51 protein-coding genes (1 of these 51 running past the window's edge) are annotated in these 56,095 nt (G+C 34.6%); 35 read left to right on the forward strand and 16 right to left on the reverse strand.

Going from position 1 to position 56,095, the window contains the following annotated elements; all coding sequences use genetic code 11:
* On the forward strand, positions 1–305 hold the end of the coding sequence (locus tag H8B04_RS01025; protein ID WP_190301164.1) for an MBL fold metallo-hydrolase. It extends 466 nt beyond the left edge of the window; only the last 305 of its 771 coding nucleotides appear in the window; the start codon falls outside the window, past its left edge; its stop codon occupies positions 303–305.
* 92 nt (positions 306–397) lie between these two features.
* On the forward strand, positions 398–550 hold the full coding sequence (locus H8B04_RS01030) for a lmo0937 family membrane protein (protein ID WP_149913551.1): 153 nt from the start codon (positions 398–400) through the stop codon (positions 548–550).
* Between the two features lie 12 nt (positions 551–562).
* Here the strand turns inward: H8B04_RS01030 and ispD are convergent, their stop codons facing one another.
* Positions 563–1,255 (reverse strand): 2-C-methyl-D-erythritol 4-phosphate cytidylyltransferase, encoded by a 693-nt coding sequence (ispD, locus tag H8B04_RS01035; protein WP_190301165.1) that lies wholly within the window; start codon positions 1,253–1,255, stop codon positions 563–565.
* A gap of 76 nt (positions 1,256–1,331) precedes the next feature.
* Positions 1,332–2,381, reverse strand: a complete 1,050-nt coding sequence (gene queA / locus H8B04_RS01040) for a tRNA preQ1(34) S-adenosylmethionine ribosyltransferase-isomerase QueA (protein WP_190301166.1) — start codon at positions 2,379–2,381, stop codon at positions 1,332–1,334.
* Between the two features lie 250 nt (positions 2,382–2,631).
* Here queA and H8B04_RS01045 point away from each other — a divergent pair, with 250 nt between their 5' ends.
* The 4 genes from H8B04_RS01045 to H8B04_RS01060 are packed head-to-tail and all read left to right on the forward strand — an operon-like array spanning position 2,632 to position 9,722.
* Positions 2,632–5,082, forward strand: a complete 2,451-nt coding sequence (locus H8B04_RS01045; protein WP_190301167.1) for a glycoside hydrolase family 31 protein — start codon at positions 2,632–2,634, stop codon at positions 5,080–5,082.
* 7 nt (positions 5,083–5,089) lie between these two features.
* A complete protein-coding gene (gene glgB / locus H8B04_RS01050; protein ID WP_190301168.1) occupies positions 5,090–7,000 on the forward strand; it encodes a 1,4-alpha-glucan branching protein GlgB in 1,911 nt (636 codons plus the stop codon).
* Between the two features lie 29 nt (positions 7,001–7,029).
* Positions 7,030–8,448, forward strand: coding sequence for a glycogen synthase (locus H8B04_RS01055; RefSeq protein WP_190301169.1), 1,419 nt, complete (start codon positions 7,030–7,032; stop codon positions 8,446–8,448).
* Between the two features lie 2 nt (positions 8,449–8,450).
* Entirely contained in the window at positions 8,451–9,722 is a 1,272-nt protein-coding gene (locus H8B04_RS01060; protein WP_190301170.1) for a glucose-1-phosphate adenylyltransferase, read from the forward strand.
* A 53-nt stretch (positions 9,723–9,775) separates the two neighbouring features.
* Here H8B04_RS01060 and H8B04_RS01065 read toward each other — a convergent pair whose 3' ends face one another.
* Positions 9,776–10,981: a pyridoxal phosphate-dependent aminotransferase gene (locus H8B04_RS01065; protein WP_223815189.1), complete on the reverse strand. Its 1,206-nt coding sequence runs from the start codon at positions 10,979–10,981 to the stop codon at positions 9,776–9,778.
* A 300-nt stretch (positions 10,982–11,281) separates the two neighbouring features.
* Here H8B04_RS01065 and H8B04_RS01070 point away from each other — a divergent pair, with 300 nt between their 5' ends.
* The 7 genes from H8B04_RS01070 to H8B04_RS01100 all read left to right on the forward strand — a co-directional run bounded on the left by H8B04_RS01070 (position 11,282) and on the right by H8B04_RS01100 (position 16,567).
* Positions 11,282–11,710, forward strand: coding sequence for a CBS domain-containing protein (locus H8B04_RS01070; RefSeq protein WP_190301171.1), 429 nt, complete (start codon positions 11,282–11,284; stop codon positions 11,708–11,710).
* 56 nt (positions 11,711–11,766) lie between these two features.
* Entirely contained in the window at positions 11,767–12,726 is a 960-nt protein-coding gene (locus tag H8B04_RS01075; RefSeq protein ID WP_190301172.1) for a bile acid:sodium symporter family protein, read from the forward strand.
* A gap of 103 nt (positions 12,727–12,829) precedes the next feature.
* Positions 12,830–13,435 (forward strand): hypothetical protein, encoded by a 606-nt coding sequence (locus H8B04_RS01080; RefSeq protein WP_190301173.1) that lies wholly within the window; start codon positions 12,830–12,832, stop codon positions 13,433–13,435.
* Positions 13,429–14,157, forward strand: a complete 729-nt coding sequence (locus tag H8B04_RS01085; RefSeq protein ID WP_190301174.1) for a DUF3307 domain-containing protein — start codon at positions 13,429–13,431, stop codon at positions 14,155–14,157. The genes H8B04_RS01080 and H8B04_RS01085 overlap by 7 nt, the downstream gene beginning before the upstream one ends.
* 16 nt (positions 14,158–14,173) lie before the next feature.
* Positions 14,174–15,304: a serine hydrolase domain-containing protein gene (locus tag H8B04_RS01090; RefSeq protein WP_190301175.1), complete on the forward strand. Its 1,131-nt coding sequence runs from the start codon at positions 14,174–14,176 to the stop codon at positions 15,302–15,304.
* 81 nt (positions 15,305–15,385) lie between these two features.
* On the forward strand, positions 15,386–15,889 hold the full coding sequence (locus H8B04_RS01095; RefSeq protein WP_190301176.1) for a hypothetical protein: 504 nt from the start codon (positions 15,386–15,388) through the stop codon (positions 15,887–15,889).
* A 66-nt stretch (positions 15,890–15,955) separates the two neighbouring features.
* A complete protein-coding gene (locus H8B04_RS01100) occupies positions 15,956–16,567 on the forward strand; it encodes a YciE/YciF ferroxidase family protein (protein WP_165291013.1) in 612 nt (203 codons plus the stop codon).
* A gap of 114 nt (positions 16,568–16,681) precedes the next feature.
* On the opposite strand, the gene H8B04_RS01105 is transcribed toward H8B04_RS01100, so the two are convergent.
* On the reverse strand, positions 16,682–19,165 hold the full coding sequence (locus H8B04_RS01105) for a DUF5686 and carboxypeptidase-like regulatory domain-containing protein (protein ID WP_223815190.1): 2,484 nt from the start codon (positions 19,163–19,165) through the stop codon (positions 16,682–16,684).
* Positions 19,166–19,751: 586 nt separating this feature from the next.
* Between H8B04_RS01105 and H8B04_RS01110 the strand changes: the two genes are divergently transcribed.
* Positions 19,752–20,006 carry a hypothetical protein gene (locus H8B04_RS01110; RefSeq protein ID WP_190301178.1) on the forward strand — a complete coding sequence of 85 codons (255 nt, stop codon included), beginning with the start codon at positions 19,752–19,754 and terminating at the stop codon, positions 20,004–20,006.
* A gap of 52 nt (positions 20,007–20,058) precedes the next feature.
* Here the strand turns inward: H8B04_RS01110 and H8B04_RS01115 are convergent, their stop codons facing one another.
* The gene (locus tag H8B04_RS01115; RefSeq protein ID WP_223815191.1) at positions 20,059–20,832 is read right to left on the reverse strand and encodes an isocitrate lyase/PEP mutase family protein; all 774 of its coding nucleotides are present in this window, start codon (positions 20,830–20,832) and stop codon (positions 20,059–20,061) included.
* Between the two features lie 86 nt (positions 20,833–20,918).
* Between H8B04_RS01115 and H8B04_RS01120 the strand changes: the two genes are divergently transcribed.
* The 4 genes from H8B04_RS01120 (at position 20,919) to H8B04_RS16950 (ending at position 23,391) form a co-directional block, all read left to right on the forward strand.
* Complete coding sequence (locus H8B04_RS01120) at positions 20,919–21,785, forward strand: DUF808 domain-containing protein (RefSeq protein WP_190301179.1); 867 nt, start codon at positions 20,919–20,921, stop codon at positions 21,783–21,785.
* 22 nt (positions 21,786–21,807) lie between these two features.
* On the forward strand, positions 21,808–21,999 hold the full coding sequence (locus H8B04_RS16940) for a hypothetical protein (protein WP_223815192.1): 192 nt from the start codon (positions 21,808–21,810) through the stop codon (positions 21,997–21,999).
* Between the two features lie 73 nt (positions 22,000–22,072).
* The gene (locus H8B04_RS16945) at positions 22,073–22,423 is read left to right on the forward strand and encodes a TIM-barrel domain-containing protein (protein ID WP_223815193.1); all 351 of its coding nucleotides are present in this window, start codon (positions 22,073–22,075) and stop codon (positions 22,421–22,423) included.
* A gap of 200 nt (positions 22,424–22,623) precedes the next feature.
* The gene (locus H8B04_RS16950) at positions 22,624–23,391 is read left to right on the forward strand and encodes an alpha-amylase family protein (RefSeq protein WP_223815194.1); all 768 of its coding nucleotides are present in this window, start codon (positions 22,624–22,626) and stop codon (positions 23,389–23,391) included.
* 78 nt (positions 23,392–23,469) lie between these two features.
* On the opposite strand, the gene H8B04_RS01130 is transcribed toward H8B04_RS16950, so the two are convergent.
* The 4 genes from H8B04_RS01130 to H8B04_RS01145 form a co-directional block, all read right to left on the reverse strand.
* Positions 23,470–23,883 (reverse strand): DUF4342 domain-containing protein, encoded by a 414-nt coding sequence (locus H8B04_RS01130; RefSeq protein WP_190301180.1) that lies wholly within the window; start codon positions 23,881–23,883, stop codon positions 23,470–23,472.
* A 121-nt stretch (positions 23,884–24,004) separates the two neighbouring features.
* A complete protein-coding gene (locus tag H8B04_RS01135) occupies positions 24,005–24,679 on the reverse strand; it encodes a superoxide dismutase (RefSeq protein WP_190301181.1) in 675 nt (224 codons plus the stop codon).
* Positions 24,680–24,949: 270 nt separating this feature from the next.
* On the reverse strand, positions 24,950–25,501 hold the full coding sequence (locus tag H8B04_RS01140) for a hypothetical protein (RefSeq protein WP_190301182.1): 552 nt from the start codon (positions 25,499–25,501) through the stop codon (positions 24,950–24,952).
* A gap of 288 nt (positions 25,502–25,789) precedes the next feature.
* Positions 25,790–28,408 (reverse strand): valine--tRNA ligase, encoded by a 2,619-nt coding sequence (locus H8B04_RS01145; RefSeq protein ID WP_190301183.1) that lies wholly within the window; start codon positions 28,406–28,408, stop codon positions 25,790–25,792.
* Positions 28,409–28,576: 168 nt separating this feature from the next.
* Between H8B04_RS01145 and H8B04_RS01150 the strand changes: the two genes are divergently transcribed.
* Together H8B04_RS01150 and H8B04_RS01155 are read left to right on the forward strand one after the other, a co-directional pair.
* Positions 28,577–30,445: an LTA synthase family protein gene (locus H8B04_RS01150; protein WP_190301184.1), complete on the forward strand. Its 1,869-nt coding sequence runs from the start codon at positions 28,577–28,579 to the stop codon at positions 30,443–30,445.
* 1 nt (position 30,446) lies between these two features.
* A complete protein-coding gene (locus tag H8B04_RS01155; protein WP_190301185.1) occupies positions 30,447–32,375 on the forward strand; it encodes an LTA synthase family protein in 1,929 nt (642 codons plus the stop codon).
* 55 nt (positions 32,376–32,430) lie between these two features.
* Here H8B04_RS01155 and H8B04_RS01160 read toward each other — a convergent pair whose 3' ends face one another.
* Positions 32,431–34,218 (reverse strand): AMP-dependent synthetase/ligase, encoded by a 1,788-nt coding sequence (locus tag H8B04_RS01160; RefSeq protein ID WP_190301186.1) that lies wholly within the window; start codon positions 34,216–34,218, stop codon positions 32,431–32,433.
* 255 nt (positions 34,219–34,473) lie between these two features.
* On the opposite strand from H8B04_RS01160, the gene H8B04_RS01165 reads away from it, so the two are divergent.
* Together H8B04_RS01165 and H8B04_RS01170 are read left to right on the forward strand one after the other, a co-directional pair.
* A complete protein-coding gene (locus tag H8B04_RS01165) occupies positions 34,474–36,315 on the forward strand; it encodes a carbon starvation CstA family protein (protein ID WP_190301187.1) in 1,842 nt (613 codons plus the stop codon).
* A 216-nt stretch (positions 36,316–36,531) separates the two neighbouring features.
* Positions 36,532–37,518, forward strand: a complete 987-nt coding sequence (locus H8B04_RS01170) for a YihY/virulence factor BrkB family protein (RefSeq protein ID WP_165291985.1) — start codon at positions 36,532–36,534, stop codon at positions 37,516–37,518.
* A 192-nt stretch (positions 37,519–37,710) separates the two neighbouring features.
* Here the strand turns inward: H8B04_RS01170 and H8B04_RS01175 are convergent, their stop codons facing one another.
* The 5 genes from H8B04_RS01175 to H8B04_RS01195 form a co-directional block, all read right to left on the reverse strand.
* Entirely contained in the window at positions 37,711–38,151 is a 441-nt protein-coding gene (locus H8B04_RS01175) for a KTSC domain-containing protein (protein WP_190301188.1), read from the reverse strand.
* A 128-nt stretch (positions 38,152–38,279) separates the two neighbouring features.
* Positions 38,280–38,705, reverse strand: a complete 426-nt coding sequence (locus tag H8B04_RS01180; protein ID WP_165291987.1) for a nuclear transport factor 2 family protein — start codon at positions 38,703–38,705, stop codon at positions 38,280–38,282.
* Between the two features lie 285 nt (positions 38,706–38,990).
* Entirely contained in the window at positions 38,991–39,416 is a 426-nt protein-coding gene (locus H8B04_RS01185; protein WP_190301189.1) for a nuclear transport factor 2 family protein, read from the reverse strand.
* Between the two features lie 277 nt (positions 39,417–39,693).
* The gene (locus H8B04_RS01190) at positions 39,694–40,116 is read right to left on the reverse strand and encodes a nuclear transport factor 2 family protein (protein WP_165291988.1); all 423 of its coding nucleotides are present in this window, start codon (positions 40,114–40,116) and stop codon (positions 39,694–39,696) included.
* Positions 40,117–40,373: 257 nt separating this feature from the next.
* Positions 40,374–40,799: a nuclear transport factor 2 family protein gene (locus tag H8B04_RS01195; protein WP_165291989.1), complete on the reverse strand. Its 426-nt coding sequence runs from the start codon at positions 40,797–40,799 to the stop codon at positions 40,374–40,376.
* Between the two features lie 271 nt (positions 40,800–41,070).
* On the opposite strand from H8B04_RS01195, the gene H8B04_RS01200 reads away from it, so the two are divergent.
* The 13 genes from H8B04_RS01200 (at position 41,071) to H8B04_RS01260 (ending at position 55,103) form a co-directional block, all read left to right on the forward strand.
* Complete coding sequence (locus H8B04_RS01200; RefSeq protein WP_223815195.1) at positions 41,071–41,565, forward strand: BON domain-containing protein; 495 nt, start codon at positions 41,071–41,073, stop codon at positions 41,563–41,565.
* A 21-nt stretch (positions 41,566–41,586) separates the two neighbouring features.
* A complete protein-coding gene (locus H8B04_RS01205; RefSeq protein ID WP_165291991.1) occupies positions 41,587–42,009 on the forward strand; it encodes an SH3 domain-containing protein in 423 nt (140 codons plus the stop codon).
* Between the two features lie 262 nt (positions 42,010–42,271).
* Positions 42,272–42,847 carry an RNA polymerase sigma-70 factor gene (locus H8B04_RS01210; RefSeq protein ID WP_190301190.1) on the forward strand — a complete coding sequence of 192 codons (576 nt, stop codon included), beginning with the start codon at positions 42,272–42,274 and terminating at the stop codon, positions 42,845–42,847.
* A gap of 134 nt (positions 42,848–42,981) precedes the next feature.
* Positions 42,982–43,950 (forward strand): FecR family protein, encoded by a 969-nt coding sequence (locus H8B04_RS01215; protein ID WP_165291993.1) that lies wholly within the window; start codon positions 42,982–42,984, stop codon positions 43,948–43,950.
* 207 nt (positions 43,951–44,157) lie between these two features.
* Positions 44,158–47,490 (forward strand): SusC/RagA family TonB-linked outer membrane protein, encoded by a 3,333-nt coding sequence (locus H8B04_RS01220; RefSeq protein WP_190301191.1) that lies wholly within the window; start codon positions 44,158–44,160, stop codon positions 47,488–47,490.
* A gap of 33 nt (positions 47,491–47,523) precedes the next feature.
* A complete protein-coding gene (locus H8B04_RS01225; protein ID WP_190301192.1) occupies positions 47,524–48,909 on the forward strand; it encodes a RagB/SusD family nutrient uptake outer membrane protein in 1,386 nt (461 codons plus the stop codon).
* A gap of 8 nt (positions 48,910–48,917) precedes the next feature.
* The gene (locus H8B04_RS01230) at positions 48,918–49,634 is read left to right on the forward strand and encodes a DUF4843 domain-containing protein (RefSeq protein ID WP_190301193.1); all 717 of its coding nucleotides are present in this window, start codon (positions 48,918–48,920) and stop codon (positions 49,632–49,634) included.
* Between the two features lie 8 nt (positions 49,635–49,642).
* On the forward strand, positions 49,643–51,226 hold the full coding sequence (locus H8B04_RS01235; protein ID WP_190301194.1) for a PKD-like family lipoprotein: 1,584 nt from the start codon (positions 49,643–49,645) through the stop codon (positions 51,224–51,226).
* A 51-nt stretch (positions 51,227–51,277) separates the two neighbouring features.
* Positions 51,278–52,747 carry a redoxin domain-containing protein gene (locus tag H8B04_RS01240; protein WP_190301195.1) on the forward strand — a complete coding sequence of 490 codons (1,470 nt, stop codon included), beginning with the start codon at positions 51,278–51,280 and terminating at the stop codon, positions 52,745–52,747.
* A 335-nt stretch (positions 52,748–53,082) separates the two neighbouring features.
* On the forward strand, positions 53,083–53,739 hold the full coding sequence (locus H8B04_RS01245) for a helix-turn-helix domain-containing protein (RefSeq protein WP_190301196.1): 657 nt from the start codon (positions 53,083–53,085) through the stop codon (positions 53,737–53,739).
* 339 nt (positions 53,740–54,078) lie between these two features.
* Positions 54,079–54,237, forward strand: a complete 159-nt coding sequence (locus H8B04_RS01250; RefSeq protein ID WP_190301197.1) for a hypothetical protein — start codon at positions 54,079–54,081, stop codon at positions 54,235–54,237.
* Between the two features lie 4 nt (positions 54,238–54,241).
* A complete protein-coding gene (locus H8B04_RS01255) occupies positions 54,242–54,700 on the forward strand; it encodes a hypothetical protein (protein WP_190301198.1) in 459 nt (152 codons plus the stop codon).
* Between the two features lie 115 nt (positions 54,701–54,815).
* Complete coding sequence (locus H8B04_RS01260; RefSeq protein WP_190301199.1) at positions 54,816–55,103, forward strand: hypothetical protein; 288 nt, start codon at positions 54,816–54,818, stop codon at positions 55,101–55,103.
* Between the two features lie 59 nt (positions 55,104–55,162).
* On the opposite strand, the gene istB is transcribed toward H8B04_RS01260, so the two are convergent.
* Positions 55,163–55,894, reverse strand: a complete 732-nt coding sequence (gene istB, locus H8B04_RS01265; protein WP_190301200.1) for an IS21-like element helper ATPase IstB — start codon at positions 55,892–55,894, stop codon at positions 55,163–55,165.
* Between the last annotated feature and the right edge of the window lie 201 nt (positions 55,895–56,095).

The raw sequence follows: 56,095 nt of genomic DNA on the forward strand, positions 1-56,095 counted from the left end.
AAATGCCTGTATTAGGGTTTAGAATAGGGAATTTCGCTTACATCACAGATGCTAAGACTGTTTCTGAAGAATCAAGATCTGCTTTGGAAGGAGTAGAAGTCTTAGTCGTGAATGCGTTGCAAGAATCCGCACACATTTCACATTTCACCTTAGGCGAAGCTTTGCAATTCATTGCAGATATTAATCCGAAAAAAGCCTACCTTACTCATATTAGTCACCGCTTTGGGACACATGAGTATATTCAATCCATTCTACCTGAAAATGTATTCCCTGCATACGACCAACTTTGTGTAGAGATAAAATAAGTTTATCGTTTTTCAAACCTTTTTTTTTCCTGATTGTTATACTCTAAAATAACATAATTTACACACTAAGTTCAATTATAAATTTTAGAAATATGGGAAATCTACTTTATTTAATCGCAGTAATATTAGTAATTATATGGGCGATTAGCTTTTTAGGAGGCTATGCAACAGGCGGAATTATTCATATCCTGTTGGTAATTGCAATCATTGTAGTTTTATTACGTGTAATACGAGGGAATGCTTAAGTAAGTTAAGCACTACTTTGTATTCAAATACAGTTTGGCTATTTCAAAATCTTCAGGAAAAGTTAGTTTTAAGTTTTTATGACTGCTTTCAATGAGATGGATGGAATAGCCAATTTTTTCTACTACCGAAGCGTCATCCGTAAATGTTGGCAGTTCCAACTGCTGATAAGCTTCTAATAATACTTGAGCGGGAAAGGTTTGTGGTGTTTGTATTTGCCAAACCGTATCTCTATCCACGGCATCATTTTCATTTATACTGCCAATACGAATTGAATTAGTGCTTTTGTTAGCTAATACATTTGATTTTCCCTCGAAAGCCAATGCAAAAGATTTTTCTATTAAATCAGAATCTACTAAAGGTCTTGCCGCATCGTGAATGGCTATCGTGCTATCTTCATTAAAAAAGAAATCTGGAAAGCGGGTTTCCAAATAATTGATAGCATTTCGAATACTTTGGAATCGAGTCTTACCCCCGAGAACCAGTTCGTGAGGAATGTTAAATTGATTTTCTTGGCATAATTCATTCCAATAATCCACCATATCGGCATGAATAGCAACTACTATTTTATCTACATGATTTTCGAATGCCTGAATCGTATGCATTAGTACGGGCTTGCTATTTAGCAACATATATTGTTTAGGAAGATTAGCATTTAATCTTGATCCTGTTCCTCCGGCAGCTATAATAACGACTCGACTTAACATATTATTCAATGTAGATAAATAAAAAGCGTGACTGAAAATCAATCACGCTCAAAAATATTGAAATATTCTTAAAATCTTAAATAATCAACATCGCATCTCCATAGCTGTAGAATTTATATTTTTCTTTTACAGCTTCTTCGTATGCATTCATTACATTTTCATATCCCGCAAACGCAGCAATCATTACCAAAAGTGTTGATTCTGGAGTGTGGAAGTTTGTAATCATCGAATTTGCAATAGAGAAATCGTATGGAGGATAAATAAATTTACTTGTCCAATCTGCAGCAGGTTTCAAACGACGATCAGCAGATACTGAAGATTCAATAGCGCGCATGGAAGTCGTACCTACAGCACATACGCGTCTTTTGTTATCTAAAGCTTTATTTACTACGCGAGCCGCTTCATCTGTAATAATGAATTGCTCTGAGTCCATTTTATGTTTTGTTAAATCTTCAACTTCTACGGTACGGAATGTTCCTAAACCTACGTGAAGTGTAATTTCAGCAAAGTCAATACCTTTTAATTCCAAACGTTTCATCAACTCGCGAGAGAAGTGAAGACCCGCAGTAGGAGCCGCTACAGCACCTTCATTTTTAGCATAAATTGTTTGGTAACGGAATTTATCTTCTGGAGTAGCTTTACGTTTGATATATTTTGGAAGTGGAGTCTCACCTAAAATTTCAATGTTACGACGAAATTCTTCGTCAGTACCATCAAATAAGAAACGAATAGTACGTCCTCTAGAAGTTGTATTATCTACTACTTCAGCCACTAACAAATCATCATCACCGAAATATAATTTATTACCAACACGGATTTTACGAGCTGGATCAACCAATACATCCCATAAACGTAATTCCTTGTTTAATTCACGCAACAAGAAAACTTCGATCGTAGCACCAGTTTTCTCTTTGTTTCCATACATACGAGCAGGGAATACCTTCGTGTTATTCAAAATCATTACGTCCTTATCATCAAAGTAATCTAGGACATCTTTGAAAATTTTATGTTCAATTTTACCAGTGTCCTTGTGAAGTACCATTAAACGTGCTTCATCGCGTTGTTCAGAAGGTTCGTTAGCTAATAGAGATTCAGGTAAGTTGAATTTAAATTGTGATAATTTCATGTGTATCAGTTTTATGTTTTATTCACCTACTTACAGGGCAGGCTAAAAGCATACAAAGGTATGAATTTTAATATAAAATATTCTATCCATTCCAAATATATGATGATAAAATGAGATTTGAACGTTTTGAGAATATGAAGTGTTTTTAGGTGTAGAAATAAAAAAATGAAAATTAATTAAAAGATTATGAAAAATAATTGTAATTTAAAATGCATTAAACAATCAGACTAAACTAATTACTATTTAAATCATGAGTGATACAAAGAAAGAAGGGATAGCTTCTGACCTTATTACTGAGGAGACCTTAGAAAATATTCAACACGTAAACAATCCTGTGTTGGATTTGCCAACAATCGAAAAAACGTATTTGCAAGATGTTAAAAGCTTTGCTAAAGAGGGGAATAACTTTATTTTTTCCGATGGTAAAGCAAGAGTAGAAATCAAAATTGTGTCGGATGATATTATCCGAGTAAGATTAGCACCAATAGGTGTTTTCTTGGATGACTTTTCATATGCTGTGATTGAACAAGAACATGAACCACATGCTTTTGAAGTTTCTGAAGACGATAAAAATTATCATGTAAACACAAATAATGTTACATGTACTATAAGTAAGAAAGATTTTTTGGTGTCTTTTTCAGATGCTAAAGGAAAACTAATGAATTCGGATTATTCTCCAATGCACTGGGAGGAAAATCAAGACTTTGGTGGATATTATGTTTACGCTACGAAGAAAGCTTTTGATGATGAAGTGTTCTTTGGTTGTGGAGATAAAGCATCGCATCTAAATCTAAGAGGTAGACGTATTATTAATTGGAACTCGGATACGTACTCTTATGCATTCAATCAAGAACCTTTATATAAAACAATTCCATTTTATTTGGGTGTGACAGGTGGAGACGCTTATGGCATCTTCTTTGACAATACTTTTAAAACCTATTTTGATTTCGCAGCAGAACATAATGATCAAACTAGTTTTTGGTCCGAAGGTGGGGAGTTACAATATTACTACATCCATGGACCTCAACTGATTGATGTTGTAAAGCGTTATCACGAATTAACAGGTACGCATTTTTTACCTCCTCTCTGGGCAATAGGATACCATCAATGTAGATGGAGTTATTATCCAGAAGCTAATGTTCGACATGTGGCCGAACAATTCCGTAAAAGAGAAATTCCTTGTGATGCTATCTATTTAGATATTGACTACATGGATGGCTACCGCTGTTTCACTTGGAATAAAAAATACTTTCCAGATCCTAAGCAGATGATTTCGGATTTGGCAGCCAATGGCTTTAAAACAGTGGTAATGATTGACCCAGGTATTAAGGTCGATGAAAATTATTGGGTATTTAAAGAAGGCCAGGAGAACAAATACTTCTGTCGTCGTGGAGATGACTACTTTATGGAGGGATTTGTATGGCCTGGACGTTGTCAATTCCCAGATTATACCAATCCAAAAGTAAGAGAATGGTGGGGTGGATTATATAAAGGACTTGTTGAGGATGGTGTAGCTGGCTTTTGGAACGATATGAATGAGCCTGCAATTTTTGGTAAAGGCACTTTCCCTGACGATGTACGCCATTATTATGAAGGATATCGTGGTTCACACCGCAAAGCACACAATATCTATGGTATGCAAATGGTGCGTGCTACATACGATGGATTGAAGAAATTGTATAAAAATAAACGTCCTTTTACTATTACGCGTGCTGCATATTCAGGTACGCAACGCTATTCTTCCGTATGGACAGGTGATAATATTGCAACTTGGGAACACTTACGAATAGGCACTTTACAATTACAACGTCTTTCCATGTCGGGTTTGTCTTTCTGTGGAACCGATATTGGCGGATTCACGGGTAATCCTGATGGAGAATTATACACCCGTTGGATGCAATTCGGAGTTTTTTCTCCATTTATGCGTGTTCACTCTGCCGGAGATACAGTGGATAGAGAACCTTGGAGTTTTGGTCCAGAATGGGAAGCAATTTGTAAGAAATTTATTGAATTACGTTATAAATTGTTACCTTATATTTATTCTATTTTTTGGCAACAACACAAGTATGGTTTGCCGATTTTGCGACCAGTGGCGATGTTAGAACAAGATGTGTATAAAAATCTATTACGCGAAGAAGAATTTGCATTTGGAGATAAAATTTTGATATCACCAGTATTAAATCCAGGACAAAAAACGAAAGTTGTATACTTGCCGCAGGGCAATTGGTATTACTATTTTAGTAATACGTTATATAATGGGGCCAATGAAATTGAAATAGCAACTCCTCTGGACGAAATGCCAATTTTTGTTAAAGCTGGAACTGTGATGGCCGAATATCCTGTCATGCAATATACAGGAGAAAAGAAAATTGAATCCTTGAAATTATTAATGTATTTCGACGAAGGTGAACATCATAGCTACGGTTACACCGATCACGGCGATACTTTTGCTTACGAACAAAATATTTATTTAGAGAAACATTTTATTCAAAATAGTACCAAGAATAGTGTCAAGCTATTGCAACAACGCGAAGGACTATTTACAGAGAGATATGATGATTATAAAATTTATCCTATAGGATTACCTTTTGTTCCCAAAAAAGTGGTAGTAGACGGAATTACATTAGACTTCCAAACAGATGAGAATGGAGATAAATACATTCTTGTGGACAATGATTTCAAAAAATTAACAATTGAATAATACAATTATGAGTAAAGCTGTTGAAGTATTTTCTTTATTCACTGATTTTGATATCAGTTTATTTAGAAGTGGAAAGCATTTTCGTCTGTATGAAAAATTTGGTTCCCAAACTGTATTTTTAGATGGACGTCAGGGGGTATACTTCGCTGTATGGGCTCCCAATGCGAAAAAAATATCAGTGATAGGTAACTTCAATGGTTGGAATCCTTATAGCCATGAACTGTATGTCCGTTGGGATGAAAGTGGTATTTGGGAAGGCGTTATCTTCAATATCGGTATTGGTGAAGTATACAAATATCGTATTGAAACGTATTCCGGGGAAATATTGGAAAAAGCTGATCCGTTTTCCCTAACTATGGAGATTCCACCAAAAACCGCTTCTGTAGTTTCTACAACATGGCATCAGTGGCAGGATGATAAATGGATGAGAGATCGACACGAACGAAATCGTTTAGATCGTCCTATGTCCGTGTATGAATTACATATTGGGTCTTGGATACGAGACCCATATAACCCTGATCGATTATTATCTTATCGTGAGATAGCTGAAAAATTGGTTCCGTATGTAAAATCATTAGGGTTTACGCATGTCGAATTTATGCCTATTATGGAGCATCCTTATTATCCATCTTGGGGATATCAAATAACGGGGTATTTTGCAGCTTCTTCTCGCTATGGTACACCACAAGAGTTGATGTATTTAATCGAGCAGTTGCATAAGAATGAAATTGGTGTAATCTTAGATTGGGTGCCTTCTCATTTTCCAGGTGATGCACACGGTCTTTATCGATTTGATGGATCGGCTTTATATGAGCATGAAGATATTCGAAAAGGATTTCACCCCGATTGGAAATCGTACATTTTTAATTATGGACGAAATGAAGTGCGTTCTTTCTTAATCAGTAATGCGCTATTTTGGTTGGATCGTTATCATATCGATGGTTTACGTGTAGATGCTGTAGCTTCCATGTTGTATTTAGATTATTCTAGAAATGAGGGAGAATGGATTCCAAATGAATTTGGAGGTCGAGAAAATTTAGAAGCGGTATATTTCTTGAAAGAATTCAATGAAGCAGTTTATTCAAATTATCCCGATGTACAGACTATTGCCGAAGAGTCTACATCCTGGCCAGGCGTTAGTAAGCCGACTTACGATGGTGGATTAGGCTTTGGAATGAAATGGATGATGGGCTGGATGCATGATACATTAAATTATTTCAAAGAAGATCCTATTCATCGTAAATATCATCATAGTCAATTGACATTTTCATCTGTGTATGCTTATCATGAACATTTTATGTTGCCCTTGTCACATGATGAAGTAGTGTATGGTAAGCAGTCCTTAGTGAATAAAATGTCTGGTGATGAATGGCAAAAATTTGCTAACCTGCGTGCTTTGTATTTATTCATGTATACTTTTTCGGGCACAAAATTGATATTCATGGGAGGAGAGTTCGGTCAAACCTCAGAATGGAATGTTAACCAATCATTAGATTGGCACTTAATGGCGTTTCCACCACATAAAGGTTTATTCGAATTTTTGAAAAAACTAAATGCTACTTATAAAGAGCAGCCTGCATTATACGAAAAAGCTTTTAGCCCAGAAGGTTTCGAGTGGTTAGAGTTAAACGATGCTGATAATAGTGTTTTGGCCTATGTCCGTAAAGGTCATGATAGACACAATGACCTGGTCGTTGTATTAAATCTAACCCCTGTAGTGCGCGAAGGATACCGTATTGGCGTGCCTTCCAAAGGCAATTGGGAGGTTATTTTTAATTCTGACGAGCTTGAATATTTTGGCTCTGGGGTGAATATCGGTAATATAAAATCAGATGCAATTCATTGGATGAATCAAGATAATTCAGTGAGTTTGAAATTGCCTCCTTTAGGAGGGGTGATATTAAAATTAACAACCTAATAAATTACAACCTAAACAAAAAATACTGTATGAATGTCATTCATTTAAGTGTGGAGTGTTATCCAGTGGCTAAAGTTGGAGGATTAGCAGATGTGGTTGGCGCTTTACCAAAATATCAACGTAAGCTTGGGATTGACGCGAGTGTAGTCATGCCATGGTATAATAAACCGTATATACAATCGCACGATTTTGAAGTGGTTGCTGAAGGAGGATTTTATCAAGGGTCACAATATTTAAATTATATCGTCTATCATCACGAAGAAACGAATTTGGGTTTCTCCTTATATTTAATTAAGATACCTGGTTATTTAGATCGTTCTGAAGTGTATGGTTATGAGGATGATAGTGAGCAGTGGTTAGCATTCCAGCATGCTTTTTTACATTGGATTTTGACAAATAATATACGTCCTGATGTTATAAATTGTCATGATCATCATGTTGGATTAATTCCTTTTTTGCTCAAAAATGGAAATGACTTTAGGGAGTTATCATCTATTAAAACATTATTCACTATTCACAATGGCCAATACCAAGGCTGGATGAATTGGAGCAAAGGTATATTATTACCTGGTTTCGATACATGGAAGTGGGGTTTATTAGATTGGAGCGGCTCTATAAATCCTTTATCTTCTGCTGTTCGTTGTTGCGATGCTTATTCCACCGTTTCAGAAGGATATTTAGGGGAACTTGTTCACGAAGCGAAAGGTTTGGAAAGTTTATTTGTCGAGCAAGCTTATAAATCTCATGGAATCGTAAATGGTATTGACCCCGAAATTTGGAATCCTTCGAAAGATCCGTTAATTAACAGTAAATACAACGCACGAACGGTCAAGAGTGGTAAACGAAAAAATAAAGAAGCTTTTTGTGAAAATAATGGCATATCGAGTGATGGTCTTTTATTAACCTACATAGGAAGGTTTGCGCACGAAAAAGGAGCTGATATTTTAGCGTCGGTGTTGGATAATTTCTATTCGAATAATGAAAATAAATTAACTATATTTATATTAGGTTCAGGGGATTCAAGTATACAGCAAGATATTGAGAATGTATTTACAAAATACGCGCCCAAAATCGCTGTATATTTTGGATACAATGAAGCTTTAGCACATGAAGCTTACGCGGCATCAGATGTAATCCTAATGCCATCCCGTGTAGAACCTTGCGGCCTTAACCAGCTTTACGCACTTAAATATGGAACTATTCCTGTTGTACGAGGCGTCGGAGGATTAAAAGATACAGTCCTTGACGTGAGTCAAGAGAATGGTTATGGATTTGTTTTTAACGACTTCACTATTGAAAGTATAGTCGATGCTATTCAAAGAGCATTAGCTTATTATTCAAAAGAAAAAGATTGGTCGGTTATTACAAGGAAAGCAATGTCGTTGGATTTTTCGTGGGAAAAATCAGCGCAAAAATATATAGATTTATATAACCAGTTACTCAAATAATTATGTCATACAAAGTTGTATCCATTGTACTAGGAGGAGGTCGAGGAACTCGGCTTTATCCGTTGACCGACCAGCGATCCAAACCAGCAGTCCCAATAGCAGGAAAATATAGATTGGTCGATATTCCTATTTCAAATTGTCTTAATTCAGGTTATAACAAGATTTTTGTTCTAACGCAGTATAATTCAGCGTCACTGAATAAGCATATCAAGAATACATACAATTTTAGTGTGTTCAGTAAAGGTTTTGTTGATATTTTGGCTGCTGAACAGACGAACGAGGGGGATAGATGGTTTGAAGGAACGGCTGATGCGGTACGACGTACTCAAAAGAATTTAATCAATGTTGATTATGATTATGTACTGATTCTATCCGGAGACCAATTGTATCAAATGGATTATGCAGCCATGGTAGATTTTCACGTAAAGAATGGTGGGGAAATCACTATTGGTACAATACCTGTTACTGGCAAAGAGGCTACAGGATTTGGTATCCTAAAATCTAGTGAGAATGGGGATGTAACAGCATTTATTGAAAAACCCTCTTCAGATTTATTACCAGATTGGACCTCCGAAGTTCCTGAAAATTTAGCGCATCAAGGTCGCAATTATCTTGCTTCTATGGGGATTTATGTGTTTTCGAAAGGGGTGTTGACGAGATTATTGGCTGAAAATCCCGGAATGGATTTTGGTAAGGAAATTATTCCAGAAGCGATAGGCAAAAGTAAGGTTTTAAGTTTTCCATTTGACAGCTATTGGACAGATATTGGTACTATAGCCTCATTCTTTGAAGCGAATATAAGTTTGACTGATAATATTCCTTTATTTAATCTATTTGGCGAACCAGTTTTTACACGCCCACGGATGTTGCCACCATCGAAGGTGTCTGGATCGACTCTTAATAATGCTATACTTGCTGATGGATGTATTATCATGAGTGATAAAGTGGAGCAATCGGTAATAGGTGTGCGTTCTCGTATAGGTAGAGGAACGGTAATAAAACGTACTTATATGATGGGATCTGATTATTATGAAGATTTAAGCGAAGTTGTAAATATGACTTATTCTCAACAACCACCTCCAATTGGAGTAGGCGAGCGTTGTTATATTGAAAACGCTATTCTTGATAAAAATTGTAGGATAGGTAATGATGTGCGAATCGTAGGAGGTACGCATCTAGCGGATGAAGATTCTGAACATTACACTATCTGTGATGGAATCGTGGTAGTCAAAAAGAACGCTATAATTCCAAACGGAACCGTTATTGGACATTAAAAAGAAAGGCTTCAAAAATTATTGAAGCCTTTCTTAGTATTATAGGATTTTTATTATGCTAATTTAGCTAATGCATCTTTCATTCTTCTTAGAGCTTCTATCAAATTCTCATCTGAAGCAGCATAAGATAAACGAATGTAATTATTGTTACCAAAAGAATCACCACCTACAGTTGCGATGTGACCATAGTTTAATAGATACAACGCTAAGTCTGATGAATCTTTGATCACATTTCCTTCAGGATCTTTTTTGCCAAAGAAAGAGCTAATTTCTGGGAAGAAATAGAAAGCACCTTCTGGCAAGTTAGTTTTCACGCCAGGAATTTCATTTAATAATCCATAGACTAACTGACGACGACGCGCGAAAGCTTCTTTCATTTCATTTACAGAGTCCAAACCTTGCTCATAGGCTACGATACCTGCACGTTGTGCAATAGAACATGTACCAGAAGTAGTTTGACCTTGCAATTTATCATTAGCTGCTGCAATCTCTTTATTTGCGGCGATATAACCTAATCTCCAGCCAGTCATTGCAAAAGCTTTAGAGAATCCGTTAATAATGATTACACGGTCTTTTACGCTTTCGAATTGAGCGATTGATTCATGTTTGTCAATGAAATTAATGTGCTCGTAAATCTCATCAGAAATGATGAAAATATTTGGATGTTTTTCAAAAACTTCCACTAAAGCAGCTAACTCTTCTTTGCTGTATACTGAACCTGTAGGGTTACAAGGTGAAGAGAACATGAATACTTTAGACTTAGGTGTGATAGCAGCTTCTAGTTGCGCTGGTGTAATTTTGAAGTTGCTTTCGATATCGGTGTCAATGAATACCGATTTACCTTCTGCTAAGTTTACCATTTCTGAGTAAGATACCCAGTAAGGTGTTGGGATGATTACCTCATCACCTGGATTTACTAATGTAAGAATTACGTTAGATAAAGATTGTTTAGCTCCTGTAGATACAACTATTTGAGAAATATCATAATCAAGACCGTTTTCATTTTTTAATTTGTTAACGATTGCTTGACGCAAATCTGGGTATCCAGGAACTGGAGAATATCTTGTGAAATTATCATCTAATGCTTTCTTTGCAGCTTCCTTGACGTGTGTAGGTGTGTTGAAATCTGGTTCCCCTACGCTAAGGCTGATTACGTTAATACCTTTTGCTGCTAACTCGCGACCCAATTTGGTCATTTTCAATGTAGCCGATTCTGAAAGGCTATTGATTCTATCTGATAAATATGATGCTGTACTCATAGTGGTACAAATATAATTATATAAAAACATTTTGCTGTTAGTTTTAAGATTATTTTAACAAAATGCGTAGTGCGATACAAAATTGATATTTTGAGCTTTAAAATATGGTTCTGGAGAGAATATATAGTGTCTACTGTGTTTTGTGTAACTCGAAAAAATATTTTGTTCTAATAAATTATTTTCTGAAACAAAAAATGTATATTTATTCATATGATTAGCTAGTTATAATTTACTACACTTCAAAAGCTTTCATAAATTAACCTTATTCCGTCTTGTCGGATTGTATTAAACTTTAAGATTATGAAAACAGTAAAACATATTCTTCAATCAAAATCACCCGTAATTTATTCTGTTACTAGAAATACTTCTGTCCTTGATGCCCTCCAAATTATGATGGAGAAAAATATCAGTGCTCTTTTGGTGATAGAAGATGAGAAACTGGTTGGGATTTTTACAGAAAGAGACTATGCCAGAAAAGTTGTTTTACATGGGAAATCATCTAAAAATACGGCTATAAGTGAAATCATGACAGCTGATCCCCATACTATTAGTATATCGGATTCTATTGAAAGTTGTATGGTTTTAATGACGGACAATCATTTTAGACACTTGCCCGTAGTGGAGTCTAATCAAGTAATTGCTATGCTATCTATAGGGGATTTGGTCAAATTCATCATTGAAGATCAAAAGCAAACTATAGATCATCTGCAAAGTTATATCCACAGTTAGAATTGGATTGACTCTGTCACTTTGTTTTCTTGTGCTAATACGTATATTTGGTTTATATGAAAATAGACCTCTTTATCGTATATCTGTTGCTAAGTATTTTTGTTGCGTATTTTTTTCCTCAGTTGGCAATTTATGAAGGTGGTGCACTTTTAGATGCTATAACTTCCATTGGTGTATCGCTCATTTTCTTTTTCTATGGTCTTAAGCTAAGTTTTGACCAGATAAAATCAGGTCTGAAGAATTGGAAACTTCATGTTGTTGTGCAGCTAGCAACATTTGTCATCTTTCCTTTGGTGGTGTTACTGTTTCGACCTTTTGTAGGTACACTCATTTCCGAAAATACTTGGATAGGTTTCTTCTTTTTGGCAGCTCTTCCTTCTACAGTTTCATCTTCGGTGGTGATGGTATCACTCGCGAAAGGGAATATTCCTGCTGCAATTTTCAATTCAAGTATTTCGGGGTTAATAGGTGTTCTGATTACGCCATTGTGGATGAGTTTATTTTTAGATTTTACTACTGAAAATGTTTTGGTCGATGTTTATGGTGGACTTATTCTTGAAATTATTCTCCCTGTGATTCTGGGACTACTACTTCAAAAATATTGGGGACATTGGGCTTCAAAACATAGTAAAAAGTTATCCAATTTTGATAAATCTATTATTCTTCTTATTGTCTACAGTAGCTTTGCCCATTCTTTTGAAAATGGTATTTTTTCTACTTTAGGTGCTATCTTTTTGGTTGAATTATTTGTTGCGGTTATTCTTCTTTTTGTTTTAGTTTATAGTATTTTATATTTCTTGAGTAAATATATACTTCAATTTTCTCTTGAAGATCAAATTACCGCCTTATTTTGTGGTTCCAAAAAATCTTTAACACATGGAAGTGTGTTTGGCAAGTTTATTTTTATGAACAATCCGTATGCTGGATTTTTCTTCTTGCCATTAATGATTTACCACGCTTTTCAAATTTTCATCATTACTTTTATTGCGCAACGTTATCATAATCATTCTAAATAATTATCACTTTATTTAATGATATTTTAAATTATCATTGTTTTTAATGATATTTGTTAATATCACTTTTTATAGTGATATTTAAATGTATTGTAAATAAAAGATTATGGGAGAAATATATGCTATACTAACAGGAGATATCGTAGGGTCAAGGAAAGCAGACATACAGAGATGGTTACCTGTTTTAGAAGAAAGTCTAAAGCATTATTCAAATAATTTTGATATTTTTAGAGGAGACAGCTTTCAAGTGTCGGTTCCAATAGATCGGTGTATAGAAGCTATTTTTCTGATTAAATCGAATATCCGTACGGTAGAACCTTTGGATGTGCGAATAGGACTAGGAATAGGAGAAATCAGCTATTGGGATGAGCACATCAAAAATTCGTCAGGAGAAGCCTTGATAAATTCGGGAGAGGCATTTGATACACTCGATAAAAATCTAATTTATGTCCTATCACCTTGGGCTGACTGGGATGAGCCAACCAATATCATGTTACAATTGGCGACAGAATTGGCAAAAAGATGGACTGTAAATATGGCTCAAACGGTTTCGGCTCAAATTAAGAATCCACAAGCCAATCAAAATGAGTTAGCACGATTGTTGAATAGAAAATATCAAAGTCAAGTCAGTACCGAGTTGGGGAATGCGAATTGGCAGAAGATAAAAATGACGATAGATTATTGCACAAAAGAATTATTTAAAAGATGTTAGTCGTATTCTTAAAATTGCTATTGGCACATATTCTTGGAGACTTTGTTTTGCAGACGAAAACATTAGTACAACGACGAAAAGAGAAAGTAGGCTATTTGTTTTTACATGTATTAATTCATGCTATCTTACTAGTTTTATTCTTCTATCCTGAGCTTCAATTATACTGGATTTCTATTGCCTTTATTACATTTTCACATCTAGCTATAGACAGTTTAAAAATTTGGTTAGAGGGAAAATATCCCGCAAAGCCCTTGTTTTTCTTCTGCATTGATCAAATTTTACATTTAGCCGTTTTGGGCAGTGTTGCATTCTATAATTTTGGCTTTCCACCGTTGAGTTATGAACTATTATTTTCCATCGATACTTTATTGTACCTAATTGCTTTTTTGTTAGTAGCAGTAGTGAGCCCTATATTTTTACGTTTATTTTTTTCCAAATGGGACAAAGAATTTGAATTTCAAAATAAACGTAAAGAAAGTCTAATGCATGCTGGTCTTTTGATAGGGATTATGGAACGTCTGATTATCGTATTATTTATTCAGGTAGGATTTTTGTCTGGAATTGGATTTCTGTTGGCCGCCAAATCAATTTTCAGATTTGGTGACTTAGCTAATGCAAAAGATACTAAATTTACAGAGTATATCTTAGTGGGGACATTAGCGAGCTTTATCATTGCTATTGGAATAGGATATGCCTTGCGTTTAGCTTTAAAATATACTTAACATACTAATCTATAAAATGAAAAACTTACTAATGTCATGCCTAACTGTTGCATGGAGTACTTCAATGTTATTTGCTCAAGATTTAAAGAATGAAGTTCAAAAAATAGCGGATCAATATAAAGCGGTCGGGGTAGCATATGTGGTGGTCAAAGATGGACAAATTATTGAAAAAAATGCTATTGGAAAAAGTTCTTTGGAAAATAATACTCCGTTGGATGTAGATCGTAATATTTTTAGAATAGCTTCTATCTCGAAGTCATTTACTTCCACAGCGTTAATGCAATTGGTCGAAAAGAAAAAAATATCTTTGGATGATGATATTGGAGATTTGGTGGGCTTTCTGGTGCGCAACCCGAAATATCCAAAAACCAAAATAACCTTACGTATGGTGCTATCACACACTTCAAGTATAAACGATGCAAATGGCTATTTTGATTTGGATGTGATTAATCCTTCCAAAAATTCGAATTGGCAAAAAAGTTATAATGATTATGCACCAGGGACGAAATATGAGTATTGTAATCTAAATTTTAATATGGCTGGAGCTGTCTTAGAACGTCTCACAAACATTCGTTTTGATACTTATATTCGACAACAGATCCTCAATCCATTGGGATTATACGGGGGGTATTGTATCGATTCTTTGGACAATACACGTTTTACCTCCCTATATGCTTACGATAGTAAAAATGATAAATTCATTCACGAACCTTTAGCATACAATCCTCGAAGCGAAGAAGTGCGAAATCATGTCTTAGGAGAGACTACTCCAATATTTTCACCAACAGGCGGGATGAAAATTTCTGCTGTCGATTTAGCGAAATATATGATAATGCATATGAATTACGGTAAATCAGGAAAAGTTAAAATATTAGGTAAAAAGTATTCGAAATTGATGCAAACTAAGATTTCGGAAGATTCAGGCTATGGTTTAGCATTATTGGAAACCACTAAGTTGATTCCTGGGCAGCATATGGTAGGGCATACAGGCTCTGCGTACGGTTTGTACAGTTCTATGTTTTTTAATCCTAAAGAGAAGTTTGGAATAGTGGTGATTACTAATGGATGTGTGTTAGAATATGAAAATGGGGAAGTAGCCTTGCCTGCTAAAATCACCAATTTATTATATGAAAAGCTAATAAAGTAACAGCGTATTAGAAATTAGATTCCTAAAAATTGGCTTGTTTTTTGTATTTTATATCGATATAATTATAAAGGAGAATGAATTATGGGTAAAATTTTGGGAACTTTTGTGCTTACGATAATACTGTTTACCACAGTAAATGCTCAGACTTTGAATCTATATGATGTGCGTAAAGATTTTAACAAAGGTGTGAAAGATGAGGATCTTTGTAAAAAATATCTCCAAACTTTGCAAGCTAAAGCCAAAACTCCTTTAGAAAAAGGCTACGAAGCAGCATTTCATATGTTTATGGCAAAACATACTTCCAATCCATTTAAGAAAATGGGATATTTTAAGGATGGTAAGAAAATGTTGGAAAGCCAAATCAAAACCGAACCTAATAATATAGAATTACGATTTATTCGCTTGTGTATTCAGTACCATATACCAGATTTTTTAGGGTATAAATCTAATATTGAGGAAGATAAAAGTTTCTTGGTATCTAACCTTTATAAACTAGAAGATGATAAGACCAAAGATATCATTTATAATTACCTCAAAGGGGCTAACATGTATAAACAATCTGAGTTAGCTTTGCTAGCTCGATAACTTTCAAAACTTTCTTTCATTCCTGTTGTTTATATACTAGTTATATCCACTAAATTATTTCAACTTATGGCAACAGTAAAAGAGAAAAAAGCTTCGGCATCTACAGCTAAGTCCGCAGCTACAACGAAAACACGTGATACAGCTTCAAAAGAGAATAAATCAGAATCTGGAAAGATTGCAGCAAAAAAAGATGCAGCGAAAGATTTGCAAGATTTATTCGAAGATGGTTTAAAAGATATCTATTGGGCTGAAAAAGCATTGAAAAAAGAACTTCCAAAAATGGAGAAAAATGCAACTTCTCCGGATTTAAAAGCTGCTATTGCTAGCCATTTAATCGAAACGGAAGAACATATTAAGCGATTGGAAGCTGCTTTTAAATCTATTGGTAAAAAAGCAGAAGCTGAAAAATGCGATGCAATGGATGGATTATTGGAAGAGGGGAAGGGTATCATAAAGGAAACCGAAATTGGTGCAGTTCGTGATGCTGGAATTATCGCAGCCGCTCAGAAAGTAGAACATTATGAAATTGCGACTTATGGGACTTTAGCAGCTTTTGCAAAAGTATTAGGTCATAAAGAAGCTTTGAAATTGTTATTAGCAACTTTGAAGGAAGAGAAACAATGTGACAAAACTTTAACAGGCTTGGCAGACACCAATCTAAATTCAAAAGCCGAATAAAGAAACTGTTCCAATACAATAGATATATTCTTAAATGCAAAAAGCGAAGCCCAGGCTTCGCTTTTTTATCGCGGTTTCTCCAAAGACGTTGATAGACACTATTTAAAACACTAATTAAAAATCAACTTTGATTCGCGCCCGAATTCCCCAATCTGAAACATTTGGTTGATTCAGGTAATTCAAACGCTTCACGTAATCTACGCGTAATACTTTGAATATATTTCCTAGGCCAACACTAGCTTCCATATACGGTTTGTCGCCAAATGTAAATGAAGAAATTTCATTATCTATATTTCTTTGCCAAGCAAATAAATCACGGTTATATGTTGGGTTATTTTGATCTCTCAAACCACCGTACAAACCTTTGAAACTAAATACTTCACGCAGTTGTAGTTTCTTAATTAAAGGTAGCTTGTTTAAAATAAAGCCATTCATGTAATATTGTACATTAATCGAAGCGTGATGATCAGAAATGAATTCCATAAAGTTCATCAAATTGTACGATTGCAATTGATAAGCGTATGTTTGATTTGCTCGGTGCAATGTTAATAGCGGATAAGCAATATTATCTCCTAGAATATAGGTTCCATCCAAATTCACATCAGCATATCCAAATTGTGATAAATACACTCGCTTGAATACACCTGCGGTGAAATTATGGTAATTATATTCTCCGTCAAGCGCGCCTTTAATTCCAGCTGTATAATTGAAAGTGAAAATCGGATATTCATTGTAAATAGGAGTTCGGTACAATTTACCTTGATAATATTGTTCTTTTGGAGCCCATCTAAATCCAATATTCGCTTCTGTCGTATTTACTTCGTTAATAATGGTAGGATCTCCCATTTCTGGAATAATCTGATAGCGAATTACACCCGCAGGAGTTTGTTTCCATTTGGTCAAGCCAGCATTAATGGAAAAGTGATTTCCAAATTCTGCTTTGTATTCTATTTTGTATGTATCATTGTACAAATAGCTTTTGTTTTCACCACGTTTGAAAGACAATAACACATTATCTTCTTGAATAAATTCTAAATTTTGTCCGGGGATTTTAGTGTCGTGCTGATAGGATGCACGAATGTAGTGTTGCGGAAATTTATAAACTGACTTATTGTTTATCGAGTATGTTCCACTGACGAAATATTTCCATTTTTTATCTTCAAAACCATAAGCCGCATATGCTTCCGAGAAGAAACGAGTGCTTAACTGTTCTGTTGTACGACCTCCAATACGCAAACGAAGTCCTTCTACCGGATTGTAGCTGTAAAAAGTATTAACTGGACCAATTTCTACTGGACCTGCTTGCTTATATCCCGAAAGAATCAAAGCTGCCACATCCATAAATCTACGAAACGATGGCATCGTTTGTAGTGAGTCAATATTTTGATAAATTGCTTTCTCTTGGTTGGTCAAAGGTGCTTGACGTAATCCAGCCCAATATTGTCTTTGATTTGTTGCTGGAGCTTTTTCTATAATCTTTTCTACCTCAGCGCCTGCATATAAAGAATCGGGTCTATGCATTCCATTGACATAATCCTTATAATACACGACACGATTTCCTTGTACACCTTTACCTTTTCCTGTCAAAGCAAAATCAATTCCCAATGCACTCCGACTTAAAAAATATTTGTTAATATTATCTTTTTCAAAAGTAAGTTCAATATTTAAATCACGGACAAAATTAAGGTTGATATCCTCGCTAACTTTCATTTTAGTGCCTTGAACAGCATATTGGCCATCCAAAGTAACGTAGAGTTTTCCTTGAAATAAGAAATCGCCCTTACTTCGTGGAAAGAAACTTAGCTCTACGAGATAAGATTTTGAGGTTTTAATCGTATCCGTGATGTAATACCGGTAGAATGTAGGGGCACTATTAGCAATTGGACTTAAAAATTGGTTGGTCAACAACGTAATGTTATTATCGTAGATGTCCACTTTATCATACAGCTTGTTGAAATAATTCGCTAAACCTTCGTTGTCCACAAATTTAGGATCAAATTCAGCCTTTTGCTCTGCGATTATATATTGTTTTGTTTTCTTAGGATCGTTTCTGTAATAAACTTTAGACACTTTTTCTTCCATGTAAGCAGGAAGAACATATGTTGATGTACTGTCTGATTGTTTTTGAAATAAGAATTGATAGTTTTTGAATGCTTTTTTATTAACGAATTTTTCAGAAAGGTTACTTAATCCCAAAGAGATTTTTTCATATTGTTCGAACTCCACAAAATCTTGCCCCGTTAATCTGTTTTGGTCGCGATGATCAATTACTTGACGGATTAATTCAACAGCAGGATTATTTTTATTGGAATATTTTAATCTAGGCTTTTTGATTATAACTTCAGCAATTTCATTTTCTGCAGCTAAAGCAATAGAAAAATAAGTCTTACCTGAAGATAAATCCAAATCTTGAGATGGATAACCTACGTAACTCACGCGTACCTTTACATTCTTATTGGGAAGGGAAAATTCAAAATTACCCAGTTCGTCTGTTTTTGTAGCTTGCGTACTTCCAACAATCGCTATTGTAGCAAATTCTATTGGCTCTTTTGTTTCCTTATCTATAACATTTCCCTTAATTTTAAAGGATTGCGCCATCGAAACTAAGCTAAAGAATAAGCTGAAAAATAATAAAATACTCCTATTCAAATAATATTTCATGTTAATTGCAGGTCTAAACTTTTGACTTTTTATATTTTTTGTTCAAAAATTCTAATGCAAATTAACTACTTATTTCTTTTACTTATATCTGCAAATAATCACTTTGACTTTGGTGTGATATAAATTGAAGTACAATACAATTTTATTACAAAACTACTATATATCGACGATCTGTTTTTCACCTTCTCATATATCTTAAAAAGAATATTGTGCTATGGTGGAGATACTAAAATAGTTAGAATTATACTATAGAAAAACAGCCTCTAATTGTAGAAGAGGATAAAATTGGGGTAAAGTACCATTTGGCGTCACACTAATGCTATTTTTATTATTATATTTAAATTAAATAACTTAGTAATAATGAAAATGTTTCTCTTGCTAATATTGCTCCAAATTGGATTTGTTTGCACTGTATTTTCTCAGTCTTTCAGAGATACGGTTTCTGCACACACATATGTTCCTTATGGGATTGTTAAATTAGATTCTGTAATAAAAAATGGTATTATGTATAGGTATCATACAAATGCTACTGGAAGATATTATATTAAGTAGTGATGATAAAAATTTTACGAAATCAAATATGAAAATAGGTCGTAAATTTCATAAAATTAAAAATTTAGGACGCTTAAAAAATTATATAGGGTGGGGTTATTATTTGGAATTACCTGCTGGTTGGAATGCTTATCTATGTATGGATAAATCAGAAATAGATAGCTCTAAAGTATTATTCTTTTTTTCAATGGAAAAAGAAATTTTTGAAAGTATTTTAGAAAAATAGATATGTAAGGAGTACCATTAGCTAAGTGTCAATGGTACTCTTTTTTACGTAATTACTTCGGTAACTTCGGATTTTTAAAAAAGTCCTTGAATAATGTAGTGTTCTGTTGTACCAACCATTCGTAGATTTTTGCGCCATGTGATAATCTTTTGACGCCTAATTCTGTAAGTCTCTCTACCGAAGGAAGGTTTTCTGTTAAAAATACATTGAGTGGTAAGGAAGTCTGCTTTAACAAACTTTCAATATCATCAACAGATTCTATCAGCGGAACAAAAAGTCCATCCGCACCGGCGTTTGTATATATTTTAGCTCTATTAATAGCTTCTTCCAAAGGCGATTTGTGTTTGGTAGTGTAGGAGTCAGTACGTGCGTTTATAAAGATTTCTTTCGTTTCTGCTTTGATGGCTTGGATTTTTTGTTGGAGCAATTCCGCATCCCCCAATATGCGTTTACCATTTTTCACTTGTCCATCTTCTAAATTTATTCCAACAACTCCTAGATCTGCCAACCTTTTGACGTTTTGTGCTACTTTGTCTGGATTATCTGAGTACCCAGATTCAAAATCAACAGATACTGGAATATCTACAGCTTTAACTATTCTCTCTACTATAAAAAGCAGCTCGTCAACAGTGATTTGTTCTCCATCCTCGTAACCCATTGCATTTGCAATGGCATGACTCGAACTTCCTAAAGCCTTAAAGCCAGCTTCCTGCGCAATCTTCGCCGAGTTGGCATCCCATACATTGCCTAGAATGAGCAAATCGGGTTGTGTGTGTAGTTTTTTGAAATTAGTATACATCATTCTATATCTTTGAAAATATAACATTCGACAGTTGTAAAATGTTTTCTATACATTTTTAACGTCAATTTTTTTAAAATTTATATTTTTATGGCTAAACTAAATAAATATAAATGGCTTCAGGAATTTTCGCAGTATTAGATGATATCGCTGCGCTCATGGACGACGTTGCAGTCGCAAGTAAAATAGCAACCCGTAAAACCGCAGGTATATTGGGAGATGACCTGGCTGTAAATGCGGAAAAAGCTACAGGCTTTCTATCATCAAGAGAAATTCCGGTGCTTTGGGCAATCACAAAAGGTTCTTTTGTAAATAAATTAATTATCATTCCTTTAGTATTCTTATTACAGATTTTTCTGCCCATAGCTATTAAGATTGTTCTAATTATTGGTGGTTTGTATTTAGCTTATGAAGGCGTCGAGAAAATCGTTGAATTTCTTTTTCATCGTAAAAAGAAAGGGGAAGAAGTCATAGAGGAGATCAAAGAAGACGGGGAAGCTAATGAAAAAGCAAAAATAAAATCAGCCATCACTACAGATTTTATACTTTCTGTAGAGATTGTAATTATAGCTTTGGCTACGGTTTTGGATCGTTCATTATCTGTTCAAATTATTACGGTAAGCGCCGTAGCATTTTTAGCCACTGTGGGAGTTTATGGGATTGTAGCTTTAATTGTTCGTATGGATGATACTGGCTTTAAGTTGATTAGAAAATCAAGAAATGAAGGTTTTGTCGCGGCATTGGGAAAAGGATTGGTTATTTCTTTACCTGTAGTTATAAAAATATTATCTGTTGTAGGTACTATTGCTTTATTAATGGTATCAGGGGGAATATTCGTTCATAATATTGATTTTTTTCATCACCTATTACCTACATGGAATAATACGTTGAAAGAAAGCTTAATAGGCTTTGGGATGGGATTAATTGTTGTTATTGTAATCACATTAATCAAAAAAGTAGTATATGCGATAAAAAAATAAATCAACTAAACTATAAACAATTATGAGAAGTAACTTAGTATTAATTGTCTTATTTACTACTATTCATCTGGGCTATTCGCAGTCAAAATCGACTTTAGAATTGCCCATAGGGCAAGATGAATATTGGTGGGGAGGAGTGGTAGCGCAAGGCTCTAGTATGCCTTTTTTACATCCAGCTAGAGAATATAATTTAGCAAGGGAAAATTTCAAATAATCAGGTAGTTCCTCTGTTTGTTTCCAACAAAGGGCGTTTTATTTGGAGTGATAAACCTATAAAATTCGCTGTTATGGGGGAGAAAATCGTAATTAATTCAGATTATGAAGAATTAAAGATTCAGCAATCTGGGAATGCTTTAAAATCTGCTTATTTAGCGGCGAGTATTAAGTATTTTCCTGCATCTGGAGTTCTCCCAGCAGAGGAATTTTTTACCAAACCACAGTATAATACATGGATTGAGTTGATGTATAACCAAAATCAACATGATATCCTAAAATATGCGCAGGATATTGTGGCCAACAACTTTCCGACAGTTGTTTTTATGATTGATGACAATTGGCAACGCTATTATGGAAATTTTGATTTTAGGGTTGAAAAATTTCCAGATCCAAAAGGTATGATTCAAAAACTCCATTCTTAAGGTTTCAAAGTGATGTTATTGATATGTAATTTTGTAAGTCCTGATAGTCCTGAGTATCGTGAATTAGCCCGGAAAGGTTATTTAATAAAGAAGAAAGGCAAGGATGAGTCTGCGATCCTAAATTTGTGGAATGGTCAATCTGCATGTTATGATTTAACAAATCCCGCTGCTTTAATCATTTCGTTTCTATATTGAAAAAAATGCAAGCAGATTATGGAATCGACGGATTCAAATTTGATGCCAGTGATAATGCATTTTATGAGGAGAACTTGCTTGATAGTTATGATAAGAATGCCCTATCGGTAGATCATACTTTAGCATGGGCTAAATTGGGGTTGGAGTTTCCATTTAATGAATATAGAGCAGGATGGAAAATGGGGGGACAGCCGCTTGTGCAGTGTTTGGGCGATAAAACGTATTCATGGAATTCGGTACGTATCTTAATTCCTTATATGATAACCGCTGGATTGTTGGGTTATGCATACACTTGCCCTAATATGATTGGAGGAGGAGAGTTTACGACATTTTTGAACAAAAAAGCAGAGGATTTCGACCAATCTTTAATTGTACGTTCTGCACAGGTACATGCCTTGATGCCAATGATGCAATACTCTGTAGCTCAATGGCGAATTTTAAATAGTGAGCATCTTGAAATAGTACGTCAATGTGCTTTATTACATGAAAAATTTGGCGAATACATATTAGAAACTGCAAAGCAATCTTCAAAAACAGGCGAACCTATTCTCAGACATATGGAATATTCGTTTCCTGCGGAAGGTTTTGCAACTGTTCTTGATCAATTCATGTTAGGAGAAAAATATTTAGTAGCTCCCGTTGTGGATAATAGATTAAAAAGAGAGGTTAAATTATCTAAAGGATTCAAATGGAAAGATGATCTTGGCAAAATTTACAAAGGTGGTAAAAACTATAAATTAGATGTGCCAATATCTAGATTACACGTATTTTGAAAAAATAAAATAGTTTAATTTAATAAATCATTGCGGGCTTACTAAGTAAGCCCGTTTTTTATAGTATAGATTTATACTTTATTTGTTCTCTATTAATTTTATATCTCTTGTGATATCTCTTTCAATTGCAATATCAATTTTAAAAATTATACTTAAGATAACACCTGCTACAAGAGTTACTGGAAATACAATAGCCAGAATGATGACTAATAAAAGTGGAAGATTGACAATATTGTTTCCAGATTTGGAGGTTGCTACAAATCTCGAATTGTTGATATTAGAGAATAAGCCTTTAATCATATTATTAATGCTGCTTCCGTTGATTGTAAATATTCTTTTCGTTGCCATAATGTTCTTTATTTTAAATGATATTTGTTCAAATTTTATATTCAAAGATACAGCGGAAAGAGAAGCGATAGGATAGTGGATAGGTGGAAGAGCATGAAAACTCGGTAAAAGAGGAGGAGAATTCGGTGAAAATAAAATCGCCATTTCGGAAGAAGTAGTAAAGTTTGATAATCTAAAATTAAGATTTCTCACTACACTACGTTTCGTTCGAAATGACGATGTTAAGTGCGTCATCTCATTTTAGAAATGACACCTATGTGTATAATTATTTCTTTAACGCTTTTTCGTAACGTGAAGAAACTTCATCCCAATTAATTATGTTCCAAATGGTTGTCAAATAATCTGCACGTTTGTTTTGGTAACGTAAATAGTAAGCATGTTCCCACACATCTACTCCTAAAATAGGCGTTCCTTTTTCTTCTACCACGTCCATCAATGGATTGTCTTGATTTGCAGTTGATGAAACAAACAATTTACCTGCTTTGTCAACAGATAACCATGACCAACCAGAACCGAAACGAGTGGCACCCGCTGCATTGATTTTTTCTTTCAACGTATCTAAAGAACCAAAAGTATCATTAATCGCTTTCTCTAATTTTGCAGATGGTTTTGTACCTGCATTTGGTGTCAAAATAGACCAAAACAATTCGTGATTGTAATGACCACCGCCATTATTACGCACTGTTGCAGATTGTTTCGAAATAGAACCCAAGATCGATTCAATACTTTCTTTTTCTGTCGATGTACCCGCAATAGCTTTATTCAAATTTGCTGTATAAGCTGCCGCATGTTTGCTATAATGAATTTCCATTGTTTGCGCATCAATAGCACCTTCCAAAGCATTGTACGCATAAGGAAGTGGCGTTTGTTTGAATTGCGCAAAAGTAGCCTGTGAAGCAAATATCGCTGTAGCCAAAAAAGCTGATTTTAGTATATTCATCGTATTTGTTTTTGTTTTAAAGATAAGCTTTGTTGATATTCAATACAAATCGACTTGGTTTTATAACAGTATTTTAACAATTAAGTTTAAATAATTAGGTTATAATATGATTAATGATTAAGTTTTTTCAACACTATCGATTTTTAAAATTTCATTTTCAATTTTTTTTATGAAGCTATTGCTTGCGTTGAAAATTTCCAATTTAACATATTTATCTAGATCAATGATATTTGCCTTATGGAGTGATTCATATACTATTAGTAATAGTTGTTATTCATTGATGATTTTTTTAGAATCAACTCCAAATATTTTTATTACATAATCGAAATATGTTTCTTTAGAATTGTCGTAATTATCCTTATTTGCTAGCGAAGGTATTATGTTATTAAGTTTATTTAAAATTATCTCTAAAGCATTTCTGTCTTTCTCAGGTAAACTTTTAATTTCAGCAATTTGTTTTACAGCATCATAAATAGGGTTGCTTATATTTTGAATATCTTCATTTTCTTCAATACATTTTTTTATAGCTTTTGATAACTCAGGTTTAAATTTATCAACACCATGCATAGTGTCACTATAAAAAATTGTTCGTTGGTCAATAATATCAAAAGGCAGTTTAGTGCCATGTTCGGCAACTGTAATCACTCTCTTTCCAAAAGAATGTCGAATTGCTAATTCATACATTACATTTGGATTTACACTTGTCAAATTAGCAATAACTAATTCACAGTTTACAATTTTCTCGATAATTTGCTTATTTATTGAGCCTGTACTATCTATATGATGAGCAGGAAGTGGTTCAAATCCATGTTCATTAAGCACTGGTCTTAAAACGGAATTAATAAGACCTTCTGTTTTTTTTGAAAATTTCAGAATCAGGAGCACCAATTGGTGTGATAATAAAACACTCTTTTAATTTTGTCTTTTCTTCAGAATTTTTATTTGTCGATACAGTTTTACTCATTTTAATTATTGGTCTTAACATTGTTAAAATACGAATAATTTATAATAAATAAGCCTCACCAGATACGTGGTGAGGCTTTATATACTCTTGTTGAGTATCTAATGTCTAGATGTCTCCCTTCGGTCGACATGACGTTTTAAAGGATTTTATCCCAAATTAGCTAAACTTTCTTCTAAGATTTGAATTTTAGCTTCAGCGTCTGCTTTTTTGTTTTGTTCGTTTTGTACGATTTCTGATTTTGCATTTTGAACGAAACGCTCGTTTGATAATTTCTTATCTACGGATATTAAGAAACCTTTCAAGTACTCGATTTCTTTGGTGATACGTTCGCGTTCTGCATCTACGTCGATATTATCAGCAGCTAATTGTACATAACATTCTGTTTTACCCGCTAAGAAGCTTAATGCTCCTGTTACTTTTTCCTGTACGAAAGTCAATTCAGAGATGTTCGCCAATTTGATAATTGATTCTTGATATTTCGCAAAATCAATATCTGTATTACTGATAGCCAAAGGCAATTCTACTTTTGGAGAAATACCTTTTGAGTTACGTACCGCACGAACTTCCGAAATGATTTGTTGTACCGTGGCAAATTCCTTGATGATATTCTCGTCAAAAGCAGCTACTTTAGGGTATTCCGCTACGATGATACAGTCTTTAGCATCACGTGATCCGAAAATCTCATCGTGGTACAATTCTTCTGTCAAGAAAGGCATAAATGGATGAGCTAATGCCAATACTTTTTGGAAGAATGCTTTTACCGTTTCTAATGTTTCTGCTTCGATTGGCTGTTGGTAAGCTGGTTTTACTAATTCCAAGTACCACGCACAGAAGTCATCCCAAATCAATTTGTAAGTCGCCATTAAGGCATCTGACAAACGGTAATTTGCGAAGTGTTCGTCGATTTCAGCTACAGCTTGGTTGAAACGATTTTCAAACCATACAGCCGCTGTTTTTTGTGCTTCAGTAGCTGGATTATCTATAGTTTCCCAACCTTTTACCAAACGGAACGCATTCCAGATTTTGTTAGCAAAGTTACGACCTTGCTCACAGTAAGACACGTCAAACATCAAGTCATTTCCGGCAGGAGAAGATAGCAACATACCTACACGTACACCATCTGTACCATATTGTTCCATCAACTCGATAGGATCAGGGGAGTTACCCAATGATTTTGACATCTTACGACCCAACTTGTCACGCACGATACCTGTTAAGTATACATTGCGGAAAGGAGGTTTTTGTGTATAGTCATGACCCATGATAATCATACGAGCTACCCAGAAGAATAAAATTTCTGGAGCAGTCACTAAGTCGTTCGTAGGGTAGTAATATTTGAAATCTTCGTTTTCAGGGTTACGGACACCGTCGAAAACGGACATGGGCCACAAACCTGAAGAGAACCATGTATCCAATACGTCGTCTTCTTGACGAATACCTGTAGCAGATTTGCCTTGTGCTTCAAACTCTTTGATCGCATCAGCTTCAGTTTTCGCAACTACCCATTCGTTTTTGTCATTGTACCAAGCCGGAATACGTTGTCCCCACCACAACTGACGCGATATACACCAATCTTTCACATTTTCCATCCAGTGCTTGTATGAAGCAAAGAATTTCTCTGGAATCAATTTGATGGTGCCATCTTCTACGTAGGATAAAGCTGGCTTAGCGATTTCTTCCATTTTACAGAACCATTGCATCGATAATTTTGGTTCGATAGCAGCATCTGTACGTTCAGAGAAACCAACTTGCGATTTGTAATCTTCGATTTTCTCGATTTGACCAACTTCTTCTAATAATTTAGCTACTTTCTTACGAGCGATGAAACGATCTTCACCCACTAAGATTTCAGCTTTTTCGTTTAATGTACCGTCATCATTTAAGATGTCGATTACTGGAAGATTGTGTTTTTGACCTAATTCGTAGTCATTCAAATCGTGTGCAGGTGTTACTTTCAAACATCCTGTACCGAATTCCATTTCTACGTACTCATCTTGGATAACAGGAATCTCACGATTTACCAATGGAACGATAACTGACTTACCTTTAAGGTGTGCATAACGCTCATCGTTAGGGTTGATACAGATAGCTGTATCCGCCATAATCGTTTCCGGACGCGTAGTGGCTATGATAATATATTCATCCGAATCTTTGATTTTATAACGGATGTAGTATAATTTTTGATTTACTTCTTTACGGATTACTTCTTCGTCAGAAAGCGCAGTTTTGCCTTGTGGATCCCAGTTTACCATTCGAACACCACGGTAGATATAGCCATCTTTGTAAAACTTGATGAACGTATCGATAACGGCTTCTGACAAATCAGGATCCATTGTGAATTTTGTACGATCCCAATCACATGAAGCACCTAATTTTTCTAATTGCTTCAAGATGATACCGCCGTATTTCTCTTTCCATTCCCAAGCATGTTTCAAGAAATCTTCACGAGTCAATGATTTTTTGTCAATTCCTTGTTCTTTCAACATGGCAACGACTTTAGCTTCCGTAGCGATAGAGGCATGGTCAGTGCCAGGTACCCAACATGCATTTTTACCTTGCATACGTGCACGACGAATCAATACATCTTGAATGGTATTATTCAACATGTGTCCCATGTGTAACACGCCAGTAACGTTTGGTGGGGGCATGACAATCGTGTATGGTTCACGCTCATCTGGTGTAGAACGGAAAAATCCGTTTTCCATCCAGTAAGAATACCATTTTTCTTCTGCTTCTTTCGGATTATAAGTCTTTGCTATACTCATTGTTAAAATTCGATCAAAAAATTGAAGTACAAAATTACGGATTTAATAGGACTTAAATGTATCAATCAAAACAAAAAATGATATTGATAAGGGAATAGATATGAGTATATATGATTACTTTTGGATGAAATTTGGATTTATTATTTATTAATTAAAATATTGTAAAGAATGAATAAGCCCGCTTGGCGTTCACATATCCTTTTTTTACTGAGTTATTTCCTGTATTGGTATGTACTTTTTCTATTTGATAGAACCGCCTTTTTGATAAGTAATTGGTCTAAATTTGAAGATAAATCTGATATTCTTTATTCGTATCTCTATGGAATCCGCTTGGATGCTTCGTTAGCTTGTTATTTCATCGCTTTACCTTTTATATTCTATATTATTCAGCTGTTGGTTATTAAAAAGCCTGTTTCTCCATGGTGGCTACGCGGTTATACATTAGTTCCAACCGTATTGTTTGCACTAATCACTATAGTAAACAATCCGCTTTATGAATCCTGGGGAGAGAAAATTAGTAAGCGTGCGATCTTGTTAGGAGCAGGTACTGTTGGTGGAGTTACGAGTTCAATTGATCTAGGAATGTTGATTTTCGCAGCTATTACAGTGGTTTTATATTTTGTAATTGCACACTATACTTACCACGGTATAGTCGTGAGAGCAGCAAAATACAGGAATCAAAATTGGTCATCTATATTAGTGGTTTTTGTTACTGGAGCATTTGTCCTTTTTGCTTTTATACGAGGTGGTTTCGGTCGTGCAACATTGAATCCAAGTGCAGTTTATTTTTCGGATAATACAACTTCAAATCACTTAGCTGTAAATACGTATTGGGCTTTTTTAAAAGATATGATGAAAAGCGCTAAGAAAAATCCTTATCGTTTTATGTCAGAAGAAGAAGCTCAACAAATTATTAATCCTGTGCTTCCAAAAACTTCAGATACAGTAGAAAATGTATTAAGAATGGACCGACCAAATGTTGTTTTAATTCTTTTGGAAGGAATGGTGGCGCAGGTGTTTGAGGAGCTAGGTGGTGAAAAGGGTATTACGCCAAACTTGGATAAATATATGCGTGAAGGCGTGAATTTTACACGAGCTTATTCTGCTGCTGATCGTTCGGACAAAGGGATGATTGCTGTAATGAGTGGTTTTCCTTCACAAGGAACGGAGAGTATCATACAATACATTCCGAAGCACGAAAAATTACCTGCAATTGGACAGATATACGATTCGTTGAAATACAGCACTTCGTTTTATCACGGAGGGCAAAGTCAGTTTTACAATTTCAAATCTTATATGTTTACGCACGGAATTGAAAGAGTAGTAGATAATGCAGATTTTGATTTACACGAGAAAAGAAATTCTTGGGGTGTGTACGATCATGTTGTAGCAGAACGTATGCTACAAGATTTGGATGAGGATAAAAAGCCATTTTTCTCCATCTTCTATACGTTAGTAAATCACGAACCATATAATCTCGATGGAGGATATAAATTTGGTAAAAAGACTAAAGCGGATATGTACCGCAGTACAGCGTATTATACGGATACGATGATTGGAAATTTTGTAGAGCGTGCTAAGAAGAAAGGGTGGTACGATGATACTATTTTTGTAGTGGTATCCGATCATGGAAATATTTACCCAAATGAAAAATATGGCTTAGAGCATCCTAAGCGTTACCATATTCCTTTGTTTATTTTTGGCGGTGCTTTGAAAGAAGAATGGAAGGGGCGTAAAATGGAACAGGTCGTAAGTCAGTTAGATGTAGCAACTACTTTGTGGAATTTTGTTAGTGATAAACCATCTCCTTTTAAATATTCTTTTGATCTATTTACGAGGTCGAGACTGAATGTGGCATTTTATAATTCCAATAGCACATTTGGCATTGTCACAAATGAGCAGGCGGTAGGATATGATGTGTTAGGGGGTAAAGTCGCTTACAAAGAGGGCGTTAAGATAGATAGTCAAAAAGATAGCTTAATCCGTATTGCAAAAGGGTATTACCAAGAAGTTTTTAAAGATTTTCAAAATTATTAATATGAAATACATACAATTGAAGGGCTATTTTAATACGTTGCTTTTATTGTTTATTCAGTTTGTTTTCCTTCTACTTGTTTATGCCATTCTAAGATTGGGGTTCTACGGTTTTAATAAGGCTTTATTTCCTCATGTGAGCAGTCATGAATTGGCAACCATGTTAGTAGGTGGTGTCAAATTTGATGTAGTAGCCATTTTGTATTTCAATATCCTTTATATCTTACTTCAGAGTTTACCTTTTCCATTTAAATATAATATTACTTATCAGAAGGTCTGCAAATGGGTTTTCGTGATAACGAATTCTATTGGTATAGCCTTGAATTTAGTGGATTTTGCGTATTATCCCTTTACGCTTAAACGTACAACAGGAACTGTGTTTGGGCAGTTCGCTAATGAAGAAAACCTACTAAAATTGACAATTGATTTTCTAATAGGTTATTGGTATTTGTTGGTCTTATTTGTGCTTTTAGTTTGGCTTTTGGCTAAAGCTTATGATCGAATAAAATTGGTAAGAACGGATAAGATAAATTGGTTGTTTTATACCGTTCAATTCGCTTCTTTTCTATTTATTATTTTCCTGTTTATTGGTGGTGTGCGTGGTGGATGGGCACATAGTACCCGTCCTATCACGTTGAGCAATGCTGGTGATTATGTGAAAAATCCGGAAGAAATGAACATTGTGTTGAATACACCTTTCAGTATATTGAAAACATTAAAAGCGGTTTCTTTAAAAGAAGTAAATTACTTCTCGGAAGAGGAATTAAATGCAAAATATACTGTCATTCACCAGCCAAAAGATTCTTCTGAATTCAAGAAGCTCAATGTTGTGCTGTTGATTTTAGAGAGTTTTGGGAAAGAACATATAGGCGCATTAAATAAGGATATCAATAACGGGACCTATAAAGGTTATACACCATTTTTGGATTCTTTAATTGGCGAATCTTATACGTTTACGCGTACGTATGCAAATGGTCGTAAATCTATCGATGCATTACCTTCTGTAATCACAGGTATTCCATCTGTAGGAGAACCATTTGTATTGTCAATTTATTCGGGAAATAAAACGACGAGTATGGCGAAATTATTAGGTGATGAAGGATATGAAACAGCATTTTTTCATGGTGCACCAAATGGTAGTATGGGCTTTTCGGCATATACCCAATTAGCAGGTATAAAACATTATTACGGAAAGAATGAATACAATAATGATGCAGATTTTGATGGTATTTGGGGTATTTGGGATGAACCGTTTATGCAGTTCATGGGAGACAAAATGAATGAGTTACCACAGCCTTTTTTTGCTGGATTTTTCTCTTTATCCTCACATCATCCATTCAAAGTTCCCGAAAAATATAAAGGTAAATTTCCGAAAGGAACCTTAGAAATTCATGAGCCTCTCGGTTACACAGATTATGCTTTGAAAGAGTTTTTTGCAAAAGCTTCTAAAGCACCTTGGTTTAAAAATACATTGTTTGTGATTTGCGCGGATCATGCAACTATGAGTTACTTGCCAGAATATCAAACGGCTCCGAATTCTTTTGCTATTCCTATAATTTTTTATCAGCCTGGAAGCAATCTCAAAGGTATATCGGATAAAATGGTTCAGCAAATTGATATTCTTCCGACGGTGTTAAACTATCTGCATTATCCAAAACCTTATTTTTCTTTTGGTTTTGATGCTTTCGAAGAGAATAAAGATAACTTTGTGGTCAGTAATATTGGCGGTGTGTATAATCTATTTCAGCATGATTATTACATGACGCACGATGGAGAGAAAGTTACCTCTATCTTTAATCTCAAAGAGGATAAATTCCTTAAACGGGATTTAATTTATAATACGTCCTTAAAGGATTCATTGGAAAATACATTGAAAGCTTTTATTCAGCGTTATAATCATTGTATGATTCACAATAAGTTGACAGTTGATTAAACGCTAGAAAATATCTTAAAAAAAGTCAGGCTCGATTTTTCGAGCCTGACTTTTTTTATTCTTCGTTTGATTTATATAAATCGTTGAATTCATTTTTATATTTCTCTAAGATAACTTTGCGTTTCATCTTAAGGGTAGGAGTAAGTTCACCACCATCTATTGTAAATTCATTATGAAGAATGATAGGTTTTTTGATTTGCTCCCAATTTCCGAAATGTTGGTTTGCTAACCTTACTTCGCTGTTTATCTTCTTTATAATCGTAGGATGACTCAAGAATTCATCTTTTTTCATACCAATAAGTTCTGGCGCACTTGATTTGCTCCAATCTGCTAAGTGTGCATAGTTCGGAACAATAAAAGCAGATGCAAATTTCTGACCATCACCAATGACCATGGCTTGCTCAATGAAATACGATTCTACCAATTTTTTCTCAATAGGTTGAGGTATTACATATTTACCACCAGAGATTTTGAACATCTCTTTTTTACGGTCGATAATCTTAATAAACTTTCCTTCCTCATATACCGCAATATCACCCGTATGCAACCATCCGTCGATAATAGTTTTAGCTGTCTCTTCTGGATTTTTGTAATAGCCTTGCATTACGTTTGGACCTTTTACTAAAATCTCACCATCTTCAGATAATTTAACTTCAACATATTTTACGGGCAAACCTACTGTTCCTACGCGAATACCTTTTTCATAGTGATTTACAGAAATCAATGGTGACGCTTCAGTCATTCCATATCCTTCGTAAAGTGGAATACCTGCCGCTAAGAAAATACGCGCTAATTTGTTTTGTAAAGAAGCCGATCCCGAAGCTACAGTAACTAAATGTCCTCCTAATGCTTCATACCATTTATCTAAAACTAATTTTTTCGCAAGTTTTAGTTTCAAATTATAAGCGAAAGATCTATTTTCAGGATTTGGATCATAAGCTTCGCCTACACTAACCGCCCAATCAAAGATTTTTCTTTTAGAACCAGAAAGATCATGTCCTGTTTTCATGATTTTCTCGTATACCTTTTCAAGAATACGAGGAACAGCAGTCATGATGTGCGGTTTCACTTCTTTAATGTTGTTACCTATCTTATCTAATGATTCTGCAATATATGTGGTTATACCAATATACATATACGTATAAATCACCATTCTCTCATAAGCATGACAAGGAGGCAAGAATGTTAAGGCACGTGTATAAGCTTGTAGGGGGGTGATTTCGCGCGCAGCCATCACATTGAACATGATATTGTTATGCGTTAACATTACACCTTTTGGTTTACCTGTTGTACCAGAAGTATAAATTAATGTTGCTAAATCGCTTGGCTTCACCGCATCTCTGCGTTGTTGTAGGGTTTCATCCTTTATATTTTTGCCCAACTCTACTATTTCTTTCCAATTACGTGAATCGGGAACTTCTGCAATACAAAAAACATATTTCAAAGTATAAAGTGATTCTTGTAATTTGATGATACGATTATATAGATTCTTGTTGCTTACAACACAAAGTTTGATTTCAGCATCGTTGAAGATATATTGATAATCTGTATCGGTAATATTGGGATACATCGCCACACAGACAGCACCAGCTTGTTGAATGGCAAAGTCCATCATGTGCCATTCTATACTGCTGTCAGCAATTAATCCTACTTTTTCATTAGGTTTAACACCTAGTTCTATTAGTCCTTTGGAAATGGCGTCAACTTCAGCCAAAAACTCTGATGTTTTGATCTCCTTCCATTCGTCGTTTTTTTTGTGGGAGAAAATAGAAAGGTTGGGATATAAATCTAGCTGTCTACGCGCTAAATCAAACAATCTTAAGTCTTGTCGTTCTTGTTCCATATTTTTCAATAATATCAATGCATTTAATATCAGGCGACTGCATTAAATGCATTATGTGGTACAACGTTTTGAGTACGCTTAAAGTTTGCGAAGGTACAAAAATAAAATTTTCTGAAAATCTAATAGTGTTATTTGAAATAAGTATAAATAGTTAACTATTCCTAAAAGCATTAGTATTTAAAATAATTTAAAAATTAAATCATATTTATTAATATATTTTTATATTTGCTCAGGTAACCAAATAAAATAAAACCAATGGAATCATTAAATGGTATCAATGCAATCACACTAATTTTCGTTGCGATATTATTATTCGCTATAGCTTATAGAATATATGGTCTTTTTATGGCAAATAAGGTCTTACGTTTGAATAATAATATTTCCACTCCCGCTGTTGAATTCTCCGATGGTCATGATTATATTTCCACGAATCGTAATGTGTTATTCGGACATCATTTTGCGGCGATCGCAGCAGCAGGACCATTAGTAGGACCCGTATTGGCAGCTCAATTTGGTTATCTTCCAGGAGCATTATGGATTTTAATAGGCTGTGTCTTAGCTGGAGGAGTACATGATATGATTGTATTGTTTGCTTCGGTGCGTCACAAGGGGGAAAGTTTAGCCTCCATTGCATCTAAAGAGATTGGTAAAACTACAGGTTTTATTGCTGGAATAGCCGTATTATTCATATTGATATTAACTTTGGCAGGCCTTTCTTTGGCTTGTATAAGTGCTATGCACGAAGCTTCTTGGTCCTTATTTACCGTAATAATCACCATGCCAATCGCCATTATTATGGGCTTGATCATGCGCTATCGCAAAGATTCAGTCACCTTTGCTAGTATTTTAGGTGGAATACTTCTAATTGTGGGTATTATTGGTGGACATAATTTGATGCAATATGAAACGATTTCCAATCTCTTTCATTGGGATATTCAGACGATTTCTATAGCTATAGCAGTTTATGGATTTTTTGCTTCTGTCTTGCCTATGTGGTTATTGTTAGTTCCAAGAGATTATTTGTCAACTTATTTGAAAATTGGAACTATTCTGATGCTAGCTGTTGGGATTATTTTTGTTCAGCCAACTATTCAAATGCCTGCATTGACGGATTTTATCTATGGAGGTGGTCCTGTAATTGGTGGTCCGGTATTGCCCTTTATTTTTATAGTTATTGCCTGTGGCGCGATTTCTGGTTTTCATGCTATCATTGCTACTGGTACAACTCCCAAAATGTTGTCCAAAGAGCGTGATATTTTATTTGTAGGATACGGCGCAATGTTAGTCGAAGGATTTGTAGCATTAATGGCTTTGATTGCAGCATGTACATTAATGCCTGGCGATTATTTCGCTATCAATACACCAACATCAGCATATGAAAGTTTTATGGCTGCACATCCTGAATTAGTGACAGTAGATTTAGATCATTTTATTGAAAGAATTGGAATTGACTTACACGGTAGAACCGGCGGAGCAGTTTCTCTGGCAGTGGGGATGGCACATATATTTGATAAAATACCTTTTATGAATGATGTGGTGGCTTATTGGTACAATTTTGCAATTATGTTCGAAGCGGTGTTTATTCTAACAGCAATTGATGCGGGTACACGTGTGGGACGTTTCTTTTTACAAGAAATGTTAGGTGGTGTTATTCCTTCTTTTAAAAATAAAAATTGGATACCTGGGATTATTATCAGTAGTGCATTATTCACCTTTGCTTGGGGTTATTTAGTTTTTACAGGAAATGTAAGCAGCATTTGGCCGTTGTTTGGTATTAGTAATCAACTTTTAGCAGCCTGTGGTCTTATAGTTTGTACTACGATGCTAATTCGTATGAATAGAGGGAAATATGCGCTCTGTACTGCAATTCCTGGAGTATTTATGGCTATCATAACTTTTTGGGCAGGTTATTCTCAAGTAGTAAATATTTATATTCCGAATAATCAACATCTTCTAGCAGGATTAGCTATTCTTGCCATGTTTTTGATGCTTATAGTATTTATAGGTGCTTTCAGAAAATGGAATAGTCTCATTAAAATAAAAACAACCCTAGTGGATTCTTATGGAGAGGAAGTAAAAGAGTTAGTAGAACGTTAACTAGATCTTAAAATGGAAACCCACCAACATTTGAGGTGTCAGTGGGCTGGAAGTATGTTGTAATAAAACGATTATTGTAATCTCAAAATAAGCGTATTATGTTGAATACAAACACTATGCCACAAAATAAAGTTTTTATTAATTCGATTGAATTGGAATAAAAGAAAACAATAGTTGCTGTGAAATGTTAGAATATCGACATCAGAAACACAAATTATGGAAACAGAAAGCAGCAAACCAAAACAAAGTTTTTTCAAAAAGACATTCACTATCTTAAAAAATACGGTTAATGGATTCTTAAACGAAGACAGCTTGAAATATAGCGCTTCTTTAGCCTATTATACCGTTTTTTCGATTGGACCAATATTAGTTTTAATGATTACTCTGGCCAGTCTTTTTTATGGTGAAGATGCCGTCAAAGGAAGACTCTTTGGTGAATTGAATGGTTTAGTCGGAGCAAGTGCAGCAAGTCAGATTCAGGCAATTATAAAAAATCTAGAATTATCGGGTAAGAGTACCATGGCTTTGATAATCAGTGGGGTGACTTTATTGATTGGGGCTACAACTGTTTTTGGTGATATTCAAAATTCAATTAATAGAATATGGCATGTGCGTGCAAAGCCGAAGAAAGGTTGGTTGAAATTGATTAAAGATAGATTACTTTCATCTTCGTTAATAATTGGACTAGGATTCTTATTGGTTGTTACTTTAGTTATCAACGGAATTGTACTCGCATTTACCGATAATTTACAACGTTATTTTCCAGATATCACGGTCTTTTTATTTGATGGAATAAATTTTCTAATCACGTTTGGAATTATATTCATCCTCTTTTCTGTTATTTTTAAAGTATTGCCAGATGTAAATATTAAATGGCGCACTGTTCGTGCAGGAGCAATTTTTACAGCAGCATTATTTGTGGTAGGTCGATTATTGATTGGGTTTTATCTACAAACTTCTGGAACCGAATCTACCTATGGAGCAGCCGGATCTATTGTATTAATCTTACTTTGGGTATATTATACTGCTGCAATCTTATATTTTGGAGCTGTATTTACCAGAGAATATGCTTGTTATAAAGGGATATCCATTGAACCTTCAGAATATGCGGTACATGTAGAAACCAAAGAAATTGAGCGAAATGTATCTGAAATTCCACCAGCACCATTAACACAAGAAGAGGTGGTAATTGATAAAACTTAAACTTAAAAAATTACCTGATAACCAACATATTTGGAAACTTTTAAGGAAACCTAATACCTATGACCTTATTGTTAAAAAATTTTGTGAATAAGGATTTTAAGTTCTGGTATTAAAACCTAAAAAAGAGATAATAAACATGCCCCAAATATATGTCTATATTTAGGGCATGTCTATATTATTAGAACTTTTGTGTTAAGCCGTTTTTAACACATTGCGATAGGCATATTTTGGATAAATATGACGTTTAGCGTGTCTGGCAGGTGAATCTGCATTTATCAATTTAATATATTCGTTTTTTGTTACATTGAAATATTCATACTTGCTACCATCCGCAAATGTGATACTCAATATGTGACCTTTCCAATCAAAATCAGCTATAGCTGAAGATTCAATCGTATTCCTATATATTGGTAATTGATTTTCTAATGTTTCGGGACAAATGCTAACTAAAAAATGATAAGCTTCGATCATTTCTTTGCTTTTTTCTTCAGCGGCTCTTAATCCTTCCTCATTATTTACAAAACGATCAGGGTGGCATTCTTTCATTATTTGGCGATAACGTGATTTTAAAGTGCTCAAATCTGCTTTATTATCCACGTCAAGAAGTTTTCTGTAGTCCGCTATTTTTTTCATGGCGCAAAGGTAAGGTTAATAATCTGAATTTTTATAAGTATGCTGAAAAACAATTTATTGATAGTCTTAAAAACAAAAAAGGCTTGCGGGGGATGCAAGCCAATTACTAAACAAAAACTACCAGTATATTACGGGTATGTCGTTACGACTTTACTCACTTTCCAACCATCGTTGGTCTTGTTTAAAGTGATGTGGTCGACTCTTGTGAAATTCTCGAAAGTGCTTGTCGCTTTTGCGATACAAGTTTTACCAGTCTCATCTAAGATTTCGTACGAAGTCTCCGCGTTGAACTTTAGACCTTTGTTATCTTTCAAAAATTTCAAGTATGCTTTTTTATTAAACGAATCATTGTTCGATGTATTGCTATATTCAAAATCTTCTGTCAACAAATATTTGTTGTAGATATCCGAACCCAAAGTAGTCGCTTCTACATAAGTGATTAAGATTGCTTTAGAATTCATATTCTTCAATGGATTAGCATTAGGAGCTGCAAAAGAGCTTAATGATACAATCATTAATAATGCTGTTGCGATAGTTGATAATGTCTTTTTCATGGTTGTTATTGATTAATATTTTTAAAACTTAATTGTTATTATCTTTTCTTTTGATACTCCAAAGGTAGGGAGTAAATCGAGGCTGGAGAATACGTTTTAGATGAATAGAGGTAGTTTTTCGGTGAATGAGTATTACAAATCGGTGAAAATGTTTACCGTTTATGTTTGTTGAATTGCAATAAATTTCGATTAGACTTTTTAAAGAGATATTTAAAGGGAAACTTTTAAAACAAAAAAAGGCTTGCGGGGATGCAAGCCAATTACTAAACAAAAACTACCAGTATATTACGGGTATGTCGTTACGACTTTACTCACTTTCCAACCATCGTTGGTTTTGTTTAAAGTGATGTGGTCGACTCTTGTGAAATTCTCGAAAGTGCTTGTCGCTTTTGCGATACAAGTTTTACCAGTCTCATCTAAGATTTCGTACGAAGTCTCCGCGTTGAACTTTAGACCTTTGTTATCTTTCAAAAATTTCAAGTATGCTTTTTTATTAAACGAATCATTGTTCGAAGTATTGCTGTTTTCAAAATCTTCTGTCAACAAATATTTATTGTAGATATCCGAACCCAAAGTAGTCGCTTTTACATAAGTGATCAAGATCGCTTTAGAATTCATATTCTTCAATGGATTAGCATTAGGAGCTGCAAAAGAGCTTAATGATACGATCATTAATAATGCTGTTGCGATAGTTGATAATGTCTTTTTCATGGTTGTTATTGATTAATATTTTTAAAACTAAATTGTTGTTATCTTTTCTTTTGATACGCCAAAGGTAGGAAGTAAATCGAGGCTGGAGAATTCGTTTTAGATGAATAGAGGGAGTTTTTCGGTGAATGAAGATAACAAGTCGGTGAATATTTTAACCGTAGTTTTCGATTTGTGATTTATTGCTGAAATTTTCCTGTTGGAAAATCTGAAGTTCCTTGACAACAAAAAAGGCCTACAAAACTGTAGACCTTGGATTGTAAATAAAGAACGCGATTTTTTATGGGTATGTTGTTTCTACTTTGCTGATTTTCCAGCCATCTTCTGTTTTATTTAAGGTGATAAAATCAACACGAGTAAAGTTGTCAAATTTCATAATGGCTTTAGCTACACAAGAGTTACCTGTTTCATCCAAGATTTGGTAATCGGTTTCGCAATCGAATTTCAGACCTTTTGTTGCTTTTAAATGTTGTAGGTATTGACTTCTGTTATACTTACTATTATTTGAAGTGCTTTTATATTCAAAGTCTTTAGCAAACAAAAATTTATTGAATTGATCAGTTCCCGAAACAATAGCTTCTACATAAGTAGTCATGATGGTTTTGCTGTCTTTGTCTTTTAATGGATTAATAGCTGCTGCGAATGAACTTAATGATACAATCATTAAAAATGCTGTTGCGATAGTTGATAATGTCTTTTTCATGGCTGTTATTTGTTTATTGTTGTATAATATTTTGCTTTATTTTCTTTTGATACTCCAAAGTTAGGCTGATACGCCAGATAAGAGAATGCGTTTTAGACCAATGAGGGCTAGTTTTCGGTAAAGAGGCGAAATGATTCGGTGAAAATATTTAAATGATATTTACTCTCACTTGATAAGTGGTTTGTCGTTTTGCGATGTGCAGAAATAAAAAAGCCTGCATTATTGCAGGCTCCATATTAAACAAAAAACACCATTTACTAAGGATAAGTAGTCACTACTTTATTTACTTTCCAGCCATCTTTCGTTTTCTGCATTGTGATATAATCCACGCGTGTAAAATTTTCGAATTTCATCGTTGCTTTAGCTACACAGGATTTACCAACCTCATCCAAGATTTGATAATCTGTTTGGCAGTCAAATTTTAGACCTCTGGTATCTTTTAAAAATTTGAGATATTGTTTTCTCGAGAATTTGTCATTGTTAGCCGTATTTTGATATTCGAAATCTTCGGTAAATAAATACTTATTATACACGTCCGAACCTAATACGATTGCTTCTACGTAAGTCACCATGATGGCTTTACTATCCTTTTCTTTGAGTGGATTAATGTTTACGTTAGCAAATGAACTTAATGATACGATCATTAAGAATGCTGTTGCGATAGTTGATAATGTCTTTTTCATAGTAGATATTGATTAATTGCTGTTTTATAATTTTTGATTGCTTTGATGATTCAAAATTAATAGAGGACTGTCCTTAATTGAATAGTAATTAGATTAATAGGGGATAAAAATCGGTTAATAGTTTAGTGTTTTCGGTGAACGATTTTACCGTCAAGGAATGAAATGTAGAATTTCGTCCTCAATCTGAAAGTTAGTTAAAACCAAAGTTAGCGAGCGATTGTTATTCCTCTGTATATTTATTTTCTATACACTTAACTATAACAAGCACACTATGACTATGACATTAAAAAATGTAATCTCTGTATTAGCTATCTCATGCAGTTTGGCTATTGCTACAGTTTCTTGTAAATCTAAGGTGTCAGATGCGGATTTGAAATCTAGGATTGAAAGTATTGTAACCAGTACGCCAGGTGTTACTGTAGATGTAAAAGAAGGAGTCGTAACCTTATCGGGAACAGTAAATAGTGAAGCGGAGCGCGAAGCTATTGAAAATTCTGCAAAAGCTGTAGACAGCAAAAATATCAAATCAGTAGTTAATAATATTACAGTAAATGCACCCACAGTAGAAATAAATACGGATGATGCAGATCTTGCAGCTAAAGTAGTGGATGCTACTAAAGATTTCCCAACAGTAAAAGCGACGGTGAAAGATGGAATCATTACCGTAACTGGCACGCTAGAACAATCACGTGTACAAGTATTGAAACAATCGCTTGATGCCTTGTCTCCTAAAAAAGTGGATATAGCAGCTATTGAGATTAAATAATCACATTAAAAATTAAAGAAGATGGCTTTAACAACTAAATACCAAGCATTAATCGATATTGCTGAGGCATCTAATATTCAAGATCTTCAAGTAGTAGAACAAGAAGGAGTGCTACATATTCGAGGTACTGCACCAAATGCAGATGTAAAAAACAAACTTTGGGATGTTTATAATCAGTTAGATCCTAATTTTCTGTCGGGCGATGTTGTGATGCATGTAGATGTCTCTACTGCCGTAGAAGGTAGTCGTGCACGTGTCATTACACAAAACTCCAATCTGAATATTCGTAAAGGACCAGGAACTGATCAACCGATTGTAGGCAAAGCTGCTAAAGACGAAATTATTATTTTAATTAGCCGCGCTAATGATCAATGGTGGTTGGTACGCACCCAGGATGGGGAAGAGGGATATTGTTATGCACAGTATCTCGAACCTGTAGGATAAAAATAACGTTCTTTATAATATCCAAAGCGGATCTTCTAATCGTTGAAGATCCGCTTTTTTATTTTTATTCATTATTATTAGTCTGTTGATATATAAATGGTTAGAAAAAGCAGATAAAATTCAGTAAAACCAAATTAATCTATATTTTATCGATGAAATATTAAAGTTATTACATTATTACTTGTAAAATATTAAGAAAAAGCTATTTTTTTTGTAAATATTATTTTTTTTCCGAATTTGGTACAATTAATTATTTATAATAATGTCAATTCCTAAATGTGCATCTTATTCTGACCAAATGTTGCTTGCTGCTTTATGTGAAGGAGATGAAAGTGCATTCACTACAATTTATAATAGGTATTGGAAAAGACTTTTGGCTATTGCATACTCCAATTTAAAAGATAAAACACTTGCAGAAGAGGTTGTTCAAGAGGTGTTTATCTCGTTATGGAATAGGCGCTGTAATCTTCATGTAGCTTCTCTTGAAGCTTATTTGGCGACAGCGGTAAAATTCAGCACTTTTAAATCGATTCACAGAAATAAGAGACATGCTGAAATTGAGAACTCCATCTCTATTTCCGATGCTTATATAGCAGATGAAATTATTGAATCAAAGTTTTTAAAAGAATATTTGGAAGGTGTGATCGAAAAATTACCTAATAAATGTCGTTTAGTATTCAAATTAAGTCGTGAATCATATTTAACAAACAAAGAGATTTCTCAAAATCTTGCTATTTCAGAAAAATCCGTTGAAGCACATATTACCCGAGCATTAAAAGTATTGAAATATAATCTGCAAAGAGTTGGCATACTTGTCATATTGCTACTCCTGTCGTAATTTTTTTATTTCTAATAATAGTATACTTATTTTATAGATTAAATAGTAATTAATTTTTAGATTTGTGAACTTTTTCTCCTTTCTGATATAGGGGTACACTTACCATTGTGGTACTATACTTTAGAACGATACCTATGGGAGAGAAAGAAAAATATATATTAATTGAAAAATATCTATCTGGAGAGGCTTCAGCAGACGAAATTGAGCAGTTGAATGAATGGTACATGCACACAGGAAGTGAAGAAATCATGTGGGAAAGTGAGGAAGAGTCGGAAGTAAGAGAGAGAATTTTTTCGGCAATACTAAATAAAACTTCATCATCTAGAAGATTAAAACAAAAAAGAATTTGGTATAGTGTTGCAGCATCTCTACTACTAGGACTGTCTATTTTTTCTTATCAACTTTTACGTACAGCAAATGATTCCAAGGCTAATTTAATTACGAAAGCATTGCCTGCGAAGGCAATTGAAAATAAATTCATTTTACTGCCCGATAGTTCTATTGTAATTCTAAAACCAGGAAGTGAATTAATTTTTCCTGAAGAATTTGTTGGAAAGGAACGTAAGGTGGAATTGACAGGGGAAGGCTATTTTGATATAAAACATAAGAATAATCAACCTTTTACTATTCAAACGGGAAAGGTAAAAACTACAGTTTTGGGTACAGCTTTTACAATAAAATCTATTAATGAAAGTGAGATAGAAGTCTTCGTGAATAGAGGTAAAGTAAGAGTTGAAAATGAAGAAAGAGAACTCGCAGTCCTAACTGAGAATCGTAAGTTAATTTACCATCCAACCCAAAACATACAAGAAGAGAAGCCGATTGTATTGGAAAATAATTTTGAGTGGGAGGATACAAATTTAGATTTCGATGGGTGGACATTTTCTCAGATTGCTAAAAAATTAGAACAGCGGTATGATGTTAAAATAAGTTTTCCGCAGGCTGAATTGGAACAATATCAACTTTCAGGAACTTTCTTAGGCATTCAAAATATAGACGAAATCTTGTCTATTCTATGTAGAACTAGTAGTAGTTCGTACAGTAAAATATCTAATAATACATATGAAATTAATATAAATCACAAAAACATTAACACTAAATAAAAAGAAATGAAAAAACTATACCAATTAAGATAGAATCCTTAAAAAACAAACTCCCTTCGCCGTAGGAAGTCAAAAGGGAGTCGTTGAGTATCAATTATTTTGTTTAATTAAACCCTATTACAAATAATGCAAAAAATATGGTTTTTTGCAAAAGGTAAGTACTACCTGCTTGCTTCCTTGCATAAACGTCCCAACTTCAAATTTCTTATGAAGGTCAAATTGATCTGTGCAGCATTGTCTGCAGTTACATTTAATGTATTAGCGTTACCCTCTTCGTATGGTCAAAATGTATATACCACCAAAGTAGAAGTAAATTATACGCAAGTATCTCTAAAGATGGCTTTACAGGATCTGAGCGAAAAGTCAGGATTATACTTTTTTTATCCATCTAAGGTGGTTGCTCAGTTTGCAAATGTTTCAGTTCCTACAAAACAGGGTACTGTTTCAGAAATATTAGATGAGCTATTAGTAGGAACATCTTTGGAATTTGAGCAAAGTGGTAAAAATGTTGTTTTATCCTTAAAAGAAACAAGAACTGCATTTAAATCTCAGCAAAGAGATATTAGTGGTATAGTCGTGAATGAATCAGGGACTCCAATTCCTGGTGTAACCATTGAGATAAAGGGTACATTCAAAAATACCAATACTATCAAACTATCCACAGCTACCGACCAGCACGGTCATTGGTCTTTAATTGTACCAGAAGGAGCTACATCTTTGTTGTTTAGTATGATGGGATATGATTCGCAATCTATAAAATTGGATGGAAAACCAAATTACCGAACTGTTCTGAAATTAGCCGATGCTAAAGAAATAGAGGATGTCGTAGTAACGGGGATATTCACGCGCTCGGCAAATACTTATACAGGATCAGTAACGAGCATAAAAGGTGAAGACCTAATCAAAGCTGGTAATACTAATATTATTGCGAGTTTGAAGAATATCGATCCCTCATTTATGGTAGTTGATAATCTTTCTGCTGGTTCTAACCCGAATGCTACGCCAACTATTCAAATGCGTGGTCAAACTGGCTTCTCGGATATCACTAGTGAGCAAAATAATCCAAATCAGCCCTTATTCATTTTAGATGGTTTTGAAACTACGCTGACGAAAATTTTGGATTTGGACATCAATCAAGTGCAATCTGTGACTTTATTGAAAGATGCGACAGCAAAAGCGATGTACGGTGTTAAAGCTGGTAATGGTGTAGTCGTTGTAGAAACGAAACGTCCAACTCAAGGTAAATTGCGAATTTCTTATAATGGAAATGCCAATATCGAAGCACCAGATTTGACAAGTTACAGTTTAGCTAATGCGACTGAGAAAATCGCTATTGAACGTTTAGCTGGATTATATACAGCGCAGGATGGAAGCATCTTGACACAAATTGCTTTAGATAAAACCTTGTCTGAAGTTTTGAAGAAAATTGAGATTGGCGTCAATACGGATTGGTTGAATCAGCCTTTGCGTGTAGGACTGAGTCAACGTCATTCCTTACAATTTGATGGTGGTGATCAAAGCTTATTGTATAATGTCAATTTGATGTATAATAATGTAGCAGGGGTCATGAAAGGTTCGGATAGAAGAACATTGAGTGGAAGTCAGACTTTAATCTACCGTAAGAACAACTTCCAATTTCGCAATAAATTGGATATAGATAATAACAATAGTTTTAACTCTCCTTATGGAACATTTGATCAGTTTGCATTAATGAATCCATATCAACCATTGGTGGATGAGTACGGAAATTTACAACGTTATGGTATATATGGCTTGCGTAGTCAAGCAAATCCACTTTGGAATGGATCGGTGAGTACAGAGGATAAATCAAATTATACAACGATTACCGAAAATTTCTATGCAGAATATCGTGTGCAGCCTCAATTAAGATTGACCTCGCGTTTAGGTGTACGTAAGAATATCACTGGTTCGGATAATTTCAAACCAGCTTCGCATACTGATTTCTTCTCGTATTCTGCGGACAATCTTTATAAAGCTGGCCGCTATGTACGTGGAGAAGGAGTTGACAATTCATTGTATTTGGACTTAGGTGCTGATTATAATTTTTCGAAAGGCAAACATCAGTTCTTTACCAACTTTATGGCGAGTTTAGCCAATTCTAGTTCTGATACTAAAAGATATCAAGCGGAAGGTTTCCCAAGTGAAGATTTAAAACACATCGCTTCGGCAGTAAGTTATTATGGAACAAAACCTATCGGTGAAGAATTTATAATTCGCTCTTTAGGTGTTATTGGATCATTGAATTATTCTTATGACAACAGGTATTTATTTGACGGTAACTACCGTTTGAATGGTTCTTCAGAATTCGGTGCTGATAAGCGTTGGGGAAGTTTTTGGTCTACAGGTCTAGGTTGGAATGTTCATAATGAAGGTTTTGCACAAGAATGGGATTGGTTATCAATGTTGAGATTGAGAGGTTCAACAGGTTTTACCGGTACGCAAGGCTTTAGCACATTTGATGCCTTATCTACTCTGAAATATTACACAGACAGCCAATATGATGGTAAGATAGGTTCATTCTTACAAGGGTTAGCGAATCCTGATTTGCAATGGCAAAAGAAATATGATAACAACTTTGGTGTCGATTTCTCCATCAAAAATGGCGTATTATCAGGTCGTTTTGAATTGTATGAAGCGACGACAAAAGGGTTAATCACTACAGTGACTACACCACAATCGATGGGTTTCACTTCGATGGTTGCAAATCTAGGGGAGGCCCAAAACAAAGGTTTTGAAGCTTACTTAACATCAAAAGTTTACAACAATCCAAGCGAGAATAGTTTTGTAAATATATTTGCTTCGGTAGCATCTAATGAAAATAAGCTAATCAAAGTAGCAAATGCCTTGAAAGCTAAAAATGAAAAAAGTGATAATGATTTAAATAATGATGCTTCGCTCACTTCACTTGCTGTTCGCTATGAAGAAGGTGCATCTATGAATGCTATTTGGGCAGTTCCTTCATTAGGTATTGATCCAGAAACAGGTCGTGAAGTATTCTTGAATAAGGATGGTTCAAAAACTTATAGCTGGAATAGCCTGAATCAAGTGGTAATTGGAGATTTATTGCCTAAATATTCGGGCAACTTCGGTATCAATGGTGAATATAAAGGTGTTGGATTTAGTACGACATTCACTTGGCAGCATGGAGGTCAATTGTATAATACGACTTTGTTAAATAAAGTAGAGAATGCAAGTATTTACTCTAATGTGGATACACGTGTGATGAGTAGCCGTTGGTCAAAACCAGGTGATGTAGTCCAATTTAAATCCATAGCAGATGAATCGTACACACAACCTACAAGTCGTTTTGTGCAGGATAACAATATCCTAAGATTGGCTACACTAAATGTATATTATGATTTCCGTCATACTGGATTCTTAAAGAAAAGTAGATTGGAGCGTTTGAGAACAACTTTCTATATGAATGATGTATTCACATTATCATCGATCAATATAGAAAGAGGTACAGAGTATCCGTTTGCGCGTACTTTCATGTTCTCTATTCAAGCAGGTTTTTAACAGTTAAACATATAAAAGAACAGTAATATGTTAATGAAAAAGATATTAGTGGGATTGGCGCTTACAGCAACACTTAGTTCATGTGAAAAGTGGTTTGACGTAAGACCATCGTCTATTGCGTTGGCAACGCAACATTTTGAAAGGGAGTCAGGCTTTAATGAGCAATTGATAGGTGTATATACGAAGATGGCCTCGTCTAGTCTTTACGGTGTTAATATGAGCTTTGGCTTTGCAGAGGTCTTGTCTCAGAATTATGATTTGAATAGTGGTAATATTTATTATCCTACAGCGCAATATCAATACAATAATGCGGATGTAAAATCAAAAATTGAAACTATATGGACAAATTCATACAATGCTATTGCGAATTTGAATGTCATGTTGGAACATTTTGATAAGGTTTCACCAACAATTTTCTCAGGTGATAATTTTAGTATTTACCAAGCAGAAGCATTGGGATTACGTGCGTTTTTGCATTTTGATTTGTTGCGGTTATTTGGAACTTCCACTGCTGCTGGAGGTGCAAATATCGCAGGGATTCCTTATGTGAGTACATATTCAAATGCTATTACACCGATGAGTACAAATGCAGAAGTCATTTCAAAAGTTAAAACGGACTTGTTAAAAGCATTAGAACTTTATGGAAATATTGATTCGAATAACCAAAACAGATTCAATAGATATGCGGTACTGGCAACTTTAGCGCGTGTATACCAATGGGAAGGTGATTTGGATAAAGCCAAAGCGACTGTAGAAGAACTGCTGCAGAAAGACGATCTATTTTATTGGGTTCATTATACGACTATGGAGTCTCAGCATGAGTACGAATGGGACAAAGTATTCAGTACAGAAGCGATCTTCCGCCTCTCCATAAAAGATTTGGATGATGTGGTTAACGAATATTTCGTTACATCTGCAAAGGCTTCACAGTTGTTAAATATATCAACAACAAAGATGGATCAAATTTTTGAAGTAACTTCTAAAGGTTATGGTGGTGATTATCGCTTTCGTAATAATTATCAATTCTTTGGGTCAACACAATATTTCAGCAAATTCTATCAATTCGAAAATAGCAGGTATAAAGATTTATTGCCTTTGATACGTTTGGGGGAGATGTATTTGATATTAGCGGAAGCAGAATTGAAAACAGACAAAGAAGCTGCGGTAGAGAGACTTAATACAATTCGAGAGCACAGAGGTACATTGGGAAATACACCATTGGAAGCAGCTAATATGACAGAGGCACAGGTGCAAGATGAAATCTATAAAGAATACCGTAAGGAAACAATCGGCGAGGGCCAGCTTTTTTATTACTATAAAAGATTGAATAAGGAAAATATCCCAGGGGCGGCTGTCAATCCAAGAAGTATCTATAAGTTGCCTCTACCTGATAATGAAATTGAGTTCGGTAATAGATAAAAAAGGAAATGAATAGATTATATATTTTAGGGATAATACTCCTACAATTTGCATTTTTTGCGTGTAAAAAGAATGAAACACATACCTGGATAGGAGAAGATTACGGTCGAATCGAAGGCCCAAAAGAATGGACACTTTCTACAGATTCTATTCGTTTTAGTTTTGCTACCTTCCAGAGTGTAGTACAGGATTATGAGTTTTTAGCCAAAGTGTATATCACAGGAAAAGTAGCTGATTTTGATCGAAAAGTAGGGATTTCTGTCGATACAAAAGGTACTACCGCTGTTGCAAATCAATATGAGATCCCATCGACAGTTGTTATTCCCAAAAACGAACACTTTGCAGTATTGCCTATCAAAATCAAAAGAACAGCTGATTTGGCACAAAAAGCGGTTCGATTGAAGATTACATTAAATGATCGAGAGGAAATAAAGCCAGGCACTACTGATTGGAATAATTTGAGTATTATTTGGTCTGACATCTTAATGAAACCTAATAATTGGGATAATTTAACTGAATTTTTCAAAGATTACAGTGATACCAAATATCGATTTATCATTGATATCTTACAAATTGCGGACTTTACGTACGGACAATCAAATGGTATGACTTGGGGAGAAATGAACAACTATAGATTGCAGGTTATCCAAGCATTGCAAGAGTACAATGCAGCGCACCCAGGCAATCCATTGACTGATGAAAATAATCAATTGGTAACTTTTTAATCGGGATTATGAAAAACAAAATAATATGTTTAATCGCATTGATTTCTTTCTTCCATTCTTGTATGAAGGATAAAGGAAATTATACCTATAATTTTGACTTAGAGCCAGAACTTACGATCGATACTCTTCCCGGGCAGATGCCTGAGTTGTATAAAACATGGGATGTAGGTGCTAAAATCACTTATGAACCAAAAGTAGAATACAAAAATGGCAATGAGAAAAACTTGACTTATACCTGGTTTGTAATGAATTATGTATACAGACAAGAACAGGTGGGTAATTCTTTGCAATATCCTGCTCCAGATACAATTTGTACCACGAAGAAATTGGACTATCTAGTGGATTTGACTCCAGGTAATCAATATCAATTGCATTTAACAGTGCGTGATACGGTAACAGGAATTTCTGTTTCAAAACAGTTCTCCAGTTTCCTGCCTATTCCATTGCCAGACGACAATTATTCAGGCTTATTCTGTTTGTATGTGAAAGATGGAAAAACAGATATAGATGTGTTGCAATCACCACGTGCTATGATTCTAGGTTCTAACATTTATAGAAATGTATACAGTAAGAGTAACCCAACAGCTCCATTGACTGGAAAACCAGTGATGTTGGAATACTCTTATACAGGCAGATGGTTTTACATCTTTACGGAAAATCAAGGCTTGCGTGTAGCACCTACAGGTTTGCAGGTGATGGATACTTGGGAAAATGGTATGTTTTATAATGCACCGACCACTTATAAACCTCAACGTTTCATGTCTTTAAATAATACAGATTTCTTGATTAATAATGGGAAGCTACATGTATTATATGCTTCCATCGCAGGAGATCGTAAATTTGCCAATCCCATCATTGAAAGCGGAGAGTTATCTCCATTTTTAAGTTCTTCGACGATAAATACGTACAGACCAGTTACAGGGGCTATTTCAGCTTACCAAATCGTATTCAACAAGACAAAAGGTGCATTCCAACCGTTCTATAATAAAGGTGTAAACTTTGGTCAATTCAATTCACCAGCTCCTGATGTGTTATTTAATGTCAATAAAGTAGAAGGTAATCCGGTATATATTAATACGGTTAATGGTGGCGAAACAGCAGCGATAATGAAGTTAAATAACGGTAAATATATGTTGAATGTAGCGCGTTTCTATGACGTCGTAGACGATGGCAAATTGACTAGATATTATAAACCATTGGACGGATTACAAGATTTGGCCAATGCCAAAGTATTCGAATCCGGCTTAGGTGGTCCAGCTATTTTTTATGGTGCAGGCAACAAAGTTTATTCTTACTCGTATACTACTGGTCAAACGACCTCTAATTTGATCTGGGAAGGAGAAGCTGGTGATGAAGTGACTTGTATGAAAATTTTACCTACAGGCGGTTATCCTTCTGGTGGTCGTGTCCTTTGGATCGCAGTATGGAATGAAGCTAAAAATGAAGGTAAAATCATTGATTGTGAAATCAATCCTGTTTCTGGATTATTGGAATTACAAGTTTCGGCTTGGGTAGGCGTAATGGAAAACCCGACTGTCACTACAGGTTTTGGAAAAGTAACACAAATGATGATCAAAACGATGTATGATTAATAGCTTGACTACTATTGATTCAATTAGATATTAAATTGAAAATATAAGATTATGAATATAAAATTAACAATTGCGCTGGTATTGACATCAGGATCATTGTTTGCACAAACAGCAACAAATCATGATGTAAAACGTATAAATGAAGTGGCTGAAAATGGAACGTTAGCTCAAAAGGAAGCATTAATTTCAGAATTGCTTACAGAAACTAAAAAATCGAAAGATCCAAACCGTTTGGAAACAATCAGCAATTATTTATATTATTTGGGTAGAGAAAATAGTTCAGACTCACTTCGTAATATTGTTGCTAAGAAATACCCGAAAAGCCAAATTGCGCGTTCGCAATACATCACGAATGTGTATTACAAACAAGAATCTGCACAAGCTAAAGAGAAAAGCTGGAAACAATTGATTAAGCAATGGCCTATACCGAAAACAGAGGAAATCAAAATTGCATACGACTATGTTTTAGGTGATTTGACAAGAACATTCGCGAATGAAGGTAATAAAGTGAAAGCATTGGAATATCTTGATCAAATGAATGAGCGTTTTTGGAGAGCACAAGGGTATATTCCTGTAGCAAATACTTTCTTGCAACAAGGAGATACGATTGCGGCATTGCCTTTGATTCAAAAATCAATAGAAGATGCAGAATACTATATAACTTTGCCAAAAGAACAACAAGACAATCGTTCTGGTTTTGCTGCAGTAGGTTATCCCGGATATGTATCTCAATTGGCAGATATTTACAGTAAGCAAGGTAAGCATGAGGATGTTTTGCCTTTAATAGAACGTGCTATAGCTTTAGCACCCAATAGTGCTTCTAACTTTAGTTCAGCTTATTTTAAAGCGTTACAAAATGCAGGTCGAAATTTGGAAGCCTTGCAGCAATTAGAGCTGATCTACAAAAAAGGTACGTTTACTTACAAACCAAATATGAAAGAGTTGTATACAGCTTTGAATGGATCTGACAAAGGTTTTGATGCATACATTGCCCGATTGGATAAAGATGTGGTGAAAAGTATACAAGAGCATATCGGCCAATATGCTACATCTCAGGCTTTACCAGATTTCGAATTATTGAATCTAAAAGGTGAGAAAGTATCTTTGGCAAGTCTTAAAGGTAAAGTATTGGTGTTGGATTTTTGGGCGACTTGGTGTCAACCATGTATACGTTCTTTCCCTGGCATGAAAGCCGCGCAAGATTTGTATTTGAATGACAAAGATGTACAGTTCTTGTTCATTAATACGTGGGAACGCGATAAAAATTATAAAGAGAATGTAGCAAAATTCATTTCTACAAATAAATATCCATTCCAGGTATTGTATGATGACCAAAAAGATCCTGAAACAGGTAAAGTATTAGCTGCTAAATTGGGGGTAAACGGTATTCCTGCAAAATTTATAGTGGATAAGGAAGGAATTATTCGATATGCCTTGACAGGTTCTTCATCTGATATTGATTATATCAAATTGGAAATGAAAGAATTGATAGAGTCTGTTAAACAACCGAAGAAAAGTTAACATTCAGTTATCTATATACTTGTAAACCCCAGCTGTATAACTGGGGTTTATTGTTTTAGAAAGCATAGCTATATCATAATTGTGTTAAAATATTTTCTTAAGGATAGAATACTATGAGAAGTGAAATAATTACAACAATTTTGTATTATTATAATATATCTATGATTTTTGAATATTCGAATTTTTATTCTCCATAACAAAATCTACGTATAATACATCTTGATGAATTAATGTATTTGGGCGGTGAGACTCTACTAAAACCATACAAGTTAGATTTCTATGCCCTATTATTTGTAAGAGAAGGGACGCTTATTTTAAATATAAATTACCAAAAATTGGAGATCAAAAAAGGCGAAGCCTTTTTTGCTGGACCAGGGCAGTTTCATTCGTTTACTGAATTTTCAGACGTAAAATGTATTGTAGTTTCTTTCACAGAAGAATTTTTACTGAAGAATGTTAAGGAAGATGCAGTTATAGAAAATTTTAAGCTCTTATTGAATTTTTCTCATGTAAAAAAATTGAAGACTGATACTAGTAATGTGAATAGTATCAATCATTTATTGGACGTTTTGTTTTTAGAAAGCAGAAATAGATTTGATCACCTCCAAACTTTTGTTTTACAAAATGTATTAGCTGCCATACTTTATTTATTCGAACGCAGCAACTCCAGAAATGCTCAACCTGATGATGCCGATAAATACCATAAATTGGCACTAAATTATAAATTGTTGCTAACACAAAAACTAAAAGAGCATAGCAATTTACAGTATTATTTAGATCAGCTGAATGTATCCCAAAGTACTTTACAGCTAGCCACTAAAACTGTTTTTCAAAAATCTCCAAAAGCCATTTTAGACGAATTGCTTTTTTTTTGTGCTAAACGTATGTTGGCAGATCCTTCGAAACGCATACAGGAAATAGGCTACGAATTAGGTTTTTCAGAGGCGACCAATTTTTCTAAATTTTTTCTAAATATTTCAAAAAACACGTAGGAACTTCTCCTGAAACCTTCAGAAATTGTTATTTGCCAAGCAAATAGCCTTTTTATTCATTTGTAATCTCTATATCATCTTTTATGTAGTATCATTAAAAACTATTTTGTACCATGATTAAAATTGCATAAACAACTAATTTTGTCACATATATTAAATGCTTTAATACTATATGTTTCGATTTAGAGTGATACTAATAAAAATACGACCTTAAAAAGAAAGGTCTATTGAGATGAGAGAGGGTTAAGATGTATTTGTCCGTTTCCTACCTCTCGTCTTAAATCAGTCATTAAATAATCCGAACAGCATTTGTAAATGTTAAACAAAATTTATTTTGTTATGAAAAAATATGTTGCTCCTGTTGTACAGGTGGATGTTATTGAATTAGAATTATCTTTTGCAGCAGGCTCAGCAGTGGTATCTCCCTTAGGCTATAATGATGATCCTTTACAAGAGTCGTGGGAGGAAGAATCAATGGTGCAAGAATTTGAATGGTAATAAAATGAAAAATTATTTTATACATATTCTAGCTGTAATATTTCTTCTGCTCATATCCTGTGATAAAAGCAAAGAAAGTATGCAAGATGCTACAGCTTATGTGAATGTAAAGATTTCAGATGCATCCTATGCTAATTTCTCAAATTCTAAGCTAGGTAGTCTTTCTTCTAATAATACAGCAGAAGTAATTATTCCCTGGAATAAAGACATCGATGTCATTTTACGATTAAATAATAATGTGAATAATAAATTTGCTACTACAAGTTTGAATACAAAAGCTGTCCATACCATTGATAAAGATGTGCACTATCGCTTGCTTGTATTTAATTCTAAAAATGAATTTGTAGTCAGTAAAGATTATGTGGTAGGACAGGAATCCGGAAATGGTATCCCTTATCTAGTACGGAGAAATATAGTTTCATTGTGTATTCTTTCGGAGAAAAAAGCAAGCTTCCTGATATGAATATAAATAGTGGTGAAAGTATGGACAAGACTTTCTTGTCTCTTTCTTCCCTAAAAGATGTAATGTTGGATACACGAATCGGTATTCAATTATCTGTAGGGCAAAATAATTAGGATTGACTTTAAAACATCAATTTTCAGAAGTAAATGTCAAAATCAATACAGAAGATGTGGGAAAGGTTGAGGCAGTAGGCGATCTTCATATTTCTAATGTTTTTTCTTCTGCAGTGGTATATATGAGTAAATCTTCAAGTTTTCCGAAGAATGTAAGTTTTACAAGTAATTCTGTTATTCAAACTTTAGAGCCATTTCAGAAAAATGATAATGGAATTTATTCTAATTCCAATATTGTCTATGCTAATGGTGATTATTCCGAACAAAGTACACCAGCTGTTCCGCTGTAAAGTACACCAGTTTTTAACCAATAATTTGGACTTATTGCCACTGGATTTATAGTTCAAACTTAGTTATTTTTTATCTTTCTTAATGATTTTCCTTTCAAAGGTAATCTATGGGCACAAGCTGTCAATCTGTCCATTATAGCATCACTCAACGTTGGTTCATTAATGAAATCATACCATGCTTCTACCGGTAATTGAGAGGTGATTATTACGGAGCTATTTCCATATCTGTCTTCCAGTATATCTAATAAAGCCAACCTTGTGTCTGCATCAATAGCCTTTAGTCCAAAGTCATCAAGTATGAGTAACCTTTGGTTCGCACTAGTTTTTATCCACTTTAAATAGGTTCCGTCTAATCTTGCTTGAGTTACTGTATCCATAAATTTATTCATGGAAAAGTATAATGTTCTATATCCAAGCATACATGCCGACCGACCAAATGCACAAGCTAAATAGCTTTTGCCTGAGCCAGTTGCGCCCGTTATAAGGACATTTTCACCTCTAGTAATAAAAGTTCCATCTGATAACCTCAGGATTTGTTCACGCGTAATTCCTCTTTCGTTATTACAGATTATTTCTTCAGGAAGTGCATTGTACCTTAATCGACTAGCTTTAAGATATTTTTGTGTTCTACCATGGTCCCTAAACTCTACCTCAGCATGTACCATTGAGCCAATTAGTTCGTGTATGTCTTGTTGTTCATGTACGGGTAAAGACGCGACAGCTTCGTAACGTTTAGCCATTCCGGCAAGTCGTAAAAATTTGAGGTGTTGAATTGTTTGATCTATATTCATAATGTATTTATTTATATTTTCTGTTATTTATATTCATCTGCACCTCTAATATTGCTATGGTGAGGAATGCTATATTGAGGATTCTGATCACCGTCCTTTTCTAACAAGTCCATATTGTTTTCAATAATATTTTTAATAATCATATAGTTGAAGCGATGTCCTTTGAGCCCCCTTCGACAAGCATTTTCTATACGATCTGGG

This window comes from Sphingobacterium litopenaei, from assembly GCF_014692495.1.
Taxonomy (GTDB): domain Bacteria; phylum Bacteroidota; class Bacteroidia; order Sphingobacteriales; family Sphingobacteriaceae; genus Sphingobacterium; species Sphingobacterium litopenaei.

What these genes read in the sequence shown, in the direction of transcription:
- H8B04_RS01030 (WP_149913551.1), top strand. Translation starts at nt 398, where the DNA reads ATGGGAAATCTACTTTATTTAATCGCAGTAATATTAGTAATTATATGG.
- ispD (WP_190301165.1), bottom strand. Translation starts at nt 1,255, where the DNA reads ATGTTAAGTCGAGTCGTTATTATAGCTGCCGGAGGAACAGGATCAAGA.
- queA (WP_190301166.1), bottom strand. Translation starts at nt 2,381, where the DNA reads ATGAAATTATCACAATTTAAATTCAACTTACCTGAATCTCTATTAGCT.
- H8B04_RS01045 (WP_190301167.1), top strand. Translation starts at nt 2,632, where the DNA reads ATGAGTGATACAAAGAAAGAAGGGATAGCTTCTGACCTTATTACTGAG.
- glgB (WP_190301168.1), top strand. Translation starts at nt 5,090, where the DNA reads ATGAGTAAAGCTGTTGAAGTATTTTCTTTATTCACTGATTTTGATATC.
- H8B04_RS01055 (WP_190301169.1), top strand. Translation starts at nt 7,030, where the DNA reads ATGAATGTCATTCATTTAAGTGTGGAGTGTTATCCAGTGGCTAAAGTT.
- H8B04_RS01060 (WP_190301170.1), top strand. Translation starts at nt 8,451, where the DNA reads ATGTCATACAAAGTTGTATCCATTGTACTAGGAGGAGGTCGAGGAACT.
- H8B04_RS01065 (WP_223815189.1), bottom strand. Translation starts at nt 10,981, where the DNA reads ATGAGTACAGCATCATATTTATCAGATAGAATCAATAGCCTTTCAGAA.
- H8B04_RS01070 (WP_190301171.1), top strand. Translation starts at nt 11,282, where the DNA reads ATGAAAACAGTAAAACATATTCTTCAATCAAAATCACCCGTAATTTAT.
- H8B04_RS01075 (WP_190301172.1), top strand. Translation starts at nt 11,767, where the DNA reads ATGAAAATAGACCTCTTTATCGTATATCTGTTGCTAAGTATTTTTGTT.
- H8B04_RS01080 (WP_190301173.1), top strand. Translation starts at nt 12,830, where the DNA reads ATGGGAGAAATATATGCTATACTAACAGGAGATATCGTAGGGTCAAGG.
- H8B04_RS01085 (WP_190301174.1), top strand. Translation starts at nt 13,429, where the DNA reads ATGTTAGTCGTATTCTTAAAATTGCTATTGGCACATATTCTTGGAGAC.
- H8B04_RS01090 (WP_190301175.1), top strand. Translation starts at nt 14,174, where the DNA reads ATGAAAAACTTACTAATGTCATGCCTAACTGTTGCATGGAGTACTTCA.
- H8B04_RS01095 (WP_190301176.1), top strand. Translation starts at nt 15,386, where the DNA reads ATGGGTAAAATTTTGGGAACTTTTGTGCTTACGATAATACTGTTTACC.
- H8B04_RS01100 (WP_165291013.1), top strand. Translation starts at nt 15,956, where the DNA reads ATGGCAACAGTAAAAGAGAAAAAAGCTTCGGCATCTACAGCTAAGTCC.
- H8B04_RS01105 (WP_223815190.1), bottom strand. Translation starts at nt 19,165, where the DNA reads ATGGCGCAATCCTTTAAAATTAAGGGAAATGTTATAGATAAGGAAACA.
- H8B04_RS01110 (WP_190301178.1), top strand. Translation starts at nt 19,752, where the DNA reads ATGCTACTGGAAGATATTATATTAAGTAGTGATGATAAAAATTTTACG.
- H8B04_RS01115 (WP_223815191.1), bottom strand. Translation starts at nt 20,832, where the DNA reads ATGTTATATTTTCAAAGATATAGAATGATGTATACTAATTTCAAAAAA.
- H8B04_RS01120 (WP_190301179.1), top strand. Translation starts at nt 20,919, where the DNA reads ATGGCTTCAGGAATTTTCGCAGTATTAGATGATATCGCTGCGCTCATG.
- H8B04_RS16940 (WP_223815192.1), top strand. Translation starts at nt 21,808, where the DNA reads ATGAGAAGTAACTTAGTATTAATTGTCTTATTTACTACTATTCATCTG.
- H8B04_RS16945 (WP_223815193.1), top strand. Translation starts at nt 22,073, where the DNA reads ATGGGGGAGAAAATCGTAATTAATTCAGATTATGAAGAATTAAAGATT.
- H8B04_RS16950 (WP_223815194.1), top strand. Translation starts at nt 22,624, where the DNA reads ATGCAAGCAGATTATGGAATCGACGGATTCAAATTTGATGCCAGTGAT.
- H8B04_RS01130 (WP_190301180.1), bottom strand. Translation starts at nt 23,883, where the DNA reads ATGGCGATTTTATTTTCACCGAATTCTCCTCCTCTTTTACCGAGTTTT.
- H8B04_RS01135 (WP_190301181.1), bottom strand. Translation starts at nt 24,679, where the DNA reads ATGAATATACTAAAATCAGCTTTTTTGGCTACAGCGATATTTGCTTCA.
- H8B04_RS01145 (WP_190301183.1), bottom strand. Translation starts at nt 28,408, where the DNA reads ATGAGTATAGCAAAGACTTATAATCCGAAAGAAGCAGAAGAAAAATGG.
- H8B04_RS01150 (WP_190301184.1), top strand. Translation starts at nt 28,577, where the DNA reads ATGAATAAGCCCGCTTGGCGTTCACATATCCTTTTTTTACTGAGTTAT.
- H8B04_RS01155 (WP_190301185.1), top strand. Translation starts at nt 30,447, where the DNA reads ATGAAATACATACAATTGAAGGGCTATTTTAATACGTTGCTTTTATTG.
- H8B04_RS01160 (WP_190301186.1), bottom strand. Translation starts at nt 34,218, where the DNA reads ATGGAACAAGAACGACAAGACTTAAGATTGTTTGATTTAGCGCGTAGA.
- H8B04_RS01165 (WP_190301187.1), top strand. Translation starts at nt 34,474, where the DNA reads ATGGAATCATTAAATGGTATCAATGCAATCACACTAATTTTCGTTGCG.
- H8B04_RS01170 (WP_165291985.1), top strand. Translation starts at nt 36,532, where the DNA reads ATGGAAACAGAAAGCAGCAAACCAAAACAAAGTTTTTTCAAAAAGACA.
- H8B04_RS01175 (WP_190301188.1), bottom strand. Translation starts at nt 38,151, where the DNA reads ATGAAAAAAATAGCGGACTACAGAAAACTTCTTGACGTGGATAATAAA.
- H8B04_RS01180 (WP_165291987.1), bottom strand. Translation starts at nt 38,705, where the DNA reads ATGAAAAAGACATTATCAACTATCGCAACAGCATTATTAATGATTGTA.
- H8B04_RS01185 (WP_190301189.1), bottom strand. Translation starts at nt 39,416, where the DNA reads ATGAAAAAGACATTATCAACTATCGCAACAGCATTATTAATGATCGTA.
- H8B04_RS01190 (WP_165291988.1), bottom strand. Translation starts at nt 40,116, where the DNA reads ATGAAAAAGACATTATCAACTATCGCAACAGCATTTTTAATGATTGTA.
- H8B04_RS01195 (WP_165291989.1), bottom strand. Translation starts at nt 40,799, where the DNA reads ATGAAAAAGACATTATCAACTATCGCAACAGCATTCTTAATGATCGTA.
- H8B04_RS01200 (WP_223815195.1), top strand. Translation starts at nt 41,071, where the DNA reads ATGACTATGACATTAAAAAATGTAATCTCTGTATTAGCTATCTCATGC.
- H8B04_RS01205 (WP_165291991.1), top strand. Translation starts at nt 41,587, where the DNA reads ATGGCTTTAACAACTAAATACCAAGCATTAATCGATATTGCTGAGGCA.
- H8B04_RS01210 (WP_190301190.1), top strand. Translation starts at nt 42,272, where the DNA reads ATGTCAATTCCTAAATGTGCATCTTATTCTGACCAAATGTTGCTTGCT.
- H8B04_RS01215 (WP_165291993.1), top strand. Translation starts at nt 42,982, where the DNA reads ATGGGAGAGAAAGAAAAATATATATTAATTGAAAAATATCTATCTGGA.
- H8B04_RS01220 (WP_190301191.1), top strand. Translation starts at nt 44,158, where the DNA reads ATGAAGGTCAAATTGATCTGTGCAGCATTGTCTGCAGTTACATTTAAT.
- H8B04_RS01225 (WP_190301192.1), top strand. Translation starts at nt 47,524, where the DNA reads ATGAAAAAGATATTAGTGGGATTGGCGCTTACAGCAACACTTAGTTCA.
- H8B04_RS01230 (WP_190301193.1), top strand. Translation starts at nt 48,918, where the DNA reads ATGAATAGATTATATATTTTAGGGATAATACTCCTACAATTTGCATTT.
- H8B04_RS01235 (WP_190301194.1), top strand. Translation starts at nt 49,643, where the DNA reads ATGAAAAACAAAATAATATGTTTAATCGCATTGATTTCTTTCTTCCAT.
- H8B04_RS01240 (WP_190301195.1), top strand. Translation starts at nt 51,278, where the DNA reads ATGAATATAAAATTAACAATTGCGCTGGTATTGACATCAGGATCATTG.
- H8B04_RS01250 (WP_190301197.1), top strand. Translation starts at nt 54,079, where the DNA reads ATGAAAAAATATGTTGCTCCTGTTGTACAGGTGGATGTTATTGAATTA.
- H8B04_RS01255 (WP_190301198.1), top strand. Translation starts at nt 54,242, where the DNA reads ATGAAAAATTATTTTATACATATTCTAGCTGTAATATTTCTTCTGCTC.
- istB (WP_190301200.1), bottom strand. Translation starts at nt 55,894, where the DNA reads ATGAATATAGATCAAACAATTCAACACCTCAAATTTTTACGACTTGCC.